This window comes from Catenulispora pinisilvae, from assembly GCF_015356865.1.
In the GTDB taxonomy this organism is placed as follows: domain Bacteria; phylum Actinomycetota; class Actinomycetes; order Streptomycetales; family Catenulisporaceae; genus Catenulispora; species Catenulispora pinisilvae.
The window spans coordinates 1-57671 of the sequence record NZ_JAAFZA010000019.1; the positions used below are offsets into that span (position 1 = coordinate 1).

Genomic DNA, 57671 nt, shown 5'->3' on the forward strand with positions numbered 1-57671 from the left:
CGGAACGTTCGTTGGTGTTCGTCACACAACGTCGATGGACACCGGGGACGCCCCTTACCCGCGGCTCCGACCGCCGTCCCGCTTTGGGGTGAAATCAGTACCCGCATAATCCTCCGTATGCGGGACGACACCGAGCAGCCCGAGGCACGGTCCCGCGTCCCCACAGCCGCCGACCACGTGACGCACTCCCGTGTTCACGTGCAGGCCAACGGCTATTCCACGACCCGCATGTGATCCCGCGCCGGTAAGGAGTGCTGCCAGAGCGCCTCAGAACGCGATCACGAACCGGCCGTCGCCGAGTTTGCGCAGCCAGCCGCGATCGGCGAGCTTGTTCATCTTCCCGCGCAGCGGCTCCAGCTTGCCCCGCACCTCCACCGGCAGGCCGAGTCTCCCGCCGACCTCCTTGACCTTCACCGGCCCGGCCGCCTCGCGCACGATGGCCAAGATCCGCTGGTAGTCCGGCGGGAGCGCCTCGGTATCGAGGTCGCCGACACGGGCCGGGATCAGCAGCACCGACCGGCCGCCGACCTGCGCCTCCGGCAGTGCGGGCGCCAGCGACAGGTACTCGCCGAAGCCCTGCTCGCTGATCCGCTGCACGACGCGCTCAGCCACCACCAGTTCGTCCCGCTCAACACGCACATCGGCCAGCCGCTTGACCAGCTCCTCCTCCAGGAGATCCAGCTCGGCACGCCGAGCGGCGATCCGGCCCAGCATCACGGAATCCGTCATAACGGCCCAGCGTAGGAACAGCACCCCGCCCCGCGACCCCGAAACGGCCGAACGTCAAACGATCGAGACCACAGACAGCCGCCCACGACCAGCACGAGCACCAACGAACCCAGCCATGCCAGCCCCCTGAACAGCCACTTCAGGATGGTGGATCTTCAATGGTGCACTTCGCGTGCCACGGTCGTGCCGACCGCCTCGACCCAGCCTGCAGCCAGCTGATCCTCGCCGACCATGCAGTGAGCCCGCTGACCGTCGCCAAGATCAGGGCCCTGGAACTAAGCGCCTCACTGAGTTTTCTGTCTGCCTGCGAGACGGCAACCACAAACCCTCGGATGGCCGATGAGTCGCTTCACATCACCGGCGCGTTCCAAATCGCAGGATACCGCCATGTAATTGGCACGCTATGGTCGGTCGAGGACCGCGCCGCCGCTGAAATCGCCCCGGACTTCTACCGCCATCTGACCAGCGACGGATCGGCACAGCCGGGGCCTGACCGGTCCGCATTCGCGCTCCATCACGCGACGCGCCAAATGCGCGAACGGTATGCGAACGCACCGGTCCTGTGGGCGGCGCACATCCACACCGGGCCCTGACCAGGCTGCCGCTCCAATGTCTGACGCGACGCGCCCTGATCGACCGGTTCCTGGACCGCGGAATCGCCCACCGCGTGGGGTGCTGCGATGCCGATTGTGCGCCGACTCCTCCTTCTACCATCTCGCCGACATCGGCAATGGCTACTGGTGTCCGCGCTGCCGACAGCACAACGCCATCACCGACGGCGCCTGGACCTCGGCAGCCCACGAGCCTGAATGGTTCTACAGCCTCGACGAGATTGTCTGCCTGGCGCTGGACAACAACATCCACGTCCCGATCCTCGCCCTCAACCAACTGGCCGCGACCGCCCGCTCCTTCCTGCACATGCCCGAGGTCATCGTGCGCCGGCAAGGCGAAACCGATCTCGAGGTCGACCTGTGGGCGATCGTCGACGGCCACATCGTCATCGGCGAGGCGAAGAACACGGCCGTCGATGGCATTCGGCCAGGCAATCCCACCGCCCCGCCCGACACCACGGAAATCCACGTGCACGACACTGGCTGGGTTCGGTCACAGAGCTATGATTCATGGCGCGTGGCGATCGATCGCAACGCGCCTCACCCAAGTTCGTCAAGCATCAGGGGGCGCCTGGATCATGACTGCTAACGGCACGGGCACGATCTGGGTCATGCGCGCTGGAAAAGTCGGCGAGGACCGCTTCCCACAGTGGGAGGACGGAAGCTTCTGCGGAGTCGGATTCCGCCCGGTCACCGGCCGCCCCTGCACTCCGGCATCACGGACGCCGAACTGGAGAACCGGGTCACCGAATGCTATCCGGCCAAGACCAAGGCCGGCGTCAAACGGACCGCCGCCATGATCGGCAGTTTCATCAACGTCATGCAGACCGGCGACACCGTAGCCGTGGTCAACGACGGCAAGATCCGCTTCGGTACCGTCGCCGGCAGTTTCTACGATCAGACCGGTGATCTGGGCGTCGACGAGGACGGTTACCTGCGTCGCCGTCCCGTCCGCTGGCTCGGCTCAGCGAACCCGACCGCAGACCTGGTCGGCGTCATGAAGACCCGCAGCACCATCTACCGCCTCGACAGCGCCGACAACCGCCGCGCTCTCAACCGACTGCTGGACCAACTGAGTGAGAATCCCTATGCCGCCGCCTTAGGCTTGCTGGAATACCGCGCCGCGCATCGTGTAGGACCCGAGACGATCACGACGGTGACCACGGAGCCATATCGTGATCCGAAGGCGGTCGAGCTGGTCATCCAGCGCTCCGGCGGCTTCTGCGAGAACCCGGAGTGCGAGCATCCCCGATTCCAGCACTTCACGCCAGCCGGGAAGCCGATAGTCCAGGTCGATCACGTTGTCGACCTCGCGCTCGGCGGCCCTGACCATCCCGCCAACATGATCGCTGTCTGCCCGAATTGTCATGCGATCAAGACCCTTAGCGCCGACGGCGAGAGGTGGCGCTCGATCTTCCGGGAAACTGCCGCCGAGCAGCATAGGCGTAGCGCCGATGCCAAGTAGACGCGTACGGCGTGAGGTTCGCCGGTGCCGGCCTTCATGTGGCAGCCCTATCAAGAAGCATCTGACGACACGCGGGATCTGTAGGATTTCGAACACTTCTCTACGCTAAGCGGCGGGCAGGGAGATGAAGTGGACTACCCGGCAACGTTGATACTCCCCGAACCCGGCAGCTTCCCCAGCGAGCAAGTCCTGTCAGACCACGTCTTGGGGCTTCTCGATCCCTGGTTCCACATCGACCGCGAGGTCCCGGGCCGCTACTGGAGCGGGGAACTCGTGCGGATCGACGCCGTCCTTCGACCACGGGACACGACCCCGTGGAAGGATGAGAACCCCGCATTCGGCGTCGAGTTCAAGCTCCCGGAACACCATGTCGGCGACGCCGGCTACTTCCAATGGGCCGCCCAAGCGGTGGACTACACGCACGCCGAGTGGAAGGGCTACGGTCGCCTACAGGTGTTCGTGTGTCCGACGCCGGCTATCGCCGTCATGATGACTGCGGCTCAGATTGCCAAGGGGAACCAGTGGCGGCGGAAGTTCGAGTCCGATCAGGCGGCACGGAGGTCGGCGCGCTATTGGGCGCAGGCTGCTCCCGCTGACGGCGTGATGTCGGCCGTGGACCGGGAACGTGACGCTCGCAAATGGTGGCGCGAGATCAACGATATGGGCGGCGAGGCTGAGGTTCAGGCGCGCTCCGAAGGCTTTGCCAGCGCGTTTGCGCGCAGTCAACGCCAGGGCATTGTCACTGCCCGGTCGATGATGAAGTTACTCGGCCAGCTCAACGTCGGCGAGCTGATGCCCGTGGAACAGCACGGCTGGTCATTGCTGCGCTCTGGCCACGTGCTGTGGTCGCAGGAACAAGGCGTCCGCAACAAGTGGAGCCTTCATCCCCGGCTTGCCTCCCGGTGAAGCCTCCGGAGCACGTCTCGTCCGGCGCACCCGCAATCGGTCGAGCGTCGCGCAGACCGTCACCGTCACACGCCACTGATATCAGTTGCTGCCATCGGTGCCGTAGATCTCCGTGCGGTAACTGGCGGTGATCCGCTCGGGGTCGATGCTGTCTCGATGTGCGATGAGGAAGCGGATCATGGCCGGGCTGTATGGATGGGCGACGAGGAACTGGCCATACTCGCGCTCCAGCTCTGCCCAGTGCTGCCACAGTAGGCCCTGGCCACGCTCGTAGGGATGGATCCAGACCCATGCCATCACCAGGCGGTCGCCTTGATCGGCCCAGTACTGCGAGCTGAATCCGGCGGCGCCGGCGACAATGCTGCCGCGGGCCGCGAACCGGCGGGTGGTCAGCAGGGCCGCCTGGCATGACGGTTCGTCGGCCTCGAATTGCAGGGAGTCATAGTGACTCTCCCGTTTGAAGCACCGAGCATAGGTCTCGGCGATGCGCCGCAACGGCATCTTGACGGCAAGGATGATGCCGTGGCGCGGATAGTCGGCCGACTCGGGAAGGTAGTGCATCTGGATCAAGCTGCGGTCTCGCAGGAACGCTTTCTCCTGCTTCTCATAGTCTTCGAGGGGCACGCCGTCATCTTGCAACATCAAAGGTCTCAGCGCTGCTGAATCGACCCATTCGCGAAAGCAGTGACAGGATCTTGATCAAATCTAGCATCGGCGGTAAGGCGAGCCGCGGCCGGCACAAGTCGACAGAATCGCAGCAGGCAACCTCATCCGCGGGTATTAGCGAGGTCCTCGACAAGCACCGCGATAACGTGTTCCTCTTCAAGTTGCCGCGCGACGGTACGCATGGCTGCTGGCAAGTCGCGGTCCCACTGGCAGGTCAGCTGGTCCCCATCCATGGCCGACAGTCTCGGACGGACGGCTACGGCCGCGTTGTAGTCATCTGCTGCCATGCGCCACGGCACAGCTCCCAGAGTCGTCAGGTAGTTGGTGATCTCGAGCCCGGATTTGTCGAAGTCTCCGTGGTATCTCATTTCAGAGCCCCCAGCAGCCACGTGGTTGACCAGCCGTACGGCGGCGGCGCTGGGCCAACCTTCGACGCAGATTATCGGAGGGCATGCCGATCCGAGGGCCTCTGCGGCAGACCATATGACAGCGACGTTCTCGCAGATCCACACCGGCTGTCCGGCGGACGTCAACTGCCCGCCTGCCTGGTCCTGGTGACGGTCGAGTTGCTGCAGTGTGATCACGCATGGGGTGCCCGCATCAGCGGCGATGCGAAGAATCTGGGCGAGGGCGCCGGAGCCTTCTGGACGCAGACCGTGGACCAGAACGCGGCTGGAGAGCTCATCGGGCACGATCCCGAACGTGTTCCACAGCGCGCGCTCCTGCTCCCGGTTCTCCGGCAGCGGCCCACCGGTGCGCGCAGCGAGCCCTCGCAGGATCAGGCCGGGCAGCGGGCCTTCGTCCAGAGCGTGAGCTGAGCCCAGGGTGGTGGCGGCGAGCACGGTCAGTGCGATGCGGGGCTGCGCTGGGAGTGTCTGAAGCACGGTGAGAGCGTCTTGCAATAGCAGGGCTCGAACGTGTGGGTCGGCTGGGAGCGCGCGGCGCAGTCTTTCTTGTTCCAGCCATTGTTGCAGGGCGGGTGCCGTGGCGACGGCCGGGTGTGCACCGATGTTCGCCCACACGTCCAGGCGGGACTGCTTGTCGGCTTGCTTGAAGCGGGGGATGTCGTCGAGCTCTCCGTCGAGTGCTTCGAGCAGGATGCGGGTGGGCAGGCCGGCGTCGGTCTTCTCGGTGAGTGCCCGATCCAGTCTGGCCAGGCTGACTCGGATGTCCTGCTGGGGCGGGGCGTCGAGTTTGAGAAGCCACTTGATGGTGGCTCTCTGGTCGTCGGACAGTCCGGAGGCTGCGACTGTCACTGCGGTGGCGTCGGGCCGTCGTTCCAGTTCAGCGCGGACAGCGGTGCGCAGCCAGTCCCATTTGTGTCTCGGGAAGGCCGTGTCGAGGTCGGGTGGGGGCATGGCGGTCAGAACCCTTCGCGAGCCATGTCGCTTTCCAGCAGGTCGTGGCTGTCGAAGCCGTCCCAGACGCTGCGGACCGCCAGGGTGCCGGGCAGGCTCTGGTGCTTGATGAGGTGGTAGACGGCAATACCGTCGAGTTCGCTATACATGCCGGTCTCGTCCGGGCTCGTGGCGATGAGGTCCATGTCGAGTTTGCGCACCAGGTCGAACAGGCCGCCGCGGTTGTCCTCGCTGATGCCGGCGAACACTTCGTCGAGCAGGATCAGGCGGGGGCATCCTGGCCGAGTCGGGTCGGTTGTGTCGCGCACGGCCGCCGCAGTGGTGTGAATGGCGGCGGCGGCGAACAGCGGCAGGTGCAGGGCGACAGCCTTCTCACCGCCCGACAGCGCTCCGTGTTCCTTGCTGGACAGGTTCGTCCACTCACCGGCCTCGTACTTGTACTTGATCTCGTAGCGGTACCAGGTGCGGTAGTCCAGCATCTGCGACAGCAGGTCGCGCCATGTGCGGCCGTCGTTCTGCGCGCGCAGGGTGGCGATGCGGCCCTTGAAGAAGGCTGCGAGGCGGGCCTTGGAAGTCGGGGAGGCGTCGAACTCGGCGTCCAGAAGCTCGACGACCTCCGGGGTGAAGCCTTCGGCGGCCTTGTCGGGGACCCACTTCAGGAGGATCTTCACCCCGGAGCTAGTGCCGTGGTTGTCCAGCAGCACGTTCATGGCCTTGTTCTGGGCTTTTGCGGCGTCGATGCGGGCAGTGACCTGTCGGCGAACGTCGGTGTCCAGGAACTGCTCGAGCAGTTCGCCTTCTTCGCGTTCGATCAGCCCTTCGGCGATGATCAGTTCTTGTTTGATCTCGTTCGCGGTATCGCGCAAGGTCTGCAGGTTCCCGCCACGTTTGGCCTCCACGACGAAGACACCGTCAGTCCATCTCTCGGTCAGGGTCAGCCGGTTGCCCAGACTCGCCTCGGCGTCATGGCGGGCCCGGGTCGTGGTGTTGACCGCGTCTTCGAGCTCTGGTGCGGGCCGGCCGTCCTCGGCCAGGTCGATGATGAACCGCGCGGTGGCCAGGGCCGCTTCGGGGTCGGCATCCTGGGGCGCGGGGATGTCCCATTCGGCAGCAGCGGGCAGCTGCACCGCGCAGGCCGCAATCAGGGCTCCCATTTTGGCCGGGAGCTTGCCGCGCAACTCCTGGAGCGTGCGGCGGGCTTCGTCGGCCTTGGCGTTGGTGGCGCCGAGTTCGCCGTGCAGCGGCGGGAGCGCTGCTCCCAGTTCGGACAGGTGTTTTTCCAGCTCCGTGATCTCGGCCGCCTGCTGTTCGATCAGGGCTTCGATCTCGCCGAAGGCGGTGCCCAGCCGTTGGTGCAGCGCGGTGTATTTAGCTCGGGCGCGTGCTGCTTCGTCGTTGGGTCCGGCGGCGTTGTCTGCCGCTGTCTGGGCGTCCTGCGCAAAGTCTTTGGCCGTTGCGGCTGCTTCTGCGGCTTGCCGTTCGGCGGCTTCGGCGCGCTCGAGTTCCTGCAGGTAGGTACGGGCTGTGGTGTACCAGGCTGCGACCCGCCGCCGAATATCCTCCAGGTCCTCGCCGTGGTCGGCCAGGCCCGCGGCGGTGAGCGCAGCGGTGGCGATGGTCCGCTGGTCCCGGCTGTGGGCCAGGGCTTTGGTTTCGTCGGTTGTCGCCGTGCCGAGGGTCTGGCCTGCGGCTGTGGCGGCGGCTCTGGTGCTGGCCAGTTCGGCGCGGGCCGCTGGCAGCTCGGCGCTGGTGGGGGCTGTTGCTTCGGCGGCCAGTTGGGACCGGTGGCGGGCCAGTGCCACTTCGGCTTCGGCAATGGCTGCGTCGGTGTCGGTCAGCGTTGCGGCTGCGGCGTTCTCGGCAGTCTGGAAGGCCGCCAGGAGTTCTTGGGGGGCCATGTCGGCCTGGGGTGGCGCAGGGTCGGAAGCTGGGAGCGGGGCGGCTGTGGTGCCGGAGCGTGCTGCGCCCAGGGCAGTTCGGGCGCGGCTCGTCGCGTCGGCGATGGCGGTGGTGATGGCTTGGATCGCGGGTTCGAGTAGGCGGCAGGCGGCGTCGGCAAGTCCTCGGGTGAGTCCGGCGTTCGCCTCGGCATCGGTCATCGGTCCGGGGTCGGGAAGTCTGTCGGCCTGGCCGTCGGCGGCCTGCTGGGCTTGTTCCAAGCCTGTCTGGCGGGTTTGCAGCGCTTCGAGTTGTTCGCGCAGTGGTCTGAGTTGGTTGTCGAGTGCGGTCAGCAGTCGCCCGATGGTGTCCATGCGTCGGCGGCGGGCGCGTTCTCGGCTAGCTTCACCGATCAGGTACGCGCTGTCCTGGGTGTGCGCCCCGTGGCTGATCGCGGTACGCCATGTGCCGTTCCAGGCCACCGCCAGTCCGACGCGGGCATCGTCCTGGTTGTCTTCACACAGGGTGATCCTGTCAAGGATGGCGTTCACGACGTCGATGTCGACGCCGGCGGCCTGTGCGCCGGCCGGGTCGCATCTCAGAGCTGCCGACAACGGAGTAGCGCTGGCGGGGCCGGCCGGGACGAGCTGAATGTCGCACAGGGGTGTTCCGCTGTCGGTCAGTAGCCGGCCGTCGGGGCTGACCCAGGCGTCGGCGATCTCCGCCCCGATGAGAGCGGCTTCCAGTTGGGCGGCACGATCGGCATCCAGGTCGGGATCGCGGAAGTCGGTTAGCTGGAAGAACGGCGCGCCGGGCCGCCCGGCCCGCGCCGTTCGCCGGGTATAGGGCTCAGGCAGTGTGGTCCGGCCGCCGATGGTCAGTTCCTGAAGCTCGACGTTGAGGGATTCGATTTCGGCTTCCAAGGGGCCGGTCACGGTGCCGATCTCGGCGCGCTCGGTGTTCAGTTCTTCCAGCGCCCGCGCTGAGGCCTTCGCGTGTGCCTGGCGCGCCTGGTCTCGCCACTGCGCCCACTGCGAAGGGTTCGCCGTCAGCTCCGGCAGCTCAACGGTGCTGGCCCCAAGGAGCTGGTCGGCGTCGTCGATCCAGCCTCGGAGCTTGTCGGTCCAGTCGTCTTTGGCCTGTTCGGCATCTCGTTGGGCGTCCGCGGCGGTAGCTAGGGCGGCACGGGCTTGTCCGGCGGCGTGGGTGCCTACGGTGGCGCGATCGGCAAGCGTGGAACGCGCTTGGCGGACACCGCGGATGCCTTGTTCGATGGCGAACAGTTGTGCCAATCGGGCCCGCTCGGCGCGCTGAAGCCACGCCTTGGCCCGTGTCTCCACATTCTCCGGAGTGAACGGCGGGGCCGGTTCGCCTTGCAGTAGCTGGCCGCTGCGGCCAGCCCACGTGTTAGTCAGTTCGGCAAGGTGGACCAGCAGCTCCTGCAGATGACCCTCGGCGTCACGCAGTCCTTGTTCTGCTAGTTCGGCGGCCTCCTCGGCCTCCTCACGCCGGGTCGTGGCCGCGGTCGCCAAGTCGTGGGCGCTACGGCCGGCCTCGACGAGTCGGGTCAGCGTGCTCAACTGCTTGCGGCTGTCTTCGGCTGTGTCATCGACCTGCTGCTGTGCCTCTTGCAGTTCCTGCGCCGACAGCTCGGCACCGGTGGTGCATGTGTCGACCAGGTTCCGGTGGGCTTCCCGGACGAGGATTGCGTCCTCCGCAGACTTACGGGCGGCGTCTTGGGCTGTGTTGGCGTTGCCTCGGGCGCGGTCGGCTGCGGTCTTCAGGGTTCCCGCGCTGGTGGTGGCGGTGCCGGCTTGCCCGCGGGCGGTGTCGGCGGCGGCGCTTAGGTTCGCTGCGTACAGCTCCTTGGCTTTGACTTCTTCCAGCAGCGGAGCGAGGTCTTTGCCTTCGCGGTAGTCCTCGCTGGCCCGCAACCCGTCCAAAGTGCCGTTCTGCTCGGCGATCTTGCTGCGCGTCCGCTCGCTGTCGACACCGTTGTTAGCGATCTGGCCTTCGATCACCTTCACCCGCTTGCCGATCTTGCCTGCGGTTTCGTCCGCGCGGGCGACGGCGGCGTGCAATGCCAGCAGATCGTGGGCTCGGGTCCGCAAAGCACTGCGCGCGTAGTCGCGGTAGGTGCGCTCCAGCGTCCTCAGCGCAGATCGGATCTCGTTGAGCTCGCGGAGGTTGTCGCGGTGCCGGTCCAAGCGGTCGTACCCGTCGGCGATCGATTCGATCACGGCAGCGTCCAGTGGAGCCAGCGAGTCGCGCAGGATCGCCGCCAAGCCGCTCTCCGACAGGCCGTCGGACAGTTTCGGGCGGCGCAGCTGAGTCAGCGCCTTGCGTAACGCCTCGTACTTGTGGGCGTCCAGACTGTACAGGACGCGGTTGCATTCCTCGCGGTGCTTCTGGGGTGTGCGGATCGCCCCGGGCAGACCTGCTTGTGCGGCCGTGGCAAGTAGAGTTCCCAGGCCGTCCTTGTTGACCGGTTCGGTGCCGCGGCGGAAACCCGGTAGCTGCACGCCGAAACGGGCGGTGGTGGTGAAATACCAGGCGTTGACGTTGCCGCCGGAACGGGTGGCCTCCAGGCCGGCGCCGGCCGTGAAGTACTCTGGCAGACCGTCTGTGCCGACACGGCCGAACTCGATCCACACGTAGCCGCGGGCGCTTTCCCGGGCGGCGGTCTTGTCGTGGCCCAGCAGCCAGGTGTACATGCCACGGTTGCGTCCGCCGAAGGTCGACAGCCGCTCCGGGGACATGTCAGCGTCCAGCAGGTAGGGCAGTAGCACTTCCAGCGCCATCGACTTGCCGTTGCCGTTGGCGCCGCGGAACAGCAGCCGGCCGTTGTAGAAGACGAACTCCTGAACGTCGTAGCGGAACACGCCGACGATCCCCGCACGCAGCGGCTGCCACCGTCCCAGCCGCGCAACGGGCATGCCGCACAGAATGTCGTCGGGCAGGGTCAGGGTATTGACGGTCACAGATCTTCCTCCGGGAACAACGCCTGCTGGTTCTCATCGACGGCGGCATCCGGCCTTGCCGATAGCGATTCGGCCTCCACGCTTAGCACCCATCGGTGTGCCGCCGAGCTGGCCCGCCAGCCGTCTGCGTCGCGGGCGACCAGCCCGAACCTGGACAAGAGCCTCAAAGCCTGGGCGGTGAGCCGCCTGTGCCCGTCGTCGTCGCGAAACGACTTCGCCCAGCGCGGATGGTCCCGGAACAGGTCCGCGATGAAGTCGTGGGTCTGACGCTCACGAACCCACTGCCCGGGCTCCGTCACGATGTAGCTCGCCAGCAGCAGCGCAGCGTTGGAGACGATGGTGTCCTTCGGCAGGATCATGCTGGCCGGTGCTGCGGACGTGTCGACGGCCGCCCAATACTCCGCCCGGCACTCCAGCTCCATCCCGGCCTCGGCGAGCCAACCTTTGATCCTGGGCCGATCAGCGGTGAGACGTTGCCGCTCGTCGTCGTCGAGTGCGCCGATGTCACACACTGCGTCGTCCAGCAGGCGCCGCATCACCCGGTTCAGGGCTCGGCGATGCCGTCCCGGTCGGTCCTGTTCGTCGTGTTCGTCGCCGGGTCCGCTGCTCAGCAGGTCGGTCCAGGACGACGCCGCGGCCGGCGGGACCGGTGCGGCGATCAGCAGCGCCAGGCGCCGCTCGTCGATCTCGTAGAGCACGTTGGTCTCGACGTTGGTCGCGCGGTCCTGGATGTAGTCGCCGCCGACGCGGTGGCGCTCAGCCAAAACGCCGAGGGACTCCAGCAGCCCGATTGCGCGCAGGAGTCTGCGGCGCTCCCCCCTGCCCACGGCCCGCTTGGGGTTGTCGGGGTCATACGTCCTCACCCCGGCGCGCAGGGTCATGTCGGCTACGGCCTCGGCGATTGCTTTCAAGCTAATCCTGGCACGGCTGTGCTCGCCCAGCGCCGCGGCCAGCGCGCACAGCAGGACATACGTGCGCCGGTCGAACGGCCGATCGCCGGCGTCGAGCGCCGGCGGCGCGTACCCGTCGGCGGAGCTGATCTTCGCCAGTCTGGCGAAGCCCCGCCGTACATCGGTGTGCAGGATCCATCCGCAGGATTCGGCGAACCATTCGCGCAGCCAGCTCTCATGCACGGCGATGCCTGTGAACCCGTTCTCGGTGCGGCCGACCATCGGGGAGTCCAGTAGTTGGCGGATCGCCTGCGCCCGGGCCGCAGCGGCTTCTTGGGCCGCGACGTCGACGATCACGGTGCCGGCCTGCGTCGAGTCGGGATGACCTCCAACTCGTAGTCTGGCAGGATCCACCGGCCGTCCGGGGACTTCACACAAGCCGCAGCCATCGGATCCGGGTCGCGCAGACGGATGCGCAGCCGGCCGTCGACCGAGGCGACGCTGTGCCACCCCTCGCTGTTCTGTTCGCTAGCCTCCGCCCGGGAGATCAACCTCGCCAGCAGTTTCAGGGTGTCGCGGTCCAGGACGAGGTCCGCCTGCGAAAGCCGGATCCGGCCCAGGGCGGTCAGGGTGTCGGCGGTCGCGGCGGCCAGGGCTATCTCCTGCAGGGCATCTTGGGCGAGCAGCTGCTTGGTTGCCGAGTGGTCGGCCAGATTGGGCGCTCGGCGCACCGTCTCGCCGTGCTCGTTGGTCTTCAGCCGCAATGTCACGGCGATCGCCGGCGCGTCCGCGGCGGCGATGCCGGCGGGCACCGTGTCGACGTCCGGGTGGATGTCATGCAGGTGGGCGGCGGGGGTGAGTCCGAACGCGGCCTTCCACACATGGTGCAGTTCGCTCTCGGGGGCCTCGTCGAAGATCCTTGCCAACTGCAGCAGGTCGCCGGTGCGCGCCGACGGCAGCGTGCCGGCCTCCCGGATCCGCTCGGCGGCGCGCAGCACGCCGTGCACGGCTTGCCTGGTCCGGTTGGCCAGCACGCCCACGCCCGTGGCGGCGCCCGGGTCGTCACTGAACCAAGCGATGACCGCCTCCAGCTGCCGAGCGGCAGCCTCGGCCCACTCGGTCACCACGTCGCGGCCGTCGACGGCGCGCTGACCGGACGCTCTCGCCCCGGCACGCAGGTTCGCTCGCCTGCGCAGCGGTTCGACAGCCGCCAGCTTGCGGGTACGTTCCCTGATATCGGGGGCAAGATCGTCCAGCTCGGCGACGAATCCGGCGAGGTAGGCGATCGTGTCGCGTTTGAAGCTCTGGAACTCCTGAGCCGTAAGCCGGGGCACCGACAACATCCGGTTCACCTGCTGCATGAACAGCGCCGCGTTGCCGGTCAATGCCTTGAACGCAGCCTTCAGCTCCTCAGCACGGGTGTAGACGGCCTCACCGTCCGGTGTCGTCGACCCTAGTTGCTCGACCAGGACATCTAGGACGGCGACGATCTGCCGTAGCAGGACGGTCTGCAGTCCGCCGACCTTCCGCAGGTTCTGCTCCAACGACACGATCGTCTCGTGGACGATCTCCCCGGCTGGGGTGAGGTCATAGACGTAGGCGTTGCGCTCGTACTGATCGACGGTGGCGACACCGTCGTCGTCGAAATGCTGGGTAAGGTTCCCCCACTCGAACAGCGTCCCGAGCCGCTGCTCGACGTCGCCGACGGCAAGGCTCGTCGGCCAGCCCGACTCAAGCAGCCGAGCATGCACATCCTCGGGGCGCATCTGCGACTGGTACGCGGCGGCCCCCTCGAGGAAGACGTCCATGATCCGTTGGTAGAGCTGCGTATGGGGCACTCCTGCGGTCGCGTAGGTCAGCAGCGTTCCGAGTTCAGCGCGGCGGCCGACCCAGTCCTGCTCCCCGCCACCCCCACGATCCGGGACTGCCGACACCAATTACCTCCATATGCTGGCCCGATCAAGCCAACCTATTACGAAACAGACGAGTAGATCATCATGCCATCGCTACCGAGAAGGTCGCTCGCGACCCCAAATCGCGCGGTCGCCCTTCGCTCGCGGCGGAACGCACACGGTGATGCCCCCGTAGGAAATGGTGCCAGGCACGACGACAAGCTGCCAGAAGGCTGACGGACTATCTGATTCCCTCTCGGTCACTACCAGCGACACCCACTCACGTCGGCTTTCCTGCACGACATGGGTTCTATGCCGCGACACGGTGCTGGGCGAGCTTGGCCAGCACCACCTGGTTGGCTTCCCAGCCGTCGGGAAACTTCGCCTCGACCGACAGGTGCACCGGCTCTGTCGAGGCATGGCTGTCCAGCAGATCACTGATCCCGGTGCGCGCGACGACGATGCAGGCTTGGCGGTGCCGGGAGGTGAGCACGCATAACCGCCCCGCCTCCAGATGGAAGCCGGTGGCATCCCGGCGTCCCGACAAGGGATGCACAACGATGACGACCTCGAACTCACGGCCCTGCAATCGGTTTGCGGTGTCCACGGCCACTGCCGGGGCGGCGGGGTTGCCGGTGCGGACGAGCGCGGCGCGCACCAGGTCGGCCTGGTCCCGGTGGGCGACGCCGATGGCGATGTCGCCGGCGGAAAGGGGCCGACCGTCCGGATGGCGTTCACAAGCACCGACCGCGCCGCGAGCCAGAAGGCGTGCGGCCAGATCGGCGGCGGTCTGGATGGTTTCGGCGTCAGTTCGTGGAACGTGGCGGCGGGGCAATTCGTGGAGTGCCCATCCGGTGGTGAACGCCATCGTCAGCGTTTCGTCCAGATATGAGCCGCCGAATCCAGCAGTGCGGAACTCCAGCGTGCGCGTGTCCGGTCCGGTGCCTGAGCGAAAGCCTTCGAAGGGGTAGAACGCCGTGGAGATGGTGGGCGCGGCTGACGCGGGAAGCCGCCACGAGACCGGGAGCCGGTGCACGGGGATGCCCTTGTTGTGCTCTAACATCACGGTTACCCCGTTGAGCGTCGGATCGTATGGCAACCCGATCCACCGCTCGGTGCCGACGACTGTGAACGGGTCCAGCTGTCCGGGGTCGCCGACAAAGAGCCCGCGATCGAACCGCTCGACAATCTGCAGAAGCATGTCCGAGCGCATCTGATAGGACTCGTCCAGGATCGCCCAGCCGAACGTGCCGTCACGGACCGTGGCCCACTTGGCGGAGGTGCCGACGATGATCTGGCAGCCGGCCAAGTCGCGCAGGGTGTTGCCGACGACGGTGTTCACCGGATCCGATACCGACGGCGGCGGGAGGTAACTGGAGCCGGACAGCCGCCCGATGACGACATCCGGCCGTGCTGCGGCCAGGCGCACCATCAGGTCGTCGACCTGGTTGTTAGTCTGCGCGACGATGATCGGGCGTTCGGCGCCGTCGACGAGTTCGCCCGCGGCACGCACCACCAGGGTGCTCTTGCCAGCCCCGGGCGGGGAGTCGACAACGACCGCCTTGTGGCTGGTATGGGACAGATCGTCCATGATCGCGGTGATCGCCGCGTCCGCAGCTGCGGCTGGATCGAACGGCGCCTCGTGGTCAGTCTGCATCGCCCCACCCTTCGGCGGCGTCTGTGTCAGTGTCGGGGTCTTCGTCGGCCAGGCTGCTGTGCGTCCAGGGGATGCTGTCCGGTTCCGGGAACACCGGGGTCGGCCGCCAACCGGGGTCGGGCAGGTAGGCGATGCGCTGCCCGAGCGACGGCACAGTGCCTTTCTGCGGGACGACGCCGCGGCCCATGCCGCCGGTGATCTCGACGGTGATTTGCGTCGACTCCTCGTCTGGGGCCGAGGAGATGATCAGCGCCTTGTGGTTGTTCGGCATAGACGGGCTGATCAGGATGACTCCGGGTGCCAGACGCACAGGGTCATCGGTGGTCACGGTGATCCGCGGGCGGGGCACCCGTCGGTTCTTTGCGGTGGTGACCACCCGGTCGGTCTCGGCGGCGGTAACGGTGCCGGCGAACGCCTCGCCAACGCTGCGCAGGTCGGCGAGCACGAGGGAGTCGTCGAAGGCCATATCGGCCTCGAAATCGGCCTGGGCTCGCTCCAGGCGGCTCAATCGTCGTGCTGCGCCGATCGCGGCGTCGCGTTTGCGCTGCGGGAGTGCTCCCTCGTCCTGGTAGTCGGAGTAGGCGGTGAAGGAGGCGAGGTCGCGCTCGAACCGGGCAGCGGTGCGCGGTGCCTCCGGGACGGCGCGGAGCAGCGAGATCGCTGACCACATCAGCCGCCAGGTGGGTTTGATCTGCTCGCCGATCAGCTCTCGCAGGTCGGTCTCGGCGGCGGTGATCGCCGTTGGGTCGCCGAGTGCCCGGGCGTCGTCGAATCGCTTCACCGCCGGCGCAAGGTAGGTCTTGTCGAATTCCGGCGAGGTGGCCGGTCCCGCCGGTGGGCACACGGCCGGGTTCTCGGCGTCGGCGATCGCCTGCTCGACGCTCACACCGTCCGCCGGGGCGATCCACCCCATGATCGACGCAAGGTTCTGGTCCTCCATGACGCTCTGACCGGTGGCCCAGTGCTCACCGAGCATTCCCGTGACCGGAAGCAACATCGAGGTGCCCGCCTGCTCGGCAGACTCGGCCAGGAACGTCAGCCACATCCCGAGGAGCGGCACCACCGGCTGCACCGGATAGTCGCCGTCGGTCTTGCGGAACCGGCACATCCGGCCCAGGTCGGCCAAGACTTTGATGCCGCCGGGGTTCGGGACCAAGATCTGGGGCGCGTCGCTGTACCGGGAGGTCGGGCCGTCGCCGCGGGAGGTGACGTCGCGGCGGTGCAGTCGGTGGGAGTTGATGTAGTCCATCACGATCCGGCCCAGGTCGGCTGCGAATGCGAAGCGCTGGTCTCGGTTACGTGGCTGGTCGACGACCAGCAGTTTCGGGGCAGTCCGGGCCGTCCCAGCCATCGCCGCCAGCGGGGCACCGGCCTCGCCAGCCATGGTCAGCGGCACGATCACCAACGGTTTGATCGACAGGCGGCGGTGACGGAAGACGGTGAGCGGCACCGCACGCATCTGCTCCATCGCCTCCAGGTGCGCCATCGCTGACACTTTGCTCATGCCGCAGCCCCCGCCCCGCCGGGCTGGCCGAGGACCTCGGCGCGCAGGCGCGCAGCGTGTCGCAGCGCAGCGGCCATCTCGGCCTGGTCTACGTCCGCGGTGAGCTCGCCGCGCGCCAGACCCAAGGCCATGGTGGCAGTGTCGATTCCGCCGAGTTGTTCGCGCACTGTGGGGCCGAGCACATCCAGCGATGCGCATGCGCGAGCGCGGGACCGGCAGAAGAACGCCATCTCGCAGTGACTCAAGCAGTCCGGGCGGTACAGCGCAGGCACCTGATCCAGCGCCGCGGCGAGTTCTTCGGCCGGGCGCTGCGCCTTGCCAGCCTCATCGACGGCGAGGTCGAACGTGAGCTCTTCAGGTAGCAGGGACACCAAGTCGCCGATGCGCTCGATCCGAGTAAGCTGGCGGGTTAGCGTGGCGACCTGCTTGCGGGCGTCGACGAACGCCGCAGTGGGGCTGTTGGTGAAGTCTTTGGGCGCGACGAGCACGATCGTGTCAGACACGGCGTCCGGGCCGATCCCGGCCTCGGCCAGCATCGCGCGCAACGCGATGACATAGGCGCTGGCCTGTGTCGTTGCCGCCTTGACCTGGGCCGGGTCGGCCTGGTCATCGATGATCGGGAAGCTTTTGATCTCCACAACGTGGAACCGGTCCTCGATGCGGAACGCCACCAGGTCCGGCTCGAGGAACACCGTGTGTCCGCCGACCTGCAGACGCAGCATTGGGTGGTCGTACAGCGTTCCGGGAAACTTCCCAAGAGCCGTGTTCACCAGCAGCTGTCGGGTGCGGGTGCAGCGGACTTCAGGGCTGGCGTTCCCGCCGACATCGTTCAGGTCCTGATACGCCACCTCCGGAAGCGTCAGTTTCAAGGTTTCGCGCAGTACGCGGATCAGCTCCGCGCAGCCGTTGGCCTTGACCAATGCTTCGAAGGCGTTGCCACGGGCGATAGCGAAGGGGGACTGGCCGAACGGCGTCGGGAAGCCGGCGTGCGCGGCGATTGCGGCCTTGTCAGAGCCGGAAGCATCCAGCACAGCCCGCAGCGTGCAGCGGGGGTTGTTCTCCAGCGCGGCCAAAGACCGGGCGCTGTATGTCAGGCGCGGTGCAGAGCCGCGTAGCCCGTCGAGACGTTCGTCGACTGCTGCTTTCACGGTGTCGGGATCCTTGAAGGGGAAGAGGGGATCGCTGGCGGGGGTCAGGCTTCGGCTTCGAGTTTGCTGACGTCACCCAGCGGCGTGCCGAACAGCTGCTGGGCATCGGTGAGTCGGTGGGCGCGCCGGCCTGCCGCCGCGCGGTCGGCACGGTCGGCGTCTATGTGCACCTGTAGTTCCGCGCCCGCGGCGTCCATCACCTGCCTCGGGTCTACAGGGCGCTCGTGGCTGGATGGGCCCGTCGGCGCCGCATCAGGGATACTCGCCGCGAAACGCCACAGTAGCCGCAGCGCCGCCGGACTGGGGCCGGTTTCGCCGGACCCGGCAGCGGCCTGCACCGCCTCGGCCACGCGGATGGCACTCGCGAGGTAGTCGACGCGGGGTGACAGCGGGCCGATGATGCGCTGCTCCACCGTCCAGGTGCTGACGGTGATGAGTGCGCGCACCGGGGACAGCAGGTCATACGCCAGTGCAGGGCATAGGTAGTAGGGCCGCGAGCCGGGTGCCGCCCGGTAGGAGCGCTCCTCATCACGGCGCAGGCTGGATAGTTTGGCCGAGGTCAGCTCGCCGGGGAAGAACGCATCATGCACGCTGACGATCAGCTTCGGCGCCGCTGGCACGCCGAGCAGCATCAGGACACGGTGCACGTGCTCCCGGGCCGGCAGCATCGAACCCCCTACTCTCAGCGCGGGTGCCGACTGTGGCGCACGCGTCTCCTCTGAGGCGTCATCAGTGTCGACGAGGGTGTCCCAAGCCCGTTCAGCGCGGCGAAGCTGGGCGCGCAGCTCCGCAGCACGCTCAGCGTCCCCGGTCGCAGTCGCGTCACGGATGGCGCGGCGCAGCTGGCTGATGCGCGTTTCCAGTGCGTCCAACGGATCACTCATGGACCACACCATACCAGTCTTCCCGAAACTTCCAGACTTTTTCCCGAGTCCTGGTGTACGGTCGTCTGCAACACCCCTCCGACCGCGTCGTCGCCCCCGGCGTCGAGCCCGCGGATCTTCCCTCTGGAGGCATCCCGTGACGGGACGCGTATTCCACACCTCCGACTGGCACCTGGGCCGCCAGATCGGCCGCCACCGGCGCGACGCCGAATTCGACGCCGTCCTGGCCGAGATCGTCGATATCGCCGCCGACTTCCGGCCCGATCTCATCGTGCACAGCGGAGACCTGTTCGACAGCTCCCGGCCAGGGCTGGACGACATCGTTCGCGCCGCACAGACGCTTCGCCGCCTCGGACAAGTCGCCCCGGTGGTCGTCGTCGCCGGCAATCACGACACGCGCAACGTACTGACATTCCTGGAGTTCATCCTGAATGACATGGGCACCCAGGACAGGACCCAGGCGCAGGTCCGCTTCGCCACCGACGCCCGCCCCGACGGGCTGCTCATCGCCGACTACCCCTCCTCCGACGGACAGTCGACCATCCGGATCGGCGCATTGCCCTACCTGCACCCCAATCGGTTCGCCTACGACTTCGCCAACCCGGCGACAGCGACCGCGACCTACGCCGAGCGAATGCGCACCGTCCAGGCCGACGTCCACCAGCGTCTGGCCGCTGACGCCAGGCCGGACCACCTTCTGGTCTACGCTGCCCACCTGTTCGTCGAAGGCGCCGTCCCTTCCCGCTCGGAGAAGCCGATAAGCATCGCAGACGACTACGCCGTCGCACCGGGAGCTCTACCAGGCGTCGCCTACGGCGCCCTGGGCCACATCCACAAACCTCAAGCGATCACCAGCACCCCCTTCCCGGCCTACTACGCCGGCAGCCCACTGCAGCTGGACTTCGGCGAGATCAACGACACCAAAAGCGTGGTGCTGGCCGAGATCACGCCGGGCCGCGACCCCCGCATCACCACCGAACCGCTGACGTCGGGCCGCCGCCTGGTCAAACTCGAGGGCACGTTGGACGAGATCGCTCAACGCGCCGGCCGTGTCGGCGACGCGTGGGTGAAAGCGGTGGTGAAGTCCGAAGCCTCCCACGCGCATCTGGGCGAGACCCTGCAGAAGATGCTTCCGGAAGCGACGCTCGTCATCATCGACGAGATCCGCCCCGGAGCGGCGAACCGCGTGCTGGACCGCAGCGCGGCTACTGAAGAGCTGCCCGGCATCGAAGAGCTTCTCCGCTCGTATCTGGACGACAGAGGCACCAGCGGCGTCGCCCTGGATCGTGCAATGGCCGCCTTCGGCGCCCTTTGCGACGAGCCGGACCCGGAGGACCCCTCCCCGTGCTGCGAGGAGACGCTACTGACTGCGGCCATCGCCGGCTCCGGTCTGGACGAAATCGATCGGTCCGGCCTGCTCACCGCAATCACCTCGCCGGAGGGTGCGCGATGAAGCCTTTGACGCTGTCACTGACCGGTTTCCGCAGCTACCCCAACCCGGTCACCGTGGACTTCACCGGCAAGACCCTCGTCGCCGCGCTCGGCGACACCGGCGCTGGCAAGAGCAGCCTGCTCGAGGCCATCACGTTCGCCTTGTTCGGCAGGAGTTCCTGGGACGGTAAGGCATCTCGCCAGCTCATCACCGACGGCGCGTCGGCCATGAGCGTCGAGCTGCTCTTCCTGCACAATGACGAGCGGTGGCAGGTGCACCGCACCAGCCACGCCACCAACCCCAACGCCGGCCGGCACCACCTGAACAATCTGGACACCGGAGAAGAAGCCGACGGCGCCACCATCGTCAACAGCCGTATCAAGACCCTGCTGCATATGGACGATGAGACGTTCCTGCGCACAGCACTGCTCCCGCAAGGCCGATTCGACCGGCTGCTGGTCGCCACCATGAGGGAACGCTCCAAACTACTCCGTGAACTGTTCGGCGCCGACTCCCTGGAGACCGTCCGTGCTCAAGCCGACCGCCAGCTGCACTCCGTCGAACAGCTGATGGCCGTGGCCACGGTGAAGCGAGACACCATGCCGGCCAACCCCGAGAAAACCGCGAACGACGCCCGCCTCGCCGCTGAAACCGCCGAGGCAATTGCTGGCCGCCTGGACAGCACCATCGCCGCCGTCAAGGTGTTGCAGAAACAGGCCTCACAGGCCGAAACCGCGGCCACTGCGGCACGCACGCAGGCACAGACCCTTTCAACGCTCGCCACCACCGACGCAGAAGCGGTCCTGAACCGGCTCGAGCCCGTTGCCGCGCAGATCGCCGACCGACGCAATGATCTGGACCGCCGCGCCACCGACGCGGCGTCCGCCGAAGGCGACCTCACCTCAGCCATCGAGAGCGCGGACCGCGATGGCGAAGGACTCGCTGCGCTCGGCCAGGCGGCGGCATTGCTGGAAAACCTCGCCGCCCGCACCGAGGAACAGCGGACAGAACGCGACAGGCTGGCTGCGACCGCCGAGCAGCTTGCCGCCGAAGCCACCGACACCGCCGACGCACAGAAGGAACTTGCGGTCCGGACCAGCGGTGCCGAACCTCTCACTACCGCCGCTGCGTCAGCGGCTGACCTCAGCGCGAAGGTCCGCAGCCATGTGTCGGCAACCCGCGAGGCGGTAGCAGCAGCTGCGACCGCGGCCCGGCACGTCGCCGACGCCACGCAGGCACAATCGACCGCGGAACAAAAGAGGGATGAACTCCAGGTTCGCATCGCACCAGCCAAACAACACGCCGAGGAAGCCCAGAAGGAGCTCACCGCCGCGCAGACACTCCTGGAATCCCTGCGCTCACGCGACCGCGCCGCCGAGTTCGCCGCCGACCTACACCCCGGCGACGGCTGCCCGGTGTGCCAGAGGACCCTTCCCGACGACTTCGAGCCCGTGAGCAAAGCTGGCACCGCAGCTATCCGAAAAGCGAACACACGCCTGCACGACGCCCAGGAACTGCTGGCGGACGCCAACACCCGAGTCGCCAAGGCTAAGGCTGACCTAGCAGCTGCCCAGACCAGTATCAAGGAACGTGAAACTGCATGCCGAAAGGCTGACTCCCGCGCCAAACAGGCCGCCGACATCGCCGACACGATGCTGCAGGAACTCTCCTCCTCAGCGAACATCGCCGTCCCAAACGCCCAATTCGACACGGCTGCTGCCCAGGCAACCCTCCAACAGGCCATCGCGGTACTCACCACCTCCCCCGCCGACGACGAGGCCGCAACGGATCTCGCCGCATCGATCATCACCGCGCTCATCGAGCATGAACAGGCCGCCGCAAGCCACGCCGAACAGCTACATACCAAAGCTGCCGGCCACACCGCCGCCATCGCCGCCGACGGCAAAGCCCTGGCCCAACGCAAGAGGACCTACGAACGCGGACTTGCCGACAAAGACGCCGCCAATAAGCGGAACACCGCCGCCACCGGCCGGCTGACCGCCGCCGTCGAATCCCTGCCGTCGCGCTTCCGACAGGTGCTGCCCGCCGAGCTGCTCTCTATCACCGCAGCCGAAGCGGACGCCGCGGCCGCTCAGATCAACGCCCGCACGGGCCAAGTCCAGAAGCTCATCAACGATCGAGAACGAGCCCGCGCTGACGCCGCTGAGATCAGCAGACTGCACCGCGCCCTCGAGCAGGAAGAAACGGCCGCGATCGATCGCCCGCTAAGCCAGCTACGAGCCTCCCTCTACGCCTGGTCCCAAGCCGCCCAGCAGGCTGCCTCCCGACTGAAGAACGACCAGGCCGCAGACATCGAGGTGCCCCGCGTCGAAACGCACCTCACCGACATCGGGGACCTGAGGTTGCTTGCCGCAGCCCTGTCGACGACCACCGCCGAACTGGATCGCGAACTACAAGCTTATGCGGCCCGGTGTGCTTCGCGCGCAGCAGACGCCGTTGCCGCTCTCGGCGAGCATGCCAGGAATCTCTCCGGCATCGAGGGCTTGGACGCCTCAATCGATCTGATAAACCCGGACGCGCTAATCGCCCTAGGGACCACCGTCGGCCGCGTAAAGAGCGAGGCCGCCAGACGACGTGAGGAACAAAAGACCGCGCAGGAGCAGATCAGACCAGCTGCCGACCTGGACTTCGCCATCACCGCCGGCCAGACAAGGCTGGACACGTTGAGCGTGCTGCGCCGCGAACTCGTTGACGCCAAGTTCCTCGGGCACCTGACCACGCTGCGGACCCGTGCCCTGCTTGGCTTTGCCTCCGACCTGCTCGGGCAGATGTCCGACGACCAGTTCGGTTTCGCCGAGACCTTCGACATCGTCAGCCGAGGCTCCGGCGTCGAGCACCACCCCAACCGGCTCTCCGGCGGAGAGAAATTCCTCGCCTCACTCGCCCTCGCGCTGGCTCTAGCCGAGATGCATTCCCGCGGTGGTACGCGCCTCGGTTCGCTGTTCCTCGACGAAGGCTTCGCGGCGCTGGACACCACCACGCTCGATGCGGCGCTGGAAGTCCTCCGTGCACAAGCCGGGGGCGACCGTCTGGTCATGGTGATCAGCCACTTGCACGCCATCGCCGAAGAGGTCGACGACGTTTTGTGGGTGGAGCGAGCCCCGACAGGGTCCACGGCGCGGTGGCTGACCCAGGAGGAACGCGACGAGTTGGTGCAGGCCGATCTGGCCAGCGGGCTGCAGACCCTGACGTGACACGGAGACCGTCCCGTGTGCCTCTACCTGGCCGCAAGACCGCGGCGGATAGCAGCACACGGGAGGCAACTCTCTGCGCGCACACTGCAGCTTCCGTTGCCGAGCTGCACTGCACACCCTCGGCCTGGCGATCAGCGCAATCTCGACCAGAAACTCTTGATCCGCGGGTTCGGGGTTCAAGTCCCTAGCGGCGCACCCGTAGTAAGACCTTAAGTAGGCATCCAGAGGGGCCGGACCCACCCAAGGGGATCGGCTGAGCCAGGAAGCAGACCACGGCGTCGCAGCGGGGTGTCGGTCCGCCGGAAGCCCGAAACGGCCACCACGCTTGCCGCCGTCCGGGGCTGCCCGGCGAGTCACAGCCAGCACCCGGCGACATTCACATCGCCATCTTTCAACCACTCGACGAGCTGCTCATGACGGGCATTGTCCTGTGCTGTGGTGGCGCAGCTATCACTAAGGACGTCAAGCTTTTGTACCTAAACACCCACTTATATCCGCTGATGGCGTGGCCCACATCACACCATCGCGGACGTTAGAGCGCCACTTCGACGGCCCACGCGCGCGCTACGGGTAAGTCATGCCCGACGGCCTACGACCTTCTGGAGGCACCGTCGCCATCCAGGACACCGGCGCCGCCCGGCGCGCCGCACTCGACGGCTTCACGCTGACCGTAGACGCCTCCGGTTCTTTTGCGAGTGTCTTGAAGCAAGGAACTTGACCAACAGTGCTATCCCTCCTGGTCAAGCCAGGTTCCCGGTTCCTCGGATGCAACAGGCCTGTTGCCCAGGATCGTGTTCCGTCAGAGCTGCTGCCCGATGTCCGGCGTCGCGTCGGTGAGCATCTCGTCGTAGCGATACTCGATGGCCGGCGAGCGCAGGAGCGGGCCGAGGAGGCGGCGAGTGACAGCTCCCGGGGCCTCGGTCAGCTCAGCCCAGGTTACGGCCGTGGCCTGCCGGTATTCTTCGTCGCTGTAGCGAGCCGTGGTGGCAAAACGCGTGTGATCGGGCGCCGCCTGGAGCTTGTGAAGCCCGGTGCCGCCGATCGCCAGGGACCAGGGGCCGACATAGCTGGCCTCCTCGGCGACGGCGAGGAAGCGGCGGGTCAGCGAGACGGTGGCGGGGTCAGAGATGAACACCTCGTCACCGGTCAGGTTGACGGTCAGCCGGCTGAAGAACAGCCGGAGGCCGCAGTCCTCAAACACCTGCAGCTCGATCGCCCCGGTCATCATGGGGTTCGGCACGAAAATGCGGCCCTCGCTCAGGTTGGAGGTGGCCCGGGCGGCGCCGCGGGCGCGGCGGTAGCTGTTGGTGTCGAGGAGGCGCGGGATGGCCTCCGGGAGGGTGTTGAGCTCGCCAGGGTGGGCCCGCATCGCGAGCTGCTGCATGCGCGTGTTCCAGTTCGTGGTGCCGACAAGTCCCAACGGCATGTCTGGACGGCTGGCTTGTGGCTGGGCCAGCAGGAACAGGTGCCCCTGACCGGTTCCGTCCTTGACGGGGTCGTTGGCGATCTCGTCGGTCAGCATGTCCAGAGCGTCCTGCTCGACGACCCGGCGGCGCTGAACGAGTCGGACGGTCGTTGCTCAGCTTGTGGTTGGTCTTGTCGCCGCGACCGAAGTAGTAGTGGTCGACCATGTGAGGGGCGAGAGGGCTGGCAGGGATCTGGACGATCACGTAGCCCTTCAAGGAGTCCGCGCCGGACGGGATCGTGGTGCAGACGACGTTCAGCGGCGGGTCCGGCGTGAACCGGGCGACCTGCTCGATCTTCTCCGGCAGGCCCTTCAGCGGCTGCGGAGCGAGAGTGAGCGCCTAGACGGCCGAAGAGCTTGACCTTGGAGCTGGGCGCTGAGTTCACCATCGATACTATGAGCACCACGTAACTGCCAGTTCAAACGCTGGAGCCTATTGCGACAGGTCTAGCGGTGACGGGCCGGGGCTAACCACCGCACTTACCGTATACCTGACTATTGACACATGTCCGTTTGGCTTCGATGATGCGGTTGGCGTCCACCGCCTGCACTGCCTTGGCAGAGCCTTCGCATCAGCGGGTGGGCCTCTGCAGCGGCTTGCTGTCCGTCAGGCGCCGGCGGTGCTTGACGGACTCGTCTGCAGCGACAGGTCGTTCAGTGTTCTCTGTCGTCAACCCTCCTGCCCGGGCCCGTACCTCCTGGAAGGTGGTTTCGATGCACGAGAAGATCGTTGTGGTGATGCCGGGGACGGTCGCGATGCCCCCAGCTGGCGTCCTGGACGAGATCGCAGGTGCACACTCCGGCGTGAGGAGCGTGTTGGCAGGCATCGACCGCGCCGGTGAACGGTTTGAGGTGCCGCCTGTCTCCGGGTATCTCACTGAAGGCAGGTCCATAGGCGACCGGATATCCCCGGAGGCGCACTACCTCGCGTTGATGGCGGTTTCCCTCGCGGTGTTCGAATCCTTCCTCGCCGAGGGAGGAGAGCCGTACGCGATTGTCGGTCAGAGCATCGGGGAAGTGTGGGCACTAGTGGCCGCGGGGGTGTTGTGTGTGGAGGACGGCGCCCGGCTTGCCTGTATCCGCAGTCAGGCACTGACCCGGCTCGGCTGGCCGGGCGCGATGATGCCGGTGGGAGCGGGAGCCAGCGCAGTAGGACATCTCGTTGATGCGGTCGATCACCCAGATCTAGTGGTGGCGTGCGTCAACTCGCCGCGCCAGACTGTGGTCAGCGGCCCGCGCGATGCGGTGGCGCTGCTTGGACGGCTGGCCGGCGAGTTGGATTGGGCCACCACCCGCTTGCAGGTCCCGCATCCTTCGCACAGCCCTGCGCTCGCCCCAGCTGCGGCCGAGGTGGCCGCCGAAGCTGACGGTATGGCGCGGGGGCCGATGCGCTGGCGGCTGTGGTCGCCGGTCCTTCGGCGATGGATGAGCCACGAAGATGATCCGGTTGCGATGACTTCAACGTCGATGACCCGGCCGGTGTATTTCTATGAAGCGGTAGCCGTCCTACATGCCGGGGGTGCCGAAACGTTCTTGGAATGCAGCGCCTCGCAGGGCCTGGTCAAGATAATCCAGGCGGCCTTGCCCGCGGTACGGGTGCGCACCGCATTGACGGCGCTCGCACTTCCTCACTCTGCTGTCGAGCGTCCAGCGGTCGGCGCTGGTCATGCCGAACCGATCTCCAGTCCTATCCCGGCGCCTGAACAAGGCAAGGACAGTGGTGAGGCGGCGGACGCGGCGCCGACGCAGGGCGTCGGTCCGAACCTGGTTCAGCCGGCGGGGAAGACAGATGGGCAGGACCCTCACGACGCGCCCCCCGAGCTCGCCGAGGCGACCACGGTCGCCAGCGCGAGTGGCGACGGGGTCGGCGAGCTAGGGCGTACGCAGGTTATGGCTGAGCTGCGTCAACTCTACGGCGAGTTTCTCGGATACCCGCCCGAACTGCTCGGAGAGGACGAGCATCTGGAGGCTGACTTGGGCGTGGAGTCGCTCAAGCAGGTCGCGCTGCTAGGCAAGGTGGGTGAGAAGTACGGCCTTGACCAGCTGCGCGAGGACGCGAGGCTGCTCGACTTCCCCACATTGGGCCGGATCGCTGACCTGGTTGTCGGCGCCGGCGGGCAAGAGGGGCAAGGATGACCGACTCTGGCGAGTTCACCGGAAGGATCGCCCTGGTCACCGGAGGGGCGCGCAACCTCGGGGCCGCGATCACCCGCCATCTGGCTGGCCGCGGCGCCCAGGTGATCGTCAATTACTTCCATGCCACCGAGGCGGCGGAGGAACTGCGCGAGGAACTGGAGCGAGACGGCCGTTCGTGTGACTTCATCCGCGCCTCGGTGGCCAAGCACGATGCGGTGGACCGCATGTTCGACAAGGTCGCGCAGCGTTACGGCGGCTTGGACATCCTGGTCAACAACGCCGCTGCCGGGGCGTTCCTGCCGCTGTTCGAGGCCGATGACATGTTCTGGGAGCGGGCCTTCCGCACCAACGTGATGGGAGCGCTGTGGTGCTCCAAGCGGGCGGCAAGCCTGATGCGGGACCGCCCGGGCGCCTCCATCACCTGCCTGTCCTCGCTCGGCTCGCCGCTAACCCTTCTGGGATACGGCACCACTGGTTGGACGAAGGCAGCCGTGGAGTGCCTGGTTCGCTACTTGGCTGTTGAGCTGGCACCGAGCGGAATCAGAGTCAACGCCCTGCGCGCCGGAATGATCAGCGACAACGATGTGCCCCGGCAGTGGGACAGCGCTGACCGGCTCCGCCAGGCTTACCAGGAGACCGCACTCCTGCCGCGGACAATCTCCAACGAGGACGTCGCGGCGCTCGTCGGCTTTCTCGCATCCGGTACTGCGAGCATGATCACCGGCGAGACCATCACAGCTGACGGCGGTGCCCTGGCCGCGCCTTTGCTCACCACCCCCATAACCACCAACCTGCGCAACACCGTCAACGCGACAGCTGACCACCCCGCTGAACTTGGTGAGCCACGGCGCCCAGCTGCTGGCCAGGCCACAGTCCGCATCCGCGACCGTGTGCAGGGCGGTGAGAGCGCGCCGGGACTGGCGGGCGGTGTCATCGCGGTGGTCGGCTCGGGCGCAGTGCTCGCCCACGCCGACTCACCCGAAGAGGTCTGGGAGCGCCTACGCGAGGGCGCTCCCCTGTTCAGTGAGCCGGACCGGTTCGATATCGGCGCCTACTGGTCGGCCACACCAGCGCCCGATCACGGGTATAACCGGCTCGGCGGGTTCGTCGGCGATTTCCGTCCGACCGCGAAGCTGGCGCTCGAGCAGCGCGAGGGAGAGTGGCCGAGCGACGCCGCGCCGGCCGCCACCCTCCTACGGCACGGCGCCATACAGGCGATCAACGGCGTCGCCACATCCAGCGATGATCGATGGACCTGCGTCACTGCCGCCGGCATCGCGCCATATCCCCAAGTGCAGCAGGCATCACTGCTCGGCAACGGCTTCCAAGCGCTGGCCTCCGAACACCTCGGCACCGACCTTGCCGAGCTCGCCACGCACGCGATCGCGGCCCGCTACAACAGCAGCGCCCTGCCAGTGCTCGACAACATCGCCCCGTTCGCAGTCAGCAACGCCTTGTCGAAACTGGTACCCCACAATGCCGAGCTGATCTGCCTCGACTCCGCGTGCGCGAGCAGCCTCCATGCCCTGGACATCGCCGTCAGAGCTCTACGCGAGGGATCCTGCGACATCGCCCTGTGCAGTGCCGTGTGCATTCTCGACCCTCTGATCATGGTCACCTTCTGCAAGGCGCAGGGACTCTCACCAACCGGTCGAGTACTCCCGTTCCAATCCACCGCGGACGGAACACTCCTGGGCGAGGGCGCCGTGAGCCTGACCCTCAAAACCCTCGAACGTGCGCAGCGCGACGGGGACCGAATCCTGGGCCTGATCCTCGGCAGCGGCACGGGATCGGACGGCAAGGGCAAAGGAGTACACGCCCCGACAAAGGAGGGACAGCAGACTGCGATACTCCAGGCGTGGGACGATGCCGGCGTAGGGCCGGACGACCTCGACTGGATCATCGCACACGGCACGGGCACACCAGTCGGCGACGCGGTGGAGTTGCGTGCGCTGCGCGAGAGTTTCGGGACCAGGCGCACACCCTGCCAGCTGACCTCCAACAAAGCGGTCTTCGGCCACACCTCTCTGGTCGCGGGCCTGACCTCGGTGCTCCACGCGCTGCTGGCCATGGAACACGAGGTGATCCCGCCACAGCCCGACTTCCGTGACCCTCACCCCGACCTGGCCACGCCGGGAGTCCTTGCCGTCCCGACAGCCGACGTTCCTTGGCGACCTGGAAACAACCGCCCGCGCATCGTTGGCGTGTCAGGGTTCGGTCTCGGCGGCTCCGACGCGCACGTCGTCCTCTCCGACCACGTCCCGCAACGGCGCACAGTGCGCGCGGAAGTGTCTCAGGACGACGTTGTCGTCACCGCCTGGGCCACCGAACTACCAGGCGCTGCAGATGACTGGCTGGCTAGAAACGGCACCGCGCCCCAACTCGTGTACGGCGAGCACTATCCGTTGCCCTCTCCCGCCGAGATCCGCATCCCGCCGCTCACCATGCGGCACATGGACCGCACTCACCTGATGGCACTCCAGGCGACCAATGCGGTCTTCAACCAGCTCGGAAGTCAACAGCGGGAGCGCCTGGCCCCCCGCACAGCCGTCGTGAGCGCTACGACGGCACCACCGCACCTCTACAGCCGGCTGCTCCAGCGCGTGAGCCTGGACGATTGCGCCCACGCATTCGACCTGCTGCCCGATCGGGCTTCGGCCGCCACGGCCTTTGAGGCGCTGCGCGAGGCCGTACACTCCTTGACCCTGGAGTCGACGGAGGACGATTTCACCGGCACGCTCACCTGCGTCTTCAGCGGCAGGATTGCCAACTATTTCAACCTGCACGGCCCCAACCTGGTCGTGCATGGCGGGCTGGACTCCGGACAAGTCGCGATCCGCACCGCAGAGCGACTGCTGGCCCACGACCGCTGCGATCTCGCCCTAGTCTGCGGCGCCAACGGCAACGCCCTGCCCGAATGGCAGCAGGCACTCGCGAGCCTCCTACCTACCGACCGGCGCGTCGCCGAGGGCTGCGTCACAATTGCGCTGACCCGCCGCTCGACCGCGCTGCGCGAGGGCCTGCCGGTCCTGGCGACCGTGGAGACCGCCATGTCCGCCAATTGGGGTGGGACCGCCGCACTCGACCTGCCGCCCCTCAAAGACTCCGGGTACTGCTATCCGGGCATCGACGCCCTGTTCGCCATCCCGCACAGCACCCTAACCAGCACGGCGGTCGACCTCGTACCCACTGCGGCGGGAGCGCCTCACCTGCGCATCCGTCCGGCCGCCTCGCGCGAGAAGCCAGGCAGCACCCCTTCACGCAGGGCACCGATCGGCGTGCCCATGGCCTATGGACTGGTGGACGCAACCGCCCCGGCGGAAGCGTGGGGCGGCGCAGCAGCCGATGCGCTGCCCGAAGGAACCCTCGTCCTCACTGACGACGAACAGTGCGCCGCGGCTGCAGCCGCTCTCCCGGGAGTCCACGTGTGGGTGCCGCTCGCCGCTCCCGCTGGTGTGCAGGGCGTACGCGTCCCGCCGGAGACGGCACACGAGCATGTGGCCCGGTTGCCCCGCCCGCCCAGACATGTCCGTGTGTTGGTCCGGCTCGCTCCTACGCTGCACACCGATCCCCCTGAGGACGCTCTCGCCCTGCACGACCTCGCCTTTGCAGCCGTTCAGGCTGCTCTCCCGGTGCTGGAGGCGGGCGGCAGCCTCGCAGCGCTCGTTCTCGGCGCGTTCAGACACGGCCGCCCAGACCCGCGGGCAGGCTTGTTCGACGGGCTCGTACGCTGCGTCGCCACCGAGACACCCCAGTCCGGCTGCGCCACCGTCCTCACCGACACCGATGACGTGCCGTCGGGACTGACCCAGCTGGCGGCCGAGTGGCGCCGGCACCTGCCCCACCACGTGATCGCCTACCAGGGTGCGCGCCGCATGCAATACGCTCTCACCCCGCTCATCGGGGCCTCCACACCCTCCGGCGAGCCACCTGCATTGCCGCTGGGCCCGGACTCGGTGGTGGTCTCGGTCGGTGGAGGCCGGGGAATCACCGCCGAACTTCTGCGCGCGCTCGCCGAGCAGGCCCGTCCGCACATCTGTGTCCTCGGCCGCACCCGGATCGAAGGCGCGCCCGCCGGGCCAGCCCCGGACCGTACCGCATTCCTGCGCGAACGCCGCGCACAAGATCCGCGGATCCCCTTGCGCGAACTCGTCGACGAGCACACCTCGTGGTCTCGCGCAGACGAGGTGCGCCGGAACATCGCACGCCTGGAACAGGTATGCGGGCATGACAAGGTGCACTACCTGCCGTGCGACATCCTCGATGAGCAGGCCCTGACCGCGGCGATAGACCGGATCTTGAGCTGGCACCGCCGGATCGACCTGCTGATCAACAGTGTCGTGGAAGTGCGCTCCCGGGCGACTGCGGCCAAGCCGCTTGAGGACTTCCGCATCGTGCGCGACACTAAGGTGCGCGGCTACCACCATCTCGTCAAAGCACTGACCGGGCGGATGCCCAGAATCTGGTGCAACTTCAGCACGATCGGGGTGCTGTTCGGGACGCCTGGAGACTGCGACTACGTCTCCGCCAGCGAATACCTCAACCATGCCACCGGCACGTTCGCAACTGACGGACACCGCGAGTTCACTGTGCTTTGGCCGCTGTGGACCGACACCGGCGTCGCGTCCGCTCCCGAGGTCATCGAAGGGTTCCGCGACCGCGGCCTGACCGCGTTACTGTCCACCGAGACCGGCACAGCCCAGTTCCTCGACGCACTCGCCCACCCGGCAACCCAAACGGTACTCGCCTACATCCGCGACCAGGAGAGCGACACTCTCGGCCGCCTCGAGCAACTGAAGCCCGCCGCACCGCGCGAGCACACACAAACCCTGGCGGAACCGCTGTTGGATGACACGGTCCTCGCCGGCCAGCAGTGGTCACTGTTCACCCGGACCTTTCCCCGACCCGACGGCTCCGACCAATGGATCGGGCACCACCTCGTCAGCGGCACCCCAGTGGTTCCCGGAACCGCCGTACTTGAGATGGCCGCCGAGGCAGCCGCCCACACGATCCCCGAGCTCAAGGTTGTCGGCTTCCGCGATTTCACCTGCGCCGCGACGCTGACCCTCAACCCCTCGCACGCGGCCCGCACGGTCAAAGTCGAGGCCACCATCCTCGAGCGGGGCCCGGATAGCGCCCGCGTCCGAGTCGAGGTCCGAACCCACCGCCGCAACGCCACCGGACGTGTCCTGCACCACGACGACCCGTGTCACAGCGTCGACGTACTGCTCTCAGACGAGTACCCAGCACTAGCACGCCCCTACACCGACGACACCGCGTCACATCCGGTGCGTGTCCCCGTCTACACCTCCAACCCCATCGTGCACCTGAGTGGGCCGTTCGCCGCAGCCCACAACCCCCGCCGTACAACAGACGGATTCGCTGCAGAGTTCTTCTTTGGCGCCCAGCAGTTAGGTGGCGGTTTCACGAAGTTCCGCATCCCCGCCATGATGCTCGAAGCGAGCATCCACCTACTGACCTTGCCGCCCGCCGAAGCTGGCGATACGGGCGTCCTCGCCGTCCTCCAGGGCATCACAGAGATCGATCTCGCCACGCCGGGAAACGACACGGAACTCATCTCGCACCTCGGGGGAACGATACGACTGCGCTGCGTCTCCAGGCACTCCGGCGCCCAGTCCTTCGCCATCGCCCCGGATGGGACAGTACTTTCCAGGATCGGCGGCATCCGCATCCGCTCTCTAGCCCTCCTGGACATCGCCACCGGAACCACCGCACCCACGACCCAATCGCCTGTCTGGTGGGGCACGTTCGAGGAGGCCGCGCGATGATCTGGCGCGATCTGTACATCGCCGCCACCGCCAGCTTCCTGCCACCCCGCACCGACATCGCGGCGATCATCAGCCAGGGCTCACGACCCTTCCAAGCCGCACTGGGCTACCGTTCAGCCACCATCGCCGCACCCGGGACAGGGCTGCAGATGGCCACACGAGCCGCATTGCGGGCTCTCTCCCTCTCCGGACATACGGCGCAGGAACTCTCCCTACTCACCCTCGCCGCTGTCACGCCCGACACCGACGAAACCTTCCCGATGCCCGCCTGCCATGTTCAACGCATTCTCGGAGCTGATAGGGCACGCGCGGTGGAACTCGGAGCGGGCAGCGCCGGAGACCTCGCCGGCCTTCTCGCCGCAGCCGAACACCTTACCGCCGACCCCACCGCCCAGGCAGCCATGGCGGTGGCCGCATCCTGCATGACCGGAACCGACCGACAAGTCAGCCCCGACCAGATCGTCACCGACGGAGCAGCAGCCCTCATACTCGCCCGGCGCCCAGGACGCGCCCGCCTCGTGGCCACCTCCCACGCGGCCGCACCGGAACTCGAAGTGATCACACACATGAGCCTGACCGCCACCGAGCGCAAGGCCGTGATAGACAATCTGGCCAAGCCCTTCCTGAACACCATGCGCGACAAGACACGCGAAGCAGTGGGCCTCGTCCTGGATGAGGCCCACACCAGCGTCGAGAAACTCGCGCGCGTCGTACTCCCCGGAGCAGGCATTCCCTTCCTCACCACTGTGATCACGCACCCCCTCGGGCTGGACCTGGCAAACACAACGTGGCCCTTCAGCCGCCACCTCGGGCACGTCGGCCCCTGTGACCACCTACTCGGCCTCGACCACCTCCTCCAGACCGACCCGGACCTCAAACCCGGCGACCAGATCCTCATCGTGGGCATGGGCGTCGGATGGCGCTGGATCTGCGCGCTCATCGAAATCGCCGAGACCAGCCCGTAGCCCTGGGTACGCCACCCCAGCCCCCAGCCCTAGGCCGCGGTCCGCACCGCGGCGCCCTCCGCTCGCCGGGCCCGTCTTCTAATGGGCAGGGCTCGGCCACACCCCGACAACCCCCTTGGAAGGCGGGCCGCGATGCGCGACAAGACTGTCGTGGTCATCCCCGGGATGATCGCGCTGCCACCGCCCGGAGTGCTACGGCAAAGCGCAGCCCACGGTCCTCGAGTGAAAAGCCTGCTCGACGAGATCGACCAGACTGGAGCGCAGTTCCAGGTGCCACCGGTGAGCGGATACCTGACCGGCGCAGAGTCCGCAGCCAGTCCGACAACGCCTGAGGCGCACTACCTGGCGCTCATGGCCGTATCCCTCGCGTTGTTCGAATCCTTCACCGCCGCGGGCGGCGAGCCCTACGCCATCGTCGGACTCAGCATCGGTGAACTGTGGGCGCTAGTCGCTGCAGGAGCACTGTCCGTCGCCGACGGGGCGCGAATCGCCTGCCTCAACAGCAGGGCGCTGACCTGGCAGGGCTGGCCGAGCGCCATGATGGCGGTCGGCGCCGGATTTGAAGCCGTGGAGCATCTGGTCCGCGCAGTCGGCGAACCTACCCTAGTAGTGGCATGCATCAACTCACCGCGCCAGACCGTCGTCAGCGGCCCCCGCAAAACCGTCGAGCTCGCTCAGCGGCTGGCCGAGCATCTGGGCTGGGCCACCACGCTGCTCCAATTACCCCACCCCAGCCACTCCCCGGCACTCGCTCCCGCCGCTACGAGGCTGGCCACCCTGGCCGCCGGCCTGCCACACACGCCGCCACGCTGGCGGGTGCACTCCCCGACCCTGCGACGGTGGGTCACGGAGCACGACAGCCCGGCCGAGATGACCGCGGTGCAGATGACCCTGCCTGTGCACTTCCATGAGGCTGTCACACGGCTGTACGCCGCTGGTGCCCAGACCTTCCTGGAATGCGGCGCCTCGAACATCCTGATGAATATGATCAAGATGAGCCTGCCGAGCACAAGAATTATCAATGCATTGTCGTTCTCCGGACAGGCCGAGAGATAGTGAGCGGCTGTTCTTCGGCTCTGTCATGGTGCGCGAAGCAGCGACTCGTCGGGCGTAACCATCAAAACAGATAGGGGTTGCACCAGCAACGTGATCGCGTTCGCTCACCTCAGCGGCTCCCGCCGCACCTGACGTGACGGGAGCCAAACAACACGAGACCACCAAGACAGGGAACGATTATCCTAGCTGAACTCGTGGATACCTGCGGCACCGTCTACCAAATCCTCAGCGGCTACCGGCGCAGTGCTGCTTTCAAATTTCTCGCCGATCCGTAAATCACGATCTGACCATCCCGATCAGTTCGAAGAACGGGCGTACCCGCCGAGCCCCAGCCAGACGGACCGTATCAGGCGACGGATGCCCGTATAGGTTTCCTGAGCCAACAGAAATGACCGACACTCGCGGCCTGACAGCTCTGAGAAAATCAGGGTCCTGATGTCGACTTCCGTGGTGGCACGGCTTCAGATGTCAAGGAGACATGACTCGCGTCATTGCGGACACTCCGGCAAACGCGACGAATGGCATGCTGACCTGGGCTGATACGGTAGTTCAAAGGTACTTACTACGGTCCAGGACCACCATGAACTGGGCGACACAGGCGATGACCAGCAGCGCGGTCTTGTTGCCGACGCGAGTGCCGCCGGCGCGCGGGCCCGGCACGGCGGCGGCCGTCTGATTCGGTGGCGCGCCGGCTATCTGATCGGTCTGGGACATGGGACCCTCCCCGGAGTGCGTTCAATCTTAGAGTGACTCCAATGATAGACGGAGTCCAGCTATTGTTTATTCCATGGAGACCGGACCAGGACCGAGCCAGGACGGCAAGCCCGCCGCCCCGCAGAGCGACCCGCCGCAGCCGGGCCTGCGCGAACGCAAGAAACAGCGCACCCGCATGGCGATCTACGAGGCCGCGATGGCGCTGTTCGCCGAGCGCGGCTACGACCACGTGACGATGGCCGAGATCGCCCGCGCCGCCGACGTCGCCCCGGCCACGGTGTTCACCCACTACGCGTCGAAGGAGGACCTGTTCTACGAACTGCGGCACGTGGCGAACGACCGGCTGCGCCTCGCCCTGGGCTCGCGGGCCGCCGAGGTCGGCGTGCTGGCGGCGGTGAAGGAGTGGCAGCTGGAGATGTACGAGTACTACGTCGATTCGCCGGAGAAGGTGAAGCGCTCGCAGACGTTCTCGCTGCTGCTGCGGGAGAACCCGACGCTGTGGACGCGGTCGGTGGGGTTCATGTACGAGCGGCAGAAGCTGATGACCGAGTTGATGCTTCAGCACTACCCGCAGACGGACCCGTTCCTGCTGGAGGTCGCGGCGGCGCAAATCGCGGGGGCGGTGCAGGCGGCACAGGTGCGCTACCAGGGGGATCTGGCCACGGGGATGGCCAAGGGCGAGGTGCTCACGCGGGCCGCGGAGCGGACGGAGCGGGCTTTCGAGCAGCTGGCTCAGGGGTTGGCGGATGTGCTCGCGGATGTGCATTAGGACGGGTGCCGGTTCTGGATGGCGTTGAGCTATCTGGGTGGTTGCTCACAACCTGAGCGGTTCGTGCGACGTCGTTAGGGCGTGAGTTCAGAAAACGTGAGCAAGGTTTTTACCCGAAGCCGGGTCGTGGTCGCGGCGGCCGGTTGCGTCGCGCTGGTAGCCGGCGGTGCTGCGCTGGGGTTGTCCGGGAGCGCTCAGGCCGCCGGGGCGTCTCCGGCCGAGCAGCGGAACGTCCAGGTATGGCTGACGCCTGATATCGCGGGTGCCACCACCTTCGCCGACTCCGTATCCACGCCGGGTGGAGCCGGATTCCATCACTACCTGAGTCCGAACGCTTATACCGCGCGGTTCGGCCCGTCGGCCGAACACGCCAAGGCGGTATCGGACTGGCTGAGCAGCGTCGGGATGACTCAGGTGCGGGTCAGCAGCGGTCGGGACTACGTCTCGGCGACCGGCGACCCGGCGAAAGTGAAGGTGCCGGGCTCGCTCGCGCCTGACGTGTTGGGCGTGACGGGGATCGGCGAGGATGGCACCCCGGGCGCGGCTCGGGCGGCGGCTTCGTCCCGATCGGCCTCATCCCGGTCAGCTTCGCATCAGGCGGCGGCGCCGACCTGCTCGCAGTACTGGGGACAGCACGTTCAGCGCTACCAGCCCGCCTACCAGGGCCTGACCAAGGGTTCGCTGCCGATCTGCGGGTACTCGGCCGCGCAAATGCGGGCCGCGTACGGCGCCACGTCCGCGAACACCGGCAAGGGCGTCACGGTCGCGCTGACCGAGGATTCGACGCCGACGGCGATGTTCGCGACGCTGACCGACTACGCCAAGGCCAACCACCTGCCGGCGCCGCGCCGTGATCAATTCCGCGAGGTGCAGGGCGGCGCGGTCTGCGTTTCGGCGAGTAGTACCGCAGCCGCCGACCGGCACGCCATGGCGGCTTCCGCCGCCGCCGCGACGTCCGGGCCGCCCGTGGACGACGAGGCCGAGATGGACTCCGAGGCGGTCTACGCGCTGGCCCCCGACGCCGACCAGCTGATGATCGTCGGCGGCGGCTGCGACCAGGGCCTGCTGGACGCCGCGCTGACGGTGCTGACCGGCGACGGGAACCACCCGAGCGCCACGATCGAGTCCAACTCCTGGCAGATCCCGGTCGGCACCGAGCCCGCGCCGGTCATGCACGTAATCGACCTGCGCGCCGCGGCCGAGGGCGTCGGCGCCTACTTCGCCTCGGGCGACACCCCGGGCCTGACGATGCCCGCCTCCGACCCCTACGCCACCGCGGTCGGCGGCACCACCCTGGGCATCGGCGCGCACAACGAGCGGGTCTTGGAGACCGGCTGGTCCTCCGACCAGGCCAGCCTGGACAGCGGGACCTGGACCGACTCCGGGATCAGCAGCGCCGGCGGCGGCACCAGCCCGGACTACACACAGCCCGCCTACCAGAAGGGTGTCGTCCCGGCGTCGATGTCCCAGATCCGCGTCGGCGGCCGCACGGTCACCGGCCGCGCCGTCCCCGACCTCGCCGCCGACGGCGACCCGGACACCGGCATGCTGGTCGGCTACATCCAGCAGGGCACCGACGCCAAGCCAGGGCCGTACCAGAGCGAGCCCAACGCCGGCACCAGCCTGGCCACCCCGCTGGTCGCCGCCCTGGTCGCGGACGCGCAGCAGGGCCGGCCCGCCGCGTTCGGCTTCATCAACCCGCTGCTGTACCGGCTGTCCGGCACCGCCGCCATCCGCGACGTCCTGCCGCCCGGCGCCGCCACCGCGCAGCAGGACCGGGACGGCTACACCCCGGCCTCCGACGGGCTCAGCCCCAGCGTGGACGTCTTCGGCGTGACCACCCCCGGCGCGGGCCAGCAGGTGATCGCGAAGGGGTACGACACCGTGACGGGCCTGGGCACGCCGAACGGCGGCGCGTTCATCGACGGGCTGCGGAAGGCGGCGGGCCGGTAGCCCCGGCCCTCATGCCATAACAGCAAGATCGCGTGCCGGATCATGGTCGGGCTGCCAAGACTGGAGGAGCGTTCATCGACCCCCTCCAGAAGGAGTCCGACCATGCCGGCCCGCACCCGTCGCCGCGACACCCCGCCGCCCCGTACCGGCGGCACCGAGATCGAGGTCCTGCGCGGCTTCCTCGACTACCTGCGCACCTCGATCGCCGCGAAGGTCGACGGCGCGCCCGAACCACAGGTCAGAACGTCGGCCGTGGCGTCGGGGACCAATCTGCTGGGCCTGCTCAACCACCTGGCCTTCGTCGAGCGCTCGCTGTTCCTCGGCGAGCGGGTCAGCAGCTGGCCCTCGACCTTCCGGGCCGCCCCCGAGGACAGCGTCGCCGAGGTCGTCACCCGCTACCGGGAGGCGGTCGCCCGCGCGAACGAAGTCCTGGACGGCTGCACCGACCTCGCCGCACCGGTCCCCGGCCCGCGCCCGGCCGACCGCCCCGCCCCCGCCTTGCGCTGGGCCCTCACCCACATGATCGAGGAAACCGGCCGGCACGCGGGCCACGCGGACATCCTGCGCGAACTCATCGACGGCACGACCGGCCGATAGCGGATCTACTAGCGAGTCGAATAGCCGGCCGAAGCCGCTACTCGGCCTCCCGCGCGATGCGCAGGTCGATCTCATGCTCATCAGGACACGGATTGCCGTCCACCGGGCACAGCGTCGGAACGTTCGCGAAGCACCCCGGCAACATCTCCTCGGCCCGCTCGACACACATCGCGCAGGCGACGGTCGCGGCCGGGTTGACCTCGGTCTCCTCCGAGCCGCAGAACGCCCGCGTCCAGGACGCGTCGCGGCAGCAGACCAGGTGCGTGATCTCGTCGGGCCGGGCGACGAGGGTGTAAGCGGGCTGAGTGCGCTGGCTCGTACCGGTGCCGGTGCCGGAATCGGAGTCGGTCATGGCGACAGGGTAGTGGGACCTTCACTGCCCGAGACAGCGGTAGCGCAGGTGTACGACGCCGTTCCGGAATCGGCGCTCATCGAGGAGCTCAAAGTCGGCGCGCATGCCGGTCGGCAGCCCCGGCTTGCCCCCGCCGACGACGACTGGCAGGACGAACAGGTGGCACTCGTCGACCAGCCCGGCTTTGAAGGCCTGCGTCGCGAGGTCGGCACCGCCCACGGTGAGATCGCGGCCGGCCGCGGCCTTCAGTTCGCGTACCGCGGCGGGGTCGAAACGGCGTTCGAGCCGGGTGTCGGCAGTCGACACCGCGGCGAGCGTCGTGGAGTACACGACCTTGCTCGCCGCCTGCCAGGCGCTCGCGAAGTCGGCCATGAGGTCGGAGTGCGCGGCCAGAGCGGCGTCAGTCTCCCAGACGGACATCGCCTCGTACAGGCGCCGCCCGTAGAGAAACGTGCCCACAGACCGTAGGAGGTCGGTGTGGAACGCGAACACCTCGTCGTCGATCGGGAACCAGTCGAACGCGCCGCGTTCGTCCTCGATGTAACCGTCGAGGGACATGTTCGTCACGTAAATCAGCTTTGCCATGCCTCTACCTCTCGATGAGCGTGGCGTCCAGCTTGGTGAACGCTTGGCGCCAACCTTCCTGGCTGGGACCCGCCAGATGTTCGGGGAGCCACTGGCGGATCTCCAGTCGCGTCCGTCCGTCCGCCTCGTCGTGGAACTCGATCCGCAGTCTCGTCGCGAACGGCTCGACGCCCTCCGGCAGCCGACCGCTGACGTGCATGACCCCTTCGAGCAGTTCGCCGTCGGCGACGTCGATGAGGTCGACGTGGATCTGCACACGAAGCCCGGGTTCTGCCGCGTTGACTTCCGTCCAGCGCTGGAAGCCGCCGGGGCGCACGTCGAACTCGATCTCGTCGCGCGGCAGTGAGTTGCCGACCGGGCCCCACCACGCCGCCAGGTGGTCGGGATCGGTGAAGGCCCGATAGACGAGCGCCCGCGGCGCGTCGAACACCCGCGAGATGGCGAGCTGCGGAGTCTCCGTCTTCATTCGTTCTCCCTGGGGTTCATTCGGTCTCCCCGGGGCCCTCGGCCATCCGGTCCGTCGACCGTCCGGTCCGTCGCCCGTTCGGCGGCCTGCACCGCGGCGAGGTGCGCATCGAGGCGGGTGAGGGACGTGTCCCAGAACCGCCGGTAGCGCTCGATCCAGTCGGCCGCCTCGCGCAGCGGGGCGGCCTCCAGGCGGCTCGCGCGCCACTTGCCCGACCGCGACCGCGAGATGAGCGCGGCGCGTTCGAGCACCTTCAGGTGCCGTGACACCGCCGGCATCGAGATCGACAGCGGAGCGGTGAGCTCGGTGACCGTGGCGTCGCGTTCGGCCAGCTCAGCGAGGATCGCCCGCCGGGTCGGGTCGGACAGCGCCGAGAACACCGCGCTGAGCTGATCGGTGCCGGCCACCGGAAGCTCCCTTCACTTAACCAATGTGTTAAGCGTATTGAGGCGCGAGTGACGGTGTCAACGGATGAGCCGCCGGGCGGGGCCACAAGCCTTGACACCGGCCACGCCCCCGATCGAAACTCATCGCATGATGAATTACGCCGTCGAGGTCCGCGACTTGCGCGTCGTCCGGGGCGGCCAAGTGGTCTTACCATCCCTGTCCGCCCAGGTCGAGGTGGGTTCGGTCACCGGTCTGCTCGGCCCCTCCGGCTGCGGGAAGACCACCCTGTTGCGCTCCGTCGTCGGCGTGCAGCGGGTGGCCGGCGGCGAGGTGCGGGTATTGGGGATGCCGGCGGGGAGCCCGGTGCTGCGCGATCGCATCGGCTACGTCACGCAGGCGCCCTCCGTCTACGGCGACCTGTCCGTGGTCGAGAACCTGCGTTACTTCGCGGCGGTGATCGGGGCGCCGCCCGACGATCCGGAGCGGGTGATCGCGACGGTCGGGCTGGCGGGGAAGGAGACGGCGCGCGCCGATCGGTTGTCCGGCGGGCAGCGGGCGCGGGTGTCGTTGGCCGCGGCGTTGCTGGGGACGCCGAAGGTGCTGGTGCTGGACGAGCCGACCGTCGGGCTGGATCCGGCGCTGCGGGCCGAGCTCTGGGCGCTGTTCCATCGGTTGGCGACGGCCGAGGATCCGGTGACGTTCCTCATCTCCAGCCACGTCATGGACGAGGCCTCGCGCTGCACCCGCCTGCTCCTCATGCGCGAGGGCCGCATCCTCGCCGCCGACACCCCGCGGGGGTTGCTGGCCAGCACCGGCGCCCGCGATGTCGAGGACGCCTTCCTTCGCCTGGTGGGAGCCACATCATGAGCCTGCGACGCACCACCGCCACCGCGCGCCGGGTCCTGGAGCAGCTGCGGCACGATCCGCGCACCATCGCGCTGATGCTGGTCATGCCGTGTGTGCTGATCACGCTGCTGAAGTGGACGTTCGACTCCTCGCCGCACGAGTTCCAGGCGATCGGCGCGGCCCTGCTGGGCATCTTCCCCTTCATCATCATGTTCCTGGTGACCTCCGTCGGCATGCTCCGCGAACGGACCAGCGGCACGCTGGAGCGCCTGCTCACCATGCCGCTGGCCAAGGGCGACCTGCTCGGCGGCTACGCCCTCGCCTTCGGCGCCGTCGCCCTGGTCCAGGCGCTGCTGGTCTCGGCGCTGACGATCGGGCCGCTCGGGCTGAGCGTGGCCGGGCCGGCGTGGGCCGTGGTGCTGGTCGCGGTCCTGGACGCGCTGCTGGGCACCGCCCTGGGACTGTTCACGAGCGCGTTCGCCCGCACCGAGTTCCAGGCCGTGCAGTTCCTGCCGGCCTTCGTCCTGCCGCAGTTCCTGCTCTGCGGCCTGTTCACCCCGCGCGGCCAGATGCAGACCGCGCTGCGCTGGGTCTCCGACGTGATGCCGCTGTCCTACGCCGTGGACGCCATGGACAAGATCACGTCGCGGTCCGCGGTGACCGGCGCCCTGGTCGCCGACATCGCTATCATCGCCGGTGCCGGGGTTCTCGCCCTGGCGCTGGGTGCCGTGACGCTTCGCCGCCGCACGGACTAGCCCGGGCCGCTCGGGACGGACGCGACGCGACACGACACGAAGGGGCCAAGTGTGAGCGACACACTGCTGGTGCTGTGGGACATCGACCTGACCCTGATCAGGACGAGCGGAGTCGCCACCGAGGCCTACGCCGCGGCGGTCCAGGAGACCATCGGCAGCCCCTGGCGCGGTGACATGACCTTCAACGGCCTGACCGAACGCGCGATGGCCACCCGCATCCTGCGCATGCACGACGTCGAGCCCGAGCCCGAACTCCTGGCGCGCTTCCTGGTCAACATCGAGCGCGCCCTGCTCGATCGCGCCGAGGCCACCAAAGCCCGCGGCTTCGCGCTGCCCGGAGCCAGCGCCGCGCTTCAGGCCGTCGCCGCCGACCCCGCCATCCGCCAGTCGGTCCTGACCGGCAACATCCGCAGCGTCGCGGAGATGAAACTCCGGGCCTTCGGCCTGGACCCGTGGATCGACTTCAGCGTCGGCGCCTACGGCGACGACGAGTTCGAACGCAATGCCCTGATCCCCCACGCCTGGCACCGCGCCGAGACCCGCTACGGCCAGACCTACACCCCGGCCCGGACCGTCGTCCTCGGCGACACCGTCCGCGACGTCGAGGCCGCGCTCACCCACGACGCCGCCGTCGTCGCCGTCGCCAGCGGCACCACCTCCGGCGCGGACCTGCGGGCGGCCGGCGCGAAGGTGGTGCTGGACGATCTCACGGACACCGAGCGGGTGATCGCGGCGATCGAGGAGGCCTCGGCGATCGCGGCTGCGGCCTAGGTCGCAGGCGCTGGCGCTGGCCGTGGCGCTGGCTTTGGCACCAGCACCGACACCACCTCAGAGCCGAATCGCCGAATCGCCGAGTCACCGGCTCAGAGCTGATCCGGCGCGCTGATCCCCAGCAGCGCCAGCCCCAGCTTCAGCGTCTCCCCGGTGAGCTCCACCAACGCGGCCCGGTTCTCCCGCACCGCATCGGTCGGCGCCTTCAGCACCGGGCAGTTCTCGTAGAAGTCTGAGAAGGTCTGCGCCAGCGCGTACAGATACGACGCCAGCCGGTGCGGCTCGAAGTTCTCGATGACCGCGGCCACCGTCGCCCCGAAGTCGTCCAGGTGCAGCGCCAGCTTCCGCTCGGCCGGCTCCAGCGCCAGCTCGCCGTGCACACGCACCTCGGTACCCGCCGGCAGCTTGCGCAGGATCGAGTGGATCCGAGCGTGCGCGTACTGCAAATACACGCTGGTGTTGCCGTGCAGCGAGACCATCCGGTCCAGGTCGAAGATATAGTCCTTGGTGCGCGAGGTCGACAGGTCCGCGTACTTCACCGCTCCGATCCCGACCACCTTGGCCTCGGCGCGGGTGTCGGCGGCGGGCAGGCCCGGGTTCTTCTCCTCGACCGTGGCCACCGCGTGGTCGACCGCGTTGTCCAGCAGCTCGATCAGCCGCACGGTCTTGCCGGCGCGGGTCTTGAACGGCTTGCCGTCGGTGCCGAGCACCGAGCCGAACTGGACGTGCACCGCCTCGACGTCCGCCGGCAGGTAGCCGGCCCGGCGGGCGGCCTCGAACACCATCCGGAAGTGCAGCGCCTGGCGGCTGTCGACCACGTAGAGGATCTGGTCGGCCTTCAGGGTGTTGACCCGGTAGCGGACGGCGGCCAGGTCGGTGGCGGCATAACCGAAACCACCGTCGCTCTTGCGCACGATCAGCGGAACCGGGTCGCCGTCCGGACCCTTGATGTCTTCAAAGAACACGCACAGCGCGCCCTCGCTCCACACCGCGACGCCGCGCTTCTCCAGGTCGGCGGCGACCTCGGCGAGGTAGGGGTTGTAGAAGCTCTCGCCGACCGCGTCCGCGTCGACCAGGCGCACGTCCAGCCGGGCGTAGACGTCCTCGAAGTAGCGCTTGGACTCCGCGACCATCTCGCGCCACGCGGCCAGCGACTCCTCGTCGCCGCCCTGCAACGTCACCACGCGCTTGCGGGCCCGGTCGGCGAACTCGGTGTCGGACTCGAACAGCACGCGGGCGTCGCGGTAGAGGGTGGTCAGCCAGGAGATGGCGGCCTCGCCGGAGTGCTCGGCCCGCGCCGGCCGGGCCTCGGGGTGCTCGACCAGGTACTGGATCAGCATGCCGAACTGGGTGCCCCAGTCGCCGAGGTGGTTCTGCCGCAGCACGGTGCGGCCGTCGAACTCCAGCAGCCGGACCAGCGCGTCGCCGATGACGGTCGAGCGCAGGTGGCCGACGTGCATCTCCTTGGCGATGTTCGGCTGGGAGTAGTCGATGACGGTGGTCCGGCCGACGGCGGTCGGCGGGACGCCCAGCCGCGGGTCGCCCAGGCGCTCGGCGGCCTGGGCGGCCAGGGCGGCGGCGGTGAGGGTGAGGTTCAGGAAGCCGGGGCCGGCCACCTCGACGGCGGCGATGACGCCGGAGGTCGGGACGGTTTCGGCCGCGGCTTCGGCATCTTCGGCACCGGCAGCGGTACCGGCTTCGGCGGAACCTGCGGCGTCGGCGGCGGCACCCGCAGCCGGCGCCAGCACCGCGGCGACCCGGGTCGCCAGCTCGCGAGGATTGCCCTTCACCGCTTTGGCCAACGGCAGCACCCCGTTGGCCTGGAAGTCGGCGTGGTCCGAGGGCCGGATCAGCGGGTCGGCACCTCGCGCCGCGTCGCCCAGCACCGCGGTCAGCGCGGCGCGGACGTCGTCCGCCAGGATCTCCGACAGTGCCTTGGCCATGGGGTTCCTCGCTGGTCGGACCGGTTTTCCGGCGGTGATGGCAGGGGTGCCATAAGCCTATCGCCTGGGCCGTTGCGACTAACTCAAACACTAGCGTTTGACTTAGTCGACGCCAGCGGGCCATCGTAGAACTCGAACATCCCTGTTTGATTTCTCTGACCGGAAGGGCCCGCGATGGAACCCGAACCCAATCCCGACCCGCGCCGCTGGACCGCCCTGACCCTGCTCTGCCTGGCACAGTTCATGTTGATCATCGACATCACGGCCGTGAACCTGGCGCTGCCGTCCATGGCCACCGGCCTGTCCCTCGGCCGCCAAGCCCTGACCTGGGTCCCGGCCGCCTACACGCTGTGCTTCGGCGGCCTGCTCCTGCTCGGCGGCCGGCTCGCCGACGGGCTGGGACGCCGCCGCGCGTTCCTGCTCGGCCTGGCCGCGTTCACCGTCGCCTCCCTGGCCTCCGGGCTCTCGCACTCAGCCGGGGAACTCATCGCGGGGCGCGCGGTGCAGGGTGTGGCCGCCGCGCTGCTCTCCCCGGCTGCCTTGTCGATCGTCACCACGACCTTCCACGGACCCGAGCGGACCAAGGCGCTCGGCGTCTGGGGCGCGATCAGCGGAGCCGGGGCCGCGGTCGGGGTGCTGGTCGGCGGCGCGCTGACGTCGGGGCCGGGCTGGCGCTGGGTGTTCTTCGTGAACCTGCCGGTCGGGCTCGTACTCCTGGCCCTGCTCCCCCGCCTGGTCCCGGCCTCAACCCCGGCCCGGTCGCTCCGCGGCCTGGACCTGCCCGGCGCCCTCGCCGCGACCGCCACCGCCGCACTGCTGGTCTACGGCCTGATCCACGCCGGAAGCGCCGGCTGGGCCACGGCCGCGACCCTGCTGCCGCTGGCCGGCGCCGTGGTGACCGCCGGGGCGTTGGTGGCGCTGGAACGCTCGGCGAGGCAACCGCTGCTGCGGCCGGGCCTGATCCGCGACCGCTCGGTGGTCGCGGGGACCGCGGTGATGTTCGCGGCGACCATCATCCTGATCACCGGCTTCTTCCTCATCTCCTGGTACCTCCAGTACCGCGCGGGCTACTCGGCGCTGAAGACCGGCCTGGTCTACCTGCCGGTCGCGGTGGCGACCGGCCTCGGCGCGCACCTGGCCTCGCACAGCCTCGGCCACCTCGGCTTCCGCGGCACGGCGTGCGCCGGATTCACACTCGCAGCCGTCGGCGCACTGCTGCTGACCCGCCTGCCGGTGTCAGGGAACGCGGCGCTCGCCGTACTGCCCGGGTTCATACTGCTCAGCGCCGGAGTCGGCATGGCGCTGGTGACGGCCACGACCGCCGCCCTGCACCAGGCCGACCAGCGCGAGGCCGGGGTGGTCTCCGCACTGGTGAACACCGGGCACGAGCTCGGATCGGCGCTGGGCGTCGCGCTGGCGTCGGTGCTCGCCGCCTCCAGCCTCGGCACGGCAGCCACCGGCGTCGGCGGCTTCCGGACGGCGTTCGCGCTGGCTGCCGGGATCGCACTGGCGGCCGCGGCCGCCGCGCTGAGCGCGCTGCCCGCGGGACGTCCGGATCCGGCGGCGCGGCCGGTGTTCGGGCACTGATGGGCTGCGGCGTCGTAGTCGTGGCGTCGTAATCGTGGCGCTGTAGTCGTGGCGCCGCGATCGGGCGGCCATGGCCCCAGGCCATACCCTGAGGCCATGGCCCCCAAGACCGACAAGCGCCCGGCGAAGCGCGCCGACGCTGAGCGGACCGTCACGGCCGTCCTGGACGCGGCCCTGCGGAGCTTCGCGAGCAGCCCGGACACCACCGTCACCGAGATCGCCAAGGCGGCGGGCGTGGGCCGGGTGACGGTCTACGGCCACTTCGACTCCCTCCCGGCGATCGTCGACGCCCTGCTGGTCCGCTCGCTCGCCGAGGCCGACGCCGGTTTCGCCGAACTGGACCTGGAATCGGGCACCGCCACCGCGGCCGTGGACCGCCTGCTGCACGCGCCGTGGCTGCTCGGCCGCTACCAGGGGCTGCTGGCCGCGGCCACCCGGCACCTCGGCCCGGAGAAGGTCCGGCAGCTGCACGAGCGGGTCTTCGCCCGGATCGAGGCGGTGATCGTCCGGGGCCGCCACGACGGTGAGTTCCGCACCGACCTACCGCTGCCGTGGGTAATGGCCTCGATCTACGCCCTCGCACACGCGGCCGCCGCCGAAGCCGACGCGGAGCGGCTGCCGCGCACCGAGGCCGCCGACCTGCTGAGCACCACGTTGCTCGGGCTACTTCGGGATCCGGCAGCGGGCTGTCAGAGCGAACCTGCGCAAATGACGCCATGAGCAACACACGTTGAACGCGATCTGCGTTCCCCAGCCACCTGCCGTCGCCCCGAAAGCTGAGCGTGCCGAAAATCATCCCCGCGAGCTGGGATGACGCTGGATCGCGGGCGTTGAAGAGAATCACGGGTGGGGCTACCGCCGCATGGCCTTGCCGAAGGTGCCGATGACCGATGCCGCGCCCAAGCGCAACGCAACGCGCCGCGCCGCGCCGCGCCGCGCAAAGCTTTCGCACGATGCGGCCTTCGGCAAAGCGCTACAACACTGCCGTCACCTGACGCTTGAGCGGCCATCGCCCCCGGCGACACTGGGCAGTTCGGCTTCCAGAGCACCTGGGCCTCGAACGTCACCTCGCCCACGAGCTTCGCCCTCAACGGAACCGCGTGCAGCTGACCGGCCGGCTCCAACGCGCCCGGCAAGTCGCGAACCTTCCCGATCGTGTTCGCGGCTATGAGGATGACTCGCGGCTGTATGAGCCCACTGACATCGTCGTGTTCATCGCCCCGCATCCCCCGTGAGAGCTACCGGAATCGTCCGCTGGCAGGTGATTCGTGATGGCGGCCGGATTCCTAGCGTTGGTGGCAGGTCGCCCGCTGGGGCGATCGCAATCCCGGGAGGCTACCGATGGGCACGACGGATATTCGCTGCGACACAGACCTCGATGACAGACCGGTGCGGTCCGGCCACGGTGCTGGACCGGTGCGGTCCGGCCACGGTGACGGTGACGGGCGCCTGAATCAGCTCGTGCACTCGCCGCTGAGTTGGGCGCTGGCCGGGCTGGCGGGTGTGGGTCTGGTCTCAGGTCTGACCGCGACCGGGCCGGGCCCGGTGCCGCTGCTGGGCGGGGTCGTCGCGATGGGGGTGTACTGGCTGGTGATGCGCCGCCTGGCGCGGCGGGCCACACCGGAGATCGCCCGGCGTGGCGCCGGGCGGCGGGTGCTGCTGGGCGGCGCGATCGGGCTGGGGTTCGTCGCGGCGGCCACAGCGCTGATCGCGGCGTTCGGCGGGTACTCGTTCTCCTGGGCGCACCATGCCGTGCTGCCGACCTTGGCATCGGTGCTGGCGCTCCAGGCGGGGGCCGCGGTGACCGAGGAGCTGATGTTCCGCGGGGTGGCACTCCAGGCCATCGAGCAGCGCTGGGGCAGTCGGGTCGCGGTCGTGGCCACGGCGTTGTTCTTCGGCGCCGCACACCTGGCCAATCCGGGGGCGACGCTCTGGAGCGGGCTGGCGATCGCGATCGAGGCCGGGGTCATGCTGGGGGCGGCGTTCCTGTGGCGGCGCAGCATCTGGCTGGTCGTCGGCGTGCACTTCGCCTGGAACACCGTCGAGCAGTTGCTGGGCGTCCCGGTGTCCGGGCACGCCGCCGATGCCCGGCTGCTGACCGTGCACACCAGCGGCTCGCACCTGCTGACCGGCGGCGGGTTCGGCCTGGAGGCCTCGGTCGTCCCGGTGGTGATCAGCCTGCTGCTCGCGGTGCCGATGTTCGCCGCCGCCCGCCGACGTGGCAATGTGGTGCCCGCACGCCGCGCCAACCGGAGGAACCGCTAGTGAACGCGTCCGCCACGCCTCGCCGGCCGGTGCCGCCGCGGGGCGTGCGCGGCTTGCGCGGCTTGCGCGGCATAGGCGGCTTGCGGGACTTGCGCCGCCGCCAGGATGCGCTGATCGAGGACGGCGTGCTGGCGGCGGCGCTCGCGGTGCTCGCCTTCGCTCCGGCGCTGTCGAAGGTCGGCGCGCAGATAGGCGACCTGCCCCGCCGCCCGGCCGACGCCCTGAGCGTCGTGCTGGCCCTGGTGCAGACGCTGCCGCTGGCCGCGCGGCGAAGGTTCCCGGCGGCCGTGCTGACGGTCATCGGCGCCGGGTTCGCCGTGGATCAGGCCCGGGGCTACCCGACGACGTTCGCCAGCATCGGGCTGTATCTGGCCCTTTACTCCGCGGGGGCCGACCAGGAGCGATCACGCCGCGTCGCCGCCGCCGCCGCGACCGCCGGTTACGCAGCGCTGGCCCTGGTGCTGCACCACCTCGGTTCGCTGCTCGGGTTCGGCGACTACTTCGCCTTCTATCTGGCCGCCGCCGCGGCCTGGCTGGCCGGCGGCCTGATGCGCAGGCTGCGAGAGCAGGAGGCTGAACGGCGGCGGCTGGCCGCCGAGGCCGCCACCGCCGCCGAACGGGCCCGGATCGCCCGCGAACTGCACGACGTCGTCACCCACCACGTGACGGCCATGGTGGTGCAGGCCGACGCGGCGCAGTACCTGCTGGAATCCGACCCGCAGCGGGCCTCGGCCGGGCTGACATCCGTATCCGACACCGGGCGGCGCGCGCTGACCGAGCTGCGCTATCTGCTCGGTGTGCTGGAGGCGACCGGCGACAAGCCCGCCGGCGACCCGACGCGCCCGGACCTCGCCCCGGCCCAGGGCGCGATCGCGGACCTGGTCGAGCAGGCCAGGGCCGCGGGTCACGCCGTCGAACTCAGCGAAGCCGGTGAACGACGAGTGCGACCGGCCGCGGTGGAACTGGCCGCGTACCGCGTGGTGCAGGAGGCGCTGACCAACGCGATGAAGCATGCGCCCGGGGCCCGCACCCACGTCCGGCTCAACCAGCACCCGCGGCACATCGAGGTCGAGGTGAGGACCGAGGGATCCGCCGTGGAAGGACCGGCGGCCTCCGCATCCGCCTACCGCGCACCGGAGCTGCCGGCCGGCGGCCGGGGTCTGGCCGGCCTGCGCGAGCGCGTCCGCGTGCTCGACGGCGTACTGGAGGCCGGCCCACGCCCCGACGGCGGATTCACCGTCCGAGCCCGGATCCCGGCCGGACCCGATCAGGAGTGAGCCCATGACCGACCAGCCGATCCGCGTGCTCGTCTGCGACGACCAGGAACTGGTGCGCACCGGCTACGTCACGATCTTCTCCGCACAGCCCGACATGGAGGTCGTCGGCGAGGCCGCCAACGGCCTGGAGGCGGTCCACGAGGCGACGCGCCTGCGTCCCGACGCCGTGGTGATGGACATCCGGATGCCCTTGCTGGACGGCATCGAGGCCACCCGCCGCCTGGCCGGGCCACAGGCCGCCGACCCGCCGAAGATCCTGGTCGTCACCACGTTCAACGTCGATGCCTACGTCTACGAGGCCTTCCGCGCCGGAGCCAGCGGTTTCCTGCTCAAGGACGCACCTCCGGCCCAACTGGTCAACGGCGTCCGCACCGTCACCGGAGGCGAAGCCCTGCTGGCACCGGCGGTGACTCGCGCGCTCATCGGCCACTTCGCCGAACGGCTGCGCCCGGGCGACCCGTCCCGCACGGCGCGCGAAGACATCGTGCGCACGCTGACGCCTCGCGAGTTGGAAGTACTCGAACACATCGCCCAAGGGCTCTCGAACGCCGAGATCGCCACAGCACTGTTCATCACGCCCGAAACCGTCAAGACCTACGTGTCACGGATCCTCGCCAAACTCGACCTGCGCGACCGCGTCCAGGCAGTCGTCCTGGCGTACCGGATCGGGCTCGCCGGCGGCGCGGCCTGAACCGGCCCGATCGCAAACATCGCCGCAAAGACCGCACTGCGCTTCGCGCCACGCCCTCGTTCGCCGCGATCGCCGCTCTCAACACCCTGATCAGGGTCGCGGCCCGCCGCCGGGACCGCCGGCCCCGGCCCCCGGCCTCGTCAGGGCGCCCCGGAACATCGGGCCCTGATATGGTCACTCCCCAGCAGTGTCGCCGACCGAACACTCGATGTGATCGGAACCGACAACGGCGGGGCGATCGGACAGCTATGACGGGGGAGGGAATTTGTGACGATCAACCTGGGGATGTGCGGATCCGGTGACTTCGGTGCTCCGGACTCGCAGTTCGCCCAGCCGGAGTCCGGCGGTGCCCGGTGAGAGGATCACAGGGCTCTTCATCGGCCTCGGAACGACTGATCTGGAATCCGGCGGGATCGGATCGCGATCTGGCCACGGCTTGTCAGGACCTGGCCGCCGGGCGGTTCCGGCCGGCCAAGGATCTGCTGGCGGCGACCGGTCGGCAATGGGATCTGCGGTGCTACCGGATGTTGCTGCTCGCGCAGGCCGCCGCTCCGAGTGCGGCCGTCGAGCGGTGGCGCAGCGAGGAGCCGGACAACCTCGACGCCGTGCTCCTGCAAGCCAGGACGGCGGTCATCCGCGCCATCCGGTCCCAGCGCGAGAAGCACCACAGCACGCCGGCTCTCGTCGAACTCGCCGAGAAGTCGTGCCTGGAAGCCGCCCAATACGCGCCTGGGGATCCGACCCCGTGGGTGGCGCGGTTGCAGTTGCACGTCAGGGCACCAGAGGAGACGACGCCGCGCGAGCTGATGGCCGAAGTGCGGCGGCGTGATCCGTGGAATCGCGAGGGCTTCCACCGGCTGCTCGCGGCGATCGGCTCCGCAGCCGGCGGGGCCGTGTCGGACGTGTTCGACATGGCCAGGTGGGCGTCGTCCAACGCGCCGGCCGGATCGCCGATGCACGTGCTGCCGCTCGTGGCATACGTCGACGGGTTCCAGCGCGAATCCGGTGACAGCGCGCGGGCGCGCTTGATCAACGGAGACCGGCAGTGGGCGGCCGTCCACGCGCGATTGGACATCGAGCGTGCCTACCAGTCCTGGTTCGCCAGCAAGGCCCGCGCGGGGCCGACACTGCTGCCGGATCTGCACCTGATGGCGCACGCGCTGTGGAAAGGAGGTTATTTCACTGACGCCAAGCCGGTGTTCGAGGAGATCGGCCGCTACGCGCTGACCATGCCGTGGTCGCTCCACGGCCAGGCCGCCGAAGTGTTCTCCAGAGCACGAGAACGTTGTATGCGGGCTCCAGCACCACCAAGCCCCTGATTCAGCACCACCTAACCCCCGCACGTCCCGGAAGCGGCGTTCTGCTCACCCCCACCACGCTCACGATGCCGCACCCGGAGCACGACCTTCCGCACAGCTGCCGCGGACTGTCGTGCAACTGCCCTGGCGGTGGCCTGCTTTCGCAGCCGCCTGCCAGTCCGCCCCGGCCCCTGACCGATTCGACTCTTTGGAGGTGCGCTCATGGCGCAGACCAGAGACACCGACGCAGCTTCCCGGCAGCGTCGCAGCAGATCGTCGTTGACCGAGGACGACCTGCGGTTGCACGAGCTCGGATACCCCAGACAGCTCGCGAGGCGGGTCAACGCCTTCGGGAACCTGGCGATGTCCGCCACGATCATCAACTTCATCACCGGGATCATGTACTCGACCGCGCTCGTGATGGCCTCCGGCGGCCCGCGGGTCATGGTCTGGGGCTGGGTCCTGGTCGGCCTGATGGTGCTGTTCGTCGGCGCCTCGATGGCCGAGATCAACTCGGCGCTGCCGACGTCCGGCGCGCTGTACTACTGGTCGGCCAAACTCGCCAAACGGCATAACGCGGCCTGGTCCTGGTACACCGGTTGGCTGAACTTCGCCGGCCAGATAGCCGGGACCGCCTCGGCCGACTTCGGCGCCGCCACCTTCATCCAGGCTCTGGCCGCGGCCCAGTGGAGCTCCTACCGCCCCACCACCAAGGGCACGCTGGCCATCTACGCCGCCGTCCTGGCCGTGCACGGGCTGCTCAACACCTTCACCGTGCGGCTGGTCGCGTTCTTGAACAAGGTCGCGGTGTGGTGGCTGCTGATCGGAACCATGGTGATCGTCGGCTGGCTGGCCGTGTTCCCCTCGCACCACACCTCGGCGTCGTTCGCCTTCACCCACTTCGTCAACAGCACCGGCTTCCATTCCGGGATCTATGCCGGATTGATCGGGCTGCTGTTCAGCGCCGGCACCTTCACCGGGTTCGACGCCTCCGCGCACATGTCGGAGGAGACGGTGCACGCCTCGGTGTCCGCGCCGAAGGGGATGGTGCGCTCCATAGCGTTCTCCTGGATCGTCGGGCTCATCCTCATCATCGCGATGACCTTCTCGATGACCGACTACAGCAACCAGGCCGGCGCCCCGGTGCCGCCGCTGGTGATCTTCACCGGCGCGCTCGGGCTGACCACGGCCAAGCTGTTCATGCTGGTGGTGATCGGCTCGATGCTGTTCTGCGGCCTGGCGAACCTGACCTCGAACTCCCGCCAGATCTTCGCCTTCTCCCGCGACGGGGCGATGCCCGGCTCCAAGTGGTGGCGCACGGTGCGCAACGGCACCCCCGTCAACGCCGTCTGGTTCGCCGCGGTCGGTGCCTTCGTGCTCGCGGTGCCCTCGCTGTGGAGCACCACCGCGTTCCCGGCGATCGTGTCGATCAACGTCATCGGGTTGTTCGGGTCCTACGGCATCGCCATCTGGCTGTGGCTGCGCCGGCGGGGGGACTTCGAGCGCGGGCCGTGGAACCTCGGGCGGTTCAGCGTCCCCGTGGCTCGCGTCGCGATCACCTGGGTCGTTTTCAGCAGCATTCTGTTCCTGCTACCGCAGGTCAGCCCGATCACCGCCAAGACCTTCAACTACGCGCCGGTCGCGCTCGGCGTGGTGCTGGTGGTCGCCGGACTCTGGTGGGTCATCACCGCCCGACGCAGCTTCCAGGGTCCGATCAGCTACGGCACGCCTGAGGAGTTGGCACAGATAGAGGCCGAGCTGTGAACCCGCACCGAGGGATACCGCCAAGGTGGTAGGCCCCCGGAGGGGTGATGTGAAGCGCCCCGGGTTTCCGCCGCGGCGATAGCTTTGGCAGCAGGTCAGGACCGTTGCTTGACCTGCTGCCACACCGAGCGGTACGGCCCGATCCCGGTGCGGTTCAGCCCAGTTCAGCTCAGTTCAGCGCAGTTCAGCCGTTCCCGCCGTCGCTCCACAATCGATCGCGCGGTCGTCAGGCGTTCTCTGCGGTCGACTGCGGTCAACTGCGGTCGAGCGCGGTCAGCCCTGCACCGCCAGTGCGAAAGGCAGAACAGCTCCGGCTCCGGCCTGGCGGAGCAGCCGGGCGGCGACGGTCATGGTCCAGCCGGTGTCGACCGAGTCGTCGACGAGCAGGATCGGGCCCTGATTCGCGGCGATGGCCGCGGCGAGGTCGTCGCTGATCGTGAAGGCGTCGTGGACCTGGCGCAGACGCTGCGCGCTGTTGCCACGCGGGGCCTGCCGTTCCTCCCGGAAAGCGGGCTCGACGGCGCCGAGGTATCCCAGCCGCCCGATGGTCGCGATCCGGCGTGCGGTGTCGGCGATCAGGCCGGGCCGGGTGTGCGAGCCGATCGACACCACGGCGGTGGGCCGGTGCTCCCAGCCCCAGTTCGCCAGCACCTTCACGATCCCGTCGGCCATCGCGGCCGGCAGCGGCTGGTCCGGCGCGCCGTCGGCGAGCAGGTCGCGCAGCCGGTTGCCCCATCCCAGATCGGTGAGGCGGCCCAGCGCCCGGCCGGTCTCGGCGCTCTCGGACACGGGGATCTTGCCGGTCAGTGCCACCCCGAGCGCCGACATCCCGGTCGGCCACAGCTTGCGCGACGCGATCTCCACCCCGGGCTTGGCCAGCGCGGCGCGCGCCGCCTCGGCACCCTCGCCGGTGACGCTCGCGGTGAACTTCGCGCCGGCGCAGTTGTCACAGCGGCCGCAGGGCCCTTCGATCGCGGGGTCGTCGAGCTGCCGGCGCAGGAATGTCATGCGGCACTCGGTGGTCGTCTCGTACTCGATCATCGAGCGCTGCTCGGTCTCGCGAGCCGCCGCCACGCGCGCGTAGCGCTCGCCGTCGTACTCCCAGCTCTCGCCGGTGGAGACCCAGCCGCCCTTGACGCGCCGCACCGCGCCGTCCACATCCAGCACCTTCAGCATCGTCTCCAGGCGCGAGCGCCGCAGGTCGACGCGCGGCTCCAGGGCCGCGGTGGACAGCGGACGGCCGGCGGCGGCCAGCGCGTCCAGGGTCGCGCGCACCTGCTGCTCCGGCGGGAAGGCCAGCGAGGCGAAGTACTGCCAGATCGCGCGGTCCTCCTGCCCGGGCAGCAGCAGCACCTCGGCGTGATCCACGCCGCGCCCGGCGCGCCCGACCTGCTGGTAGTACGCGATCGGCGAGTTCGGCGCGCCGAGATGCACCACGAAGCCCAGGTCGGGCTTGTCGAAACCCATGCCGAGCGCGGACGTGGCGACCAGCGCCTTGATGCGGTTGCCGAGCAGGTCCGATTCGGCCTGGCGGCGCTCGGCGTCCTCGGTGCGGCCGGAGTAGGAGGCCACCTCGAAGCCGCGGGAGCGCAGGAAGGTCGCCACCTCCTCGGTGGCCGCGACCGTCAGGGTGTAGATGATGCCCGAGCCCGGCAGGTCCGGCAGGTGCTCGGCCAGGAACGCGAACCGCTCCTCCGGGCTGCCCAGGCGCACCACGTGCAGCGACAGCGACTCACGATCCAACGTCCCGCGCAACACCAGGGTCTCGGTGTCGGCGCCATCGCCGGTGCTGTGCGTCCCGAGCTGCTCCGCGACATCCGCCACCACGCGCGCGTTCGCCGTCGCGGTCGTCGCCAACACCGGCACGTCCGGCGGCAGATCCGCCAAGAATGTTCGAATACGGCGATAGTCAGGGCGGAAATCATGGCCCCAATCGCTCACCGTGTGAGCTTCGTCGACAACGAGCAATCCGACTTCGGAAGCCAGCTTGGGCAGCACGTCGTCGCGGAAGTCGGGGTTGTTCAGCCGCTCCGGTGAGATCAACAGCACGTCGACGACACCCTCGGCGACCTCGGCCTGGATCTCCCGCCACTCGTGCAGGTTCGCCGAGTTGATGGTCCGCGCCCGGATCCCGGCCCGCTCAGCGGCCTCGATCTGGTTGCGCATGAGCGCCAACAACGGCGACACGATCAGCGTCGGCCCGGCACCCCGGGCCCGCAGCAAGGCCGTCGCCACGAAGTACACCGCCGACTTTCCCCAGCCGGTCCGTTGCACCACCAGCGCCCGCCAACGGTGCACGGCCAATGCTTCAATCGCCGTCCACTGGTCCTCACGCAGCCGCGCGGCATCGCCGGCCAGCCGGCGAAGCGCCGCCTCGGCTTCTTCGCGGCCGATAGGACTCGTGACATCGTTACGCATGGAGCCATTTGTACAGGTTCGCTGTGACACGCGGGAGCCGCGATCGCGCGGCCGGCACCCCGAACTTCAACGAAGTCGGCGCGCACAGCCGCCCGGCAGCGCTCATATCGCCTGGTCAACGCCGCGCTGGGACGCGCACGGGATATCACCGCCGCCGGGCCCCGAACAGCACCCCGGCGCGGCGCGGGCTTGGCGGATGCCCGCGCCGCACCAGGTACCACCGCCGACGCCCGGCGTCACGCCGGCGGTGGCACGACCCGCGCCGCCCGCTACTGGGCCTGCCAGAGCGACGGGGCGTTCGGCGGCTCCCAGCCGGCCTGCGAGGTGTGGGGCTGGAGGCACACGTAGGTCTTGCCGCCGTAGGTGACGGTGTCGCCGGCGTTGTAGGCGTGGCCGACGGCCCAGCCGGCGCCGGGCGGCGGGGATCCGCCGCCGGGGTCATGGTCCACGTTCAGCACGAACTCGAAGGTGGCGGCCTCGCCCGCGCCCTGCTGCGTCACGTCCATCAGCAGGCGCGCGTCGAAGATGCTGTCGGTGTCGTTCTGCGGGACGCCGGGGAAGTACAGCTGCGTGGTGAGGATCGGCTGGTTCGGCGCCTGCACCTTGACGTGGATGTGCTTGGTGCGCCCCGGGTACAGGCCCGGCACGATCGTGGTGAGCGCGAAGTTGCCGTTGACGTCGGTGTACTGGTGGCCGCGGAAGTTGAAGCCGGTCATGTCGTAGTTACCGCCGTCGTCGGCCTGCCAGAAGTCCAGCAGGGCGGCGGCGATCGGCAGGCACGACAGGCCGTAGACGACGCCGGTCACGGTCAGCGGCGTACCAGGGGTGCTGGGCGTGGCCAGCACGGACCGCTCCGGGGAGTCCGGCTTGAAGTACGGACCCTCGATCTGGTCGATGGTCGGCGCGTCGCCGTCCTGGCAGGCCGGCGTGATGGCCCGCGGCCCGTTCGGCCCGGCGGCCACCGGCTCACCCCGACTCTCATCGGCGGCGGCGTCCTTGGCGAACCCCCCGCGTGCGACCACGAGCGGTGCCGCGAGCCCGGTGGCCACAGCGGCCTTCAACAACGTCTTGCGGGTGATTCCGGGCGGGTCCTCGGGGACGGACATGGCGACTCCTTCGGTGGCGGACGGAGACGAGAACTGGTTGTGACAGGGTTCCGGTGACAGTGTCCTTGTGACAGGACTCTGATACTCGAACCCGTGCACAGCAGAATCTAGGCACTCCGCCCCGGCACCGAAATGGACTAGACCACGGGATCGTGGTGCATTCCTCCGGCCCGGCGCCGAAACTCCCCCGGACTGAACCCCGTCTCCCGCCGGAAGAACCGACAGAAGTACGCCGGATCACCGAATCCCGCCTGCTCCGCGACCTGCCGCACCGCCAGATCGGTCCCCGTCAACAACCGCTTGGCCTCCACCACCCGCTGCCGCCGTGTCACCTGCCCCGGGGTCAGCCCGGTCTGCTGCCGCACCAACTCGTGCAGGTGGCCCGGCGACACACCGATCTCGCGCGCGTAGGAGATCAGGGTCCTGTTCCCCTGTCCTGGCGCCGCGGTCAGGCGCAGGAACCGGTCGACCAGGTCCCCGGCCGACGTGACCGGCGCGAC

Annotated in this window: 43 protein-coding genes and 1 pseudogene (1 of these 44 running past the window's edge); 24 read left to right on the forward strand and 20 right to left on the reverse strand. The window is 68.5% G+C overall.

Features of this window, described 5'->3' with window-relative positions:
- Positions 1-267: 267 nt before the first annotated feature.
- On the reverse strand, positions 268-729 hold the full coding sequence (locus tag IZR01_RS07695) for a hypothetical protein (RefSeq protein WP_228559025.1): 462 nt from the start codon (positions 727-729) through the stop codon (positions 268-270).
- 149 nt (positions 730-878) lie between these two features.
- On the opposite strand from IZR01_RS07695, the pseudogene IZR01_RS07700 reads away from it, so the two are divergent.
- The 4 genes and pseudogenes from IZR01_RS07700 to IZR01_RS07715 all read left to right on the forward strand — a co-directional run.
- Positions 879-1322 (forward strand): annotated as a pseudogene (locus tag IZR01_RS07700) (CHAT domain-containing protein); the annotation flags it as partial.
- Between the two features lie 94 nt (positions 1323-1416).
- A complete protein-coding gene (locus IZR01_RS07705; protein WP_194923405.1) occupies positions 1417-1929 on the forward strand; it encodes a hypothetical protein in 513 nt (170 codons plus the stop codon).
- 60 nt (positions 1930-1989) lie between these two features.
- Positions 1990-2805, forward strand: a complete 816-nt coding sequence (locus IZR01_RS53025) for a DUF8426 domain-containing protein (protein WP_323746940.1) — start codon at positions 1990-1992, stop codon at positions 2803-2805.
- Positions 2806-2934: 129 nt separating this feature from the next.
- Positions 2935-3711 carry a hypothetical protein gene (locus tag IZR01_RS07715; protein WP_194923406.1) on the forward strand — a complete coding sequence of 259 codons (777 nt, stop codon included), beginning with the start codon at positions 2935-2937 and terminating at the stop codon, positions 3709-3711.
- 81 nt (positions 3712-3792) lie between these two features.
- Here the strand turns inward: IZR01_RS07715 and IZR01_RS07720 are convergent, their stop codons facing one another.
- The 9 genes from IZR01_RS07720 to IZR01_RS07760 all read right to left on the reverse strand — a co-directional run bounded on the left by IZR01_RS07720 (position 3793) and on the right by IZR01_RS07760 (position 18569).
- Positions 3793-4335, reverse strand: coding sequence for a hypothetical protein (locus IZR01_RS07720; RefSeq protein WP_194923407.1), 543 nt, complete (start codon positions 4333-4335; stop codon positions 3793-3795).
- 143 nt (positions 4336-4478) lie between these two features.
- Positions 4479-5735 (reverse strand): TIGR02679 family protein, encoded by a 1257-nt coding sequence (locus tag IZR01_RS07725; RefSeq protein ID WP_194923408.1) that lies wholly within the window; start codon positions 5733-5735, stop codon positions 4479-4481.
- A gap of 5 nt (positions 5736-5740) precedes the next feature.
- Positions 5741-10594, reverse strand: coding sequence for an SbcC/MukB-like Walker B domain-containing protein (locus IZR01_RS53030; protein WP_194923409.1), 4854 nt, complete (start codon positions 10592-10594; stop codon positions 5741-5743).
- A complete protein-coding gene (locus IZR01_RS07735) occupies positions 10591-11841 on the reverse strand; it encodes a TIGR02678 family protein (protein ID WP_194923410.1) in 1251 nt (416 codons plus the stop codon). The genes IZR01_RS53030 and IZR01_RS07735 overlap by 4 nt, the downstream gene beginning before the upstream one ends.
- Positions 11838-13418 (reverse strand): TIGR02677 family protein, encoded by a 1581-nt coding sequence (locus tag IZR01_RS07740; protein WP_194923411.1) that lies wholly within the window; start codon positions 13416-13418, stop codon positions 11838-11840. The genes IZR01_RS07735 and IZR01_RS07740 overlap by 4 nt, the downstream gene beginning before the upstream one ends.
- Positions 13419-13686: 268 nt before the next feature.
- Complete coding sequence (locus tag IZR01_RS07745) at positions 13687-15033, reverse strand: AAA domain-containing protein (RefSeq protein ID WP_194923412.1); 1347 nt, start codon at positions 15031-15033, stop codon at positions 13687-13689.
- Positions 15023-16537 carry a hypothetical protein gene (locus tag IZR01_RS07750; protein ID WP_194923413.1) on the reverse strand — a complete coding sequence of 505 codons (1515 nt, stop codon included), beginning with the start codon at positions 16535-16537 and terminating at the stop codon, positions 15023-15025. The genes IZR01_RS07745 and IZR01_RS07750 overlap by 11 nt, the downstream gene beginning before the upstream one ends.
- Positions 16534-17685 (reverse strand): hypothetical protein, encoded by a 1152-nt coding sequence (locus IZR01_RS07755; RefSeq protein ID WP_194923414.1) that lies wholly within the window; start codon positions 17683-17685, stop codon positions 16534-16536. Before IZR01_RS07755 ends, IZR01_RS07750 begins: the two co-directional genes overlap by 4 nt.
- Before the next feature lie 44 nt (positions 17686-17729).
- The gene (locus IZR01_RS07760; protein WP_194923415.1) at positions 17730-18569 is read right to left on the reverse strand and encodes a hypothetical protein; all 840 of its coding nucleotides are present in this window, start codon (positions 18567-18569) and stop codon (positions 17730-17732) included.
- A gap of 136 nt (positions 18570-18705) precedes the next feature.
- Here IZR01_RS07760 and IZR01_RS07765 point away from each other — a divergent pair, with 136 nt between their 5' ends.
- Together IZR01_RS07765 and IZR01_RS07770 are read left to right on the forward strand one after the other, a co-directional pair.
- Positions 18706-20022, forward strand: a complete 1317-nt coding sequence (locus IZR01_RS07765) for a metallophosphoesterase family protein (RefSeq protein ID WP_194923416.1) — start codon at positions 18706-18708, stop codon at positions 20020-20022.
- Complete coding sequence (locus tag IZR01_RS07770; RefSeq protein ID WP_194923417.1) at positions 20019-23216, forward strand: AAA family ATPase; 3198 nt, start codon at positions 20019-20021, stop codon at positions 23214-23216. Before IZR01_RS07765 ends, IZR01_RS07770 begins: the two co-directional genes overlap by 4 nt.
- Positions 23217-24015: 799 nt before the next feature.
- Here the strand turns inward: IZR01_RS07770 and IZR01_RS07775 are convergent.
- Positions 24016-24738, reverse strand: coding sequence for a hypothetical protein (locus IZR01_RS07775; RefSeq protein WP_194923418.1), 723 nt, complete (start codon positions 24736-24738; stop codon positions 24016-24018).
- A 657-nt stretch (positions 24739-25395) separates the two neighbouring features.
- Between IZR01_RS07775 and IZR01_RS07780 the strand changes: the two genes are divergently transcribed.
- The 4 genes from IZR01_RS07780 to IZR01_RS07795 all read left to right on the forward strand — a co-directional run bounded on the left by IZR01_RS07780 (position 25396) and on the right by IZR01_RS07795 (position 34627).
- On the forward strand, positions 25396-26817 hold the full coding sequence (locus IZR01_RS07780) for an acyltransferase domain-containing protein (RefSeq protein WP_194923419.1): 1422 nt from the start codon (positions 25396-25398) through the stop codon (positions 26815-26817).
- Positions 26814-32606: an SDR family oxidoreductase gene (locus IZR01_RS07785; protein WP_194923420.1), complete on the forward strand. Its 5793-nt coding sequence runs from the start codon at positions 26814-26816 to the stop codon at positions 32604-32606. The genes IZR01_RS07780 and IZR01_RS07785 overlap by 4 nt, the downstream gene beginning before the upstream one ends.
- The gene (locus IZR01_RS07790; protein ID WP_194923421.1) at positions 32603-33571 is read left to right on the forward strand and encodes a 3-oxoacyl-[acyl-carrier-protein] synthase III C-terminal domain-containing protein; all 969 of its coding nucleotides are present in this window, start codon (positions 32603-32605) and stop codon (positions 33569-33571) included. The genes IZR01_RS07785 and IZR01_RS07790 overlap by 4 nt, the downstream gene beginning before the upstream one ends.
- Positions 33572-33703: 132 nt before the next feature.
- The gene (locus IZR01_RS07795) at positions 33704-34627 is read left to right on the forward strand and encodes an acyltransferase domain-containing protein (RefSeq protein WP_194923422.1); all 924 of its coding nucleotides are present in this window, start codon (positions 33704-33706) and stop codon (positions 34625-34627) included.
- A gap of 549 nt (positions 34628-35176) precedes the next feature.
- Here IZR01_RS07795 and IZR01_RS07800 read toward each other — a convergent pair.
- A complete protein-coding gene (locus IZR01_RS07800; protein ID WP_194923423.1) occupies positions 35177-35341 on the reverse strand; it encodes a hypothetical protein in 165 nt (54 codons plus the stop codon).
- Between the two features lie 73 nt (positions 35342-35414).
- Here IZR01_RS07800 and IZR01_RS52170 point away from each other — a divergent pair, with 73 nt between their 5' ends.
- From IZR01_RS52170 to IZR01_RS07815, 3 genes are all read left to right on the forward strand, one after another.
- Entirely contained in the window at positions 35415-36110 is a 696-nt protein-coding gene (locus IZR01_RS52170) for a TetR/AcrR family transcriptional regulator (RefSeq protein WP_194923424.1), read from the forward strand.
- Between the two features lie 96 nt (positions 36111-36206).
- Positions 36207-38063: a S53 family peptidase gene (locus tag IZR01_RS07810; protein WP_323746941.1), complete on the forward strand. Its 1857-nt coding sequence runs from the start codon at positions 36207-36209 to the stop codon at positions 38061-38063.
- Between the two features lie 102 nt (positions 38064-38165).
- On the forward strand, positions 38166-38660 hold the full coding sequence (locus IZR01_RS07815) for a DinB family protein (protein WP_194923425.1): 495 nt from the start codon (positions 38166-38168) through the stop codon (positions 38658-38660).
- A 37-nt stretch (positions 38661-38697) separates the two neighbouring features.
- Here IZR01_RS07815 and IZR01_RS07820 read toward each other — a convergent pair whose 3' ends face one another.
- From IZR01_RS07820 to IZR01_RS07835, 4 genes are read right to left on the reverse strand one after another with little or no spacing between them, the layout of a single operon-like run.
- Positions 38698-39012, reverse strand: coding sequence for a hypothetical protein (locus IZR01_RS07820; RefSeq protein WP_194897029.1), 315 nt, complete (start codon positions 39010-39012; stop codon positions 38698-38700).
- A gap of 21 nt (positions 39013-39033) precedes the next feature.
- Complete coding sequence (locus tag IZR01_RS07825; RefSeq protein WP_194923426.1) at positions 39034-39597, reverse strand: dihydrofolate reductase family protein; 564 nt, start codon at positions 39595-39597, stop codon at positions 39034-39036.
- A 4-nt stretch (positions 39598-39601) separates the two neighbouring features.
- Complete coding sequence (locus IZR01_RS07830; RefSeq protein WP_194923427.1) at positions 39602-40063, reverse strand: SRPBCC family protein; 462 nt, start codon at positions 40061-40063, stop codon at positions 39602-39604.
- Positions 40060-40470: an ArsR/SmtB family transcription factor gene (locus tag IZR01_RS07835; protein ID WP_323746942.1), complete on the reverse strand. Its 411-nt coding sequence runs from the start codon at positions 40468-40470 to the stop codon at positions 40060-40062. The genes IZR01_RS07830 and IZR01_RS07835 overlap by 4 nt, the downstream gene beginning before the upstream one ends.
- Positions 40471-40597: 127 nt before the next feature.
- On the opposite strand from IZR01_RS07835, the gene IZR01_RS07840 reads away from it, so the two are divergent.
- The 3 genes from IZR01_RS07840 to IZR01_RS07850 are packed head-to-tail and all read left to right on the forward strand — an operon-like array spanning position 40598 to position 42822.
- A complete protein-coding gene (locus IZR01_RS07840) occupies positions 40598-41317 on the forward strand; it encodes an ABC transporter ATP-binding protein (protein ID WP_194923428.1) in 720 nt (239 codons plus the stop codon).
- On the forward strand, positions 41314-42051 hold the full coding sequence (locus tag IZR01_RS07845) for an ABC transporter permease (RefSeq protein ID WP_194923429.1): 738 nt from the start codon (positions 41314-41316) through the stop codon (positions 42049-42051). Before IZR01_RS07840 ends, IZR01_RS07845 begins: the two co-directional genes overlap by 4 nt.
- A gap of 51 nt (positions 42052-42102) precedes the next feature.
- Positions 42103-42822, forward strand: coding sequence for an HAD family hydrolase (locus IZR01_RS07850; RefSeq protein ID WP_323746528.1), 720 nt, complete (start codon positions 42103-42105; stop codon positions 42820-42822).
- A 92-nt stretch (positions 42823-42914) separates the two neighbouring features.
- On the opposite strand, the gene argS is transcribed toward IZR01_RS07850, so the two are convergent.
- A complete protein-coding gene (gene argS / locus IZR01_RS07855; RefSeq protein ID WP_194923430.1) occupies positions 42915-44765 on the reverse strand; it encodes an arginine--tRNA ligase in 1851 nt (616 codons plus the stop codon).
- Between the two features lie 174 nt (positions 44766-44939).
- On the opposite strand from argS, the gene IZR01_RS07860 reads away from it, so the two are divergent.
- From IZR01_RS07860 to IZR01_RS07895, 8 genes are all read left to right on the forward strand, one after another.
- On the forward strand, positions 44940-46352 hold the full coding sequence (locus tag IZR01_RS07860; RefSeq protein WP_194923431.1) for an MFS transporter: 1413 nt from the start codon (positions 44940-44942) through the stop codon (positions 46350-46352).
- A gap of 96 nt (positions 46353-46448) precedes the next feature.
- A complete protein-coding gene (locus IZR01_RS07865; protein WP_194897021.1) occupies positions 46449-47072 on the forward strand; it encodes a TetR/AcrR family transcriptional regulator in 624 nt (207 codons plus the stop codon).
- A 288-nt stretch (positions 47073-47360) separates the two neighbouring features.
- Positions 47361-47462, forward strand: coding sequence for a cellulose binding domain-containing protein (locus IZR01_RS07870; protein WP_194897032.1), 102 nt, complete (start codon positions 47361-47363; stop codon positions 47460-47462).
- 231 nt (positions 47463-47693) lie between these two features.
- Positions 47694-48617, forward strand: a complete 924-nt coding sequence (locus tag IZR01_RS07875; RefSeq protein WP_194897020.1) for a CPBP family intramembrane glutamic endopeptidase — start codon at positions 47694-47696, stop codon at positions 48615-48617.
- Between the two features lie 71 nt (positions 48618-48688).
- Positions 48689-49894 carry a sensor histidine kinase gene (locus IZR01_RS07880; protein WP_438939654.1) on the forward strand — a complete coding sequence of 402 codons (1206 nt, stop codon included), beginning with the start codon at positions 48689-48691 and terminating at the stop codon, positions 49892-49894.
- A gap of 4 nt (positions 49895-49898) precedes the next feature.
- Positions 49899-50585, forward strand: a complete 687-nt coding sequence (locus IZR01_RS07885; protein WP_194897019.1) for a response regulator — start codon at positions 49899-49901, stop codon at positions 50583-50585.
- Positions 50586-50938: 353 nt separating this feature from the next.
- A complete protein-coding gene (locus IZR01_RS07890) occupies positions 50939-51904 on the forward strand; it encodes a hypothetical protein (RefSeq protein WP_194897018.1) in 966 nt (321 codons plus the stop codon).
- A gap of 201 nt (positions 51905-52105) precedes the next feature.
- Positions 52106-53647, forward strand: a complete 1542-nt coding sequence (locus tag IZR01_RS07895; RefSeq protein WP_194923432.1) for an amino acid permease — start codon at positions 52106-52108, stop codon at positions 53645-53647.
- 273 nt (positions 53648-53920) lie between these two features.
- Here the strand turns inward: IZR01_RS07895 and IZR01_RS07900 are convergent, their stop codons facing one another.
- The 3 genes from IZR01_RS07900 to IZR01_RS07910 all read right to left on the reverse strand — a co-directional run.
- Positions 53921-56065 carry a RecQ family ATP-dependent DNA helicase gene (locus IZR01_RS07900; protein WP_194923433.1) on the reverse strand — a complete coding sequence of 715 codons (2145 nt, stop codon included), beginning with the start codon at positions 56063-56065 and terminating at the stop codon, positions 53921-53923.
- 269 nt (positions 56066-56334) lie between these two features.
- Entirely contained in the window at positions 56335-57171 is an 837-nt protein-coding gene (locus IZR01_RS07905) for a dioxygenase family protein (RefSeq protein WP_194923434.1), read from the reverse strand.
- 137 nt (positions 57172-57308) lie between these two features.
- On the reverse strand, positions 57309-57671 hold the 3' end of the coding sequence (locus IZR01_RS07910; RefSeq protein WP_194923435.1) for an AraC family transcriptional regulator. Its footprint extends 654 nt past the window's final position; 363 of the gene's 1017 nt are visible here — the last part of the coding sequence; the start codon falls outside the window, past its right edge; its stop codon occupies positions 57309-57311.

Bases quoted from the DNA above. Each gene is read 5' to 3' on its own strand.
- IZR01_RS07695 (WP_228559025.1), bottom strand. From the start codon at position 729: ATGACGGATTCCGTGATGCTGGGCCGGATCGCCGCTCGGCGTGCCGAG.
- IZR01_RS07725 (WP_194923408.1), bottom strand. From the start codon at position 5,735: ATGCCCCCACCCGACCTCGACACGGCCTTCCCGAGACACAAATGGGAC.
- IZR01_RS07745 (WP_194923412.1), bottom strand. From the start codon at position 15,033: ATGCAGACTGACCACGAGGCGCCGTTCGATCCAGCCGCAGCTGCGGAC.
- IZR01_RS07750 (WP_194923413.1), bottom strand. From the start codon at position 16,537: ATGAGCAAAGTGTCAGCGATGGCGCACCTGGAGGCGATGGAGCAGATG.
- IZR01_RS07760 (WP_194923415.1), bottom strand. From the start codon at position 18,569: ATGAGTGATCCGTTGGACGCACTGGAAACGCGCATCAGCCAGCTGCGC.
- IZR01_RS07770 (WP_194923417.1), top strand. From the start codon at position 20,019: ATGAAGCCTTTGACGCTGTCACTGACCGGTTTCCGCAGCTACCCCAAC.
- IZR01_RS07775 (WP_194923418.1), bottom strand. From the start codon at position 24,738: ATGCTGACCGACGAGATCGCCAACGACCCCGTCAAGGACGGAACCGGT.
- IZR01_RS07780 (WP_194923419.1), top strand. From the start codon at position 25,396: ATGCACGAGAAGATCGTTGTGGTGATGCCGGGGACGGTCGCGATGCCC.
- IZR01_RS07785 (WP_194923420.1), top strand. From the start codon at position 26,814: ATGACCGACTCTGGCGAGTTCACCGGAAGGATCGCCCTGGTCACCGGA.
- IZR01_RS07790 (WP_194923421.1), top strand. From the start codon at position 32,603: ATGATCTGGCGCGATCTGTACATCGCCGCCACCGCCAGCTTCCTGCCA.
- IZR01_RS07795 (WP_194923422.1), top strand. From the start codon at position 33,704: ATGCGCGACAAGACTGTCGTGGTCATCCCCGGGATGATCGCGCTGCCA.
- IZR01_RS07800 (WP_194923423.1), bottom strand. From the start codon at position 35,341: ATGTCCCAGACCGATCAGATAGCCGGCGCGCCACCGAATCAGACGGCC.
- IZR01_RS52170 (WP_194923424.1), top strand. From the start codon at position 35,415: ATGGAGACCGGACCAGGACCGAGCCAGGACGGCAAGCCCGCCGCCCCG.
- IZR01_RS07815 (WP_194923425.1), top strand. From the start codon at position 38,166: ATGCCGGCCCGCACCCGTCGCCGCGACACCCCGCCGCCCCGTACCGGC.
- IZR01_RS07820 (WP_194897029.1), bottom strand. From the start codon at position 39,012: ATGACCGACTCCGATTCCGGCACCGGCACCGGTACGAGCCAGCGCACT.
- IZR01_RS07825 (WP_194923426.1), bottom strand. From the start codon at position 39,597: ATGGCAAAGCTGATTTACGTGACGAACATGTCCCTCGACGGTTACATC.
- IZR01_RS07830 (WP_194923427.1), bottom strand. From the start codon at position 40,063: ATGAAGACGGAGACTCCGCAGCTCGCCATCTCGCGGGTGTTCGACGCG.
- IZR01_RS07840 (WP_194923428.1), top strand. From the start codon at position 40,598: ATGATGAATTACGCCGTCGAGGTCCGCGACTTGCGCGTCGTCCGGGGC.
- IZR01_RS07845 (WP_194923429.1), top strand. From the start codon at position 41,314: ATGAGCCTGCGACGCACCACCGCCACCGCGCGCCGGGTCCTGGAGCAG.
- argS (WP_194923430.1), bottom strand. From the start codon at position 44,765: ATGGCCAAGGCACTGTCGGAGATCCTGGCGGACGACGTCCGCGCCGCG.
- IZR01_RS07860 (WP_194923431.1), top strand. From the start codon at position 44,940: ATGGAACCCGAACCCAATCCCGACCCGCGCCGCTGGACCGCCCTGACC.
- IZR01_RS07865 (WP_194897021.1), top strand. From the start codon at position 46,449: ATGGCCCCCAAGACCGACAAGCGCCCGGCGAAGCGCGCCGACGCTGAG.
- IZR01_RS07875 (WP_194897020.1), top strand. From the start codon at position 47,694: ATGGGCACGACGGATATTCGCTGCGACACAGACCTCGATGACAGACCG.
- IZR01_RS07885 (WP_194897019.1), top strand. From the start codon at position 49,899: ATGACCGACCAGCCGATCCGCGTGCTCGTCTGCGACGACCAGGAACTG.
- IZR01_RS07895 (WP_194923432.1), top strand. From the start codon at position 52,106: ATGGCGCAGACCAGAGACACCGACGCAGCTTCCCGGCAGCGTCGCAGC.
- IZR01_RS07900 (WP_194923433.1), bottom strand. From the start codon at position 56,065: ATGCGTAACGATGTCACGAGTCCTATCGGCCGCGAAGAAGCCGAGGCG.
- IZR01_RS07905 (WP_194923434.1), bottom strand. From the start codon at position 57,171: ATGTCCGTCCCCGAGGACCCGCCCGGAATCACCCGCAAGACGTTGTTG.